59 protein-coding genes, 3 tRNA genes and 2 pseudogenes (1 of these 64 running past the window's edge) are annotated in these 54,986 nt (G+C 62.5%); 30 read left to right on the top strand and 34 right to left on the bottom strand.

Going from position 1 to position 54,986, the window contains the following annotated elements; genetic code table 11:
* The coding region (locus GL286_RS17320; RefSeq protein WP_246185012.1) for a HupE/UreJ family protein at positions 1-226 on the bottom strand (226 nt) is incomplete at its 3' end.
* 90 nt (positions 227-316) lie between these two features.
* On the opposite strand from GL286_RS17320, the gene GL286_RS17325 reads away from it, so the two are divergent.
* Complete coding sequence (locus GL286_RS17325; RefSeq protein ID WP_170295270.1) at positions 317-1,003, top strand: IS6 family transposase; 687 nt, start codon at positions 317-319, stop codon at positions 1,001-1,003.
* A gap of 246 nt (positions 1,004-1,249) precedes the next feature.
* On the opposite strand, the gene GL286_RS17330 is transcribed toward GL286_RS17325, so the two are convergent.
* The 5 genes and pseudogenes from GL286_RS17330 to GL286_RS17350 all read right to left on the bottom strand — a co-directional run bounded on the left by GL286_RS17330 (position 1,250) and on the right by GL286_RS17350 (position 4,355).
* On the bottom strand, positions 1,250-1,543 hold the full coding sequence (locus GL286_RS17330; protein WP_155096838.1) for an HGGxSTG domain-containing protein: 294 nt from the start codon (positions 1,541-1,543) through the stop codon (positions 1,250-1,252).
* Between the two features lie 70 nt (positions 1,544-1,613).
* Positions 1,614-1,994: pseudogene (locus tag GL286_RS22960) on the bottom strand (IS3 family transposase); the annotation flags it as partial.
* The gene (locus GL286_RS22965) at positions 1,918-2,274 is read right to left on the bottom strand and encodes a transposase (protein ID WP_155096839.1); all 357 of its coding nucleotides are present in this window, start codon (positions 2,272-2,274) and stop codon (positions 1,918-1,920) included. The pseudogene GL286_RS22960 and the gene GL286_RS22965, both read right to left, overlap by 77 nt.
* A 236-nt stretch (positions 2,275-2,510) precedes the next feature.
* On the bottom strand, positions 2,511-3,917 hold the full coding sequence (gene glnA / locus GL286_RS17345) for a type I glutamate--ammonia ligase (protein WP_155096840.1): 1,407 nt from the start codon (positions 3,915-3,917) through the stop codon (positions 2,511-2,513).
* A gap of 99 nt (positions 3,918-4,016) precedes the next feature.
* Entirely contained in the window at positions 4,017-4,355 is a 339-nt protein-coding gene (locus tag GL286_RS17350) for a P-II family nitrogen regulator (RefSeq protein ID WP_028717789.1), read from the bottom strand.
* Positions 4,356-4,508: 153 nt separating this feature from the next.
* Here GL286_RS17350 and GL286_RS17355 point away from each other — a divergent pair, with 153 nt between their 5' ends.
* The 3 genes from GL286_RS17355 (at position 4,509) to GL286_RS17365 (ending at position 6,971) form a co-directional block, all read left to right on the top strand.
* Positions 4,509-6,029, top strand: coding sequence for an NAD(P)H-hydrate dehydratase (locus GL286_RS17355; RefSeq protein WP_155096841.1), 1,521 nt, complete (start codon positions 4,509-4,511; stop codon positions 6,027-6,029).
* A gap of 75 nt (positions 6,030-6,104) precedes the next feature.
* Positions 6,105-6,189, top strand: a tRNA-Leu gene (locus tag GL286_RS17360).
* A gap of 191 nt (positions 6,190-6,380) precedes the next feature.
* Positions 6,381-6,971 (top strand): outer membrane protein, encoded by a 591-nt coding sequence (locus GL286_RS17365; protein ID WP_155096842.1) that lies wholly within the window; start codon positions 6,381-6,383, stop codon positions 6,969-6,971.
* 139 nt (positions 6,972-7,110) lie between these two features.
* On the opposite strand, the gene tig is transcribed toward GL286_RS17365, so the two are convergent.
* Positions 7,111-8,445, bottom strand: coding sequence for a trigger factor (gene tig / locus GL286_RS17370; protein ID WP_155096843.1), 1,335 nt, complete (start codon positions 8,443-8,445; stop codon positions 7,111-7,113).
* 342 nt (positions 8,446-8,787) lie between these two features.
* Between tig and GL286_RS17375 the strand changes: the two genes are divergently transcribed.
* A tRNA-Ala gene (locus GL286_RS17375) sits at positions 8,788-8,863 on the top strand.
* A 215-nt stretch (positions 8,864-9,078) separates the two neighbouring features.
* A tRNA-Ala gene (locus GL286_RS17380) sits at positions 9,079-9,154 on the top strand.
* Positions 9,155-9,210: 56 nt separating this feature from the next.
* Here GL286_RS17380 and GL286_RS17385 read toward each other — a convergent pair.
* The 4 genes from GL286_RS17385 to rpsF all read right to left on the bottom strand — a co-directional run bounded on the left by GL286_RS17385 (position 9,211) and on the right by rpsF (position 11,366).
* Positions 9,211-9,975, bottom strand: a complete 765-nt coding sequence (locus tag GL286_RS17385) for a hypothetical protein (protein ID WP_155096844.1) — start codon at positions 9,973-9,975, stop codon at positions 9,211-9,213.
* 141 nt (positions 9,976-10,116) lie between these two features.
* A complete protein-coding gene (gene rplI / locus GL286_RS17390; RefSeq protein WP_155096845.1) occupies positions 10,117-10,695 on the bottom strand; it encodes a 50S ribosomal protein L9 in 579 nt (192 codons plus the stop codon).
* Between the two features lie 12 nt (positions 10,696-10,707).
* Entirely contained in the window at positions 10,708-10,935 is a 228-nt protein-coding gene (gene rpsR, locus GL286_RS17395) for a 30S ribosomal protein S18 (RefSeq protein ID WP_020949472.1), read from the bottom strand.
* Between the two features lie 17 nt (positions 10,936-10,952).
* Positions 10,953-11,366, bottom strand: a complete 414-nt coding sequence (rpsF, locus tag GL286_RS17400) for a 30S ribosomal protein S6 (RefSeq protein ID WP_155096846.1) — start codon at positions 11,364-11,366, stop codon at positions 10,953-10,955.
* A 289-nt stretch (positions 11,367-11,655) separates the two neighbouring features.
* Between rpsF and GL286_RS17405 the strand changes: the two genes are divergently transcribed.
* The 5 genes from GL286_RS17405 to GL286_RS17425 all read left to right on the top strand — a co-directional run bounded on the left by GL286_RS17405 (position 11,656) and on the right by GL286_RS17425 (position 16,495).
* Positions 11,656-12,237 (top strand): YceI family protein, encoded by a 582-nt coding sequence (locus GL286_RS17405; protein WP_155096847.1) that lies wholly within the window; start codon positions 11,656-11,658, stop codon positions 12,235-12,237.
* Positions 12,238-12,492: 255 nt separating this feature from the next.
* The gene (gene speB / locus GL286_RS17410) at positions 12,493-13,455 is read left to right on the top strand and encodes an agmatinase (protein ID WP_155096848.1); all 963 of its coding nucleotides are present in this window, start codon (positions 12,493-12,495) and stop codon (positions 13,453-13,455) included.
* Between the two features lie 10 nt (positions 13,456-13,465).
* Complete coding sequence (gene prfA, locus GL286_RS17415; protein WP_155096849.1) at positions 13,466-14,521, top strand: peptide chain release factor 1; 1,056 nt, start codon at positions 13,466-13,468, stop codon at positions 14,519-14,521.
* Entirely contained in the window at positions 14,518-15,381 is an 864-nt protein-coding gene (gene prmC / locus GL286_RS17420) for a peptide chain release factor N(5)-glutamine methyltransferase (RefSeq protein WP_155096850.1), read from the top strand. Before prfA ends, prmC begins: the two co-directional genes overlap by 4 nt.
* A 238-nt stretch (positions 15,382-15,619) precedes the next feature.
* The gene (locus GL286_RS17425) at positions 15,620-16,495 is read left to right on the top strand and encodes a DUF4167 domain-containing protein (protein WP_155096851.1); all 876 of its coding nucleotides are present in this window, start codon (positions 15,620-15,622) and stop codon (positions 16,493-16,495) included.
* A 15-nt stretch (positions 16,496-16,510) separates the two neighbouring features.
* Here the strand turns inward: GL286_RS17425 and rsmA are convergent, their stop codons facing one another.
* The 6 genes from rsmA to lptF all read right to left on the bottom strand — a co-directional run bounded on the left by rsmA (position 16,511) and on the right by lptF (position 24,389).
* Entirely contained in the window at positions 16,511-17,359 is an 849-nt protein-coding gene (gene rsmA / locus GL286_RS17430) for a 16S rRNA (adenine(1518)-N(6)/adenine(1519)-N(6))-dimethyltransferase RsmA (RefSeq protein ID WP_155096852.1), read from the bottom strand.
* Complete coding sequence (gene pdxA / locus GL286_RS17435; RefSeq protein ID WP_155096853.1) at positions 17,356-18,324, bottom strand: 4-hydroxythreonine-4-phosphate dehydrogenase PdxA; 969 nt, start codon at positions 18,322-18,324, stop codon at positions 17,356-17,358. The genes rsmA and pdxA overlap by 4 nt, the downstream gene beginning before the upstream one ends.
* Before the next feature lie 90 nt (positions 18,325-18,414).
* Entirely contained in the window at positions 18,415-19,809 is a 1,395-nt protein-coding gene (locus GL286_RS17440) for a peptidylprolyl isomerase (protein ID WP_343038928.1), read from the bottom strand.
* Complete coding sequence (locus GL286_RS17445; protein ID WP_155096855.1) at positions 19,727-22,147, bottom strand: LPS-assembly protein LptD; 2,421 nt, start codon at positions 22,145-22,147, stop codon at positions 19,727-19,729. Before GL286_RS17445 ends, GL286_RS17440 begins: the two co-directional genes overlap by 83 nt.
* A complete protein-coding gene (lptG, locus tag GL286_RS17450) occupies positions 22,147-23,256 on the bottom strand; it encodes an LPS export ABC transporter permease LptG (RefSeq protein WP_155096856.1) in 1,110 nt (369 codons plus the stop codon). The genes GL286_RS17445 and lptG overlap by 1 nt, the downstream gene beginning before the upstream one ends.
* Complete coding sequence (lptF, locus tag GL286_RS17455; protein ID WP_155096857.1) at positions 23,253-24,389, bottom strand: LPS export ABC transporter permease LptF; 1,137 nt, start codon at positions 24,387-24,389, stop codon at positions 23,253-23,255. The genes lptG and lptF overlap by 4 nt, the downstream gene beginning before the upstream one ends.
* 131 nt (positions 24,390-24,520) lie before the next feature.
* Between lptF and GL286_RS17460 the strand changes: the two genes are divergently transcribed.
* Together GL286_RS17460 and GL286_RS17465 are read left to right on the top strand one after the other, a co-directional pair.
* Positions 24,521-26,038: a leucyl aminopeptidase gene (locus tag GL286_RS17460; protein ID WP_170295272.1), complete on the top strand. Its 1,518-nt coding sequence runs from the start codon at positions 24,521-24,523 to the stop codon at positions 26,036-26,038.
* Positions 26,038-26,487, top strand: coding sequence for a DNA polymerase III subunit chi (locus tag GL286_RS17465; protein WP_155096859.1), 450 nt, complete (start codon positions 26,038-26,040; stop codon positions 26,485-26,487). The genes GL286_RS17460 and GL286_RS17465 overlap by 1 nt, the downstream gene beginning before the upstream one ends.
* 6 nt (positions 26,488-26,493) lie before the next feature.
* Here GL286_RS17465 and GL286_RS17470 read toward each other — a convergent pair whose 3' ends face one another.
* Together GL286_RS17470 and GL286_RS17475 are read right to left on the bottom strand one after the other, a co-directional pair.
* Positions 26,494-27,072: a retropepsin-like aspartic protease family protein gene (locus GL286_RS17470; RefSeq protein WP_155096860.1), complete on the bottom strand. Its 579-nt coding sequence runs from the start codon at positions 27,070-27,072 to the stop codon at positions 26,494-26,496.
* On the bottom strand, positions 27,073-27,699 hold the full coding sequence (locus tag GL286_RS17475) for a MarC family protein (RefSeq protein WP_155096861.1): 627 nt from the start codon (positions 27,697-27,699) through the stop codon (positions 27,073-27,075).
* Between the two features lie 163 nt (positions 27,700-27,862).
* Here GL286_RS17475 and GL286_RS17480 point away from each other — a divergent pair, with 163 nt between their 5' ends.
* The 5 genes from GL286_RS17480 (at position 27,863) to GL286_RS17500 (ending at position 32,034) form a co-directional block, all read left to right on the top strand.
* The gene (locus tag GL286_RS17480; protein ID WP_155096862.1) at positions 27,863-28,174 is read left to right on the top strand and encodes a twin-arginine translocase TatA/TatE family subunit; all 312 of its coding nucleotides are present in this window, start codon (positions 27,863-27,865) and stop codon (positions 28,172-28,174) included.
* 21 nt (positions 28,175-28,195) lie between these two features.
* A complete protein-coding gene (gene tatB, locus GL286_RS17485) occupies positions 28,196-28,708 on the top strand; it encodes a Sec-independent protein translocase protein TatB (RefSeq protein WP_155096863.1) in 513 nt (170 codons plus the stop codon).
* 21 nt (positions 28,709-28,729) lie between these two features.
* A complete protein-coding gene (gene tatC, locus GL286_RS17490; RefSeq protein WP_170295273.1) occupies positions 28,730-29,590 on the top strand; it encodes a twin-arginine translocase subunit TatC in 861 nt (286 codons plus the stop codon).
* Positions 29,580-30,422: an ATP-binding protein gene (locus tag GL286_RS17495; protein WP_155096864.1), complete on the top strand. Its 843-nt coding sequence runs from the start codon at positions 29,580-29,582 to the stop codon at positions 30,420-30,422. Before tatC ends, GL286_RS17495 begins: the two co-directional genes overlap by 11 nt.
* 382 nt (positions 30,423-30,804) lie before the next feature.
* Entirely contained in the window at positions 30,805-32,034 is a 1,230-nt protein-coding gene (locus GL286_RS17500) for a hypothetical protein (RefSeq protein ID WP_246185013.1), read from the top strand.
* 39 nt (positions 32,035-32,073) lie between these two features.
* On the opposite strand, the gene ileS is transcribed toward GL286_RS17500, so the two are convergent.
* On the bottom strand, positions 32,074-34,977 hold the full coding sequence (gene ileS, locus GL286_RS17505; RefSeq protein ID WP_155096865.1) for an isoleucine--tRNA ligase: 2,904 nt from the start codon (positions 34,975-34,977) through the stop codon (positions 32,074-32,076).
* 193 nt (positions 34,978-35,170) lie between these two features.
* On the opposite strand from ileS, the gene GL286_RS17510 reads away from it, so the two are divergent.
* Positions 35,171-35,572, top strand: coding sequence for a group III truncated hemoglobin (locus tag GL286_RS17510; RefSeq protein WP_155096907.1), 402 nt, complete (start codon positions 35,171-35,173; stop codon positions 35,570-35,572).
* A 45-nt stretch (positions 35,573-35,617) separates the two neighbouring features.
* The gene (locus tag GL286_RS17515) at positions 35,618-35,941 is read left to right on the top strand and encodes a VOC family protein (RefSeq protein WP_170295274.1); all 324 of its coding nucleotides are present in this window, start codon (positions 35,618-35,620) and stop codon (positions 35,939-35,941) included.
* Here GL286_RS17515 and GL286_RS17520 read toward each other — a convergent pair.
* From GL286_RS17520 to GL286_RS17555, 8 genes are all read right to left on the bottom strand, one after another.
* Complete coding sequence (locus tag GL286_RS17520; RefSeq protein WP_170295275.1) at positions 35,938-36,576, bottom strand: TRIC cation channel family protein; 639 nt, start codon at positions 36,574-36,576, stop codon at positions 35,938-35,940. The genes GL286_RS17515 and GL286_RS17520 overlap by 4 nt on opposite strands.
* Positions 36,573-37,040 (bottom strand): ribonuclease HI, encoded by a 468-nt coding sequence (rnhA, locus tag GL286_RS17525; RefSeq protein ID WP_155096866.1) that lies wholly within the window; start codon positions 37,038-37,040, stop codon positions 36,573-36,575. The genes GL286_RS17520 and rnhA overlap by 4 nt, the downstream gene beginning before the upstream one ends.
* Positions 37,037-37,642, bottom strand: coding sequence for a glutathione S-transferase family protein (locus tag GL286_RS17530; protein ID WP_155096867.1), 606 nt, complete (start codon positions 37,640-37,642; stop codon positions 37,037-37,039). The genes rnhA and GL286_RS17530 overlap by 4 nt, the downstream gene beginning before the upstream one ends.
* 112 nt (positions 37,643-37,754) lie before the next feature.
* On the bottom strand, positions 37,755-38,084 hold the full coding sequence (locus tag GL286_RS17535) for a DUF1330 domain-containing protein (RefSeq protein WP_155096868.1): 330 nt from the start codon (positions 38,082-38,084) through the stop codon (positions 37,755-37,757).
* A gap of 114 nt (positions 38,085-38,198) precedes the next feature.
* Entirely contained in the window at positions 38,199-38,528 is a 330-nt protein-coding gene (locus GL286_RS17540; RefSeq protein ID WP_155096869.1) for a DUF1330 domain-containing protein, read from the bottom strand.
* A gap of 122 nt (positions 38,529-38,650) precedes the next feature.
* Positions 38,651-39,604: a 4-hydroxy-3-methylbut-2-enyl diphosphate reductase gene (gene ispH / locus GL286_RS17545; protein WP_155096870.1), complete on the bottom strand. Its 954-nt coding sequence runs from the start codon at positions 39,602-39,604 to the stop codon at positions 38,651-38,653.
* A 38-nt stretch (positions 39,605-39,642) separates the two neighbouring features.
* Positions 39,643-40,203 carry an adenine phosphoribosyltransferase gene (locus tag GL286_RS17550; RefSeq protein WP_155096871.1) on the bottom strand — a complete coding sequence of 187 codons (561 nt, stop codon included), beginning with the start codon at positions 40,201-40,203 and terminating at the stop codon, positions 39,643-39,645.
* Positions 40,203-40,799 carry a flavin reductase family protein gene (locus GL286_RS17555; protein ID WP_155096872.1) on the bottom strand — a complete coding sequence of 199 codons (597 nt, stop codon included), beginning with the start codon at positions 40,797-40,799 and terminating at the stop codon, positions 40,203-40,205. Before GL286_RS17555 ends, GL286_RS17550 begins: the two co-directional genes overlap by 1 nt.
* A gap of 229 nt (positions 40,800-41,028) precedes the next feature.
* Between GL286_RS17555 and GL286_RS17560 the strand changes: the two are divergent.
* Positions 41,029-41,505: pseudogene (locus GL286_RS17560) on the top strand (GNAT family N-acetyltransferase); the annotation flags it as partial.
* A gap of 107 nt (positions 41,506-41,612) precedes the next feature.
* Here the strand turns inward: GL286_RS17560 and GL286_RS17565 are convergent.
* The gene (locus GL286_RS17565) at positions 41,613-42,068 is read right to left on the bottom strand and encodes an Ivy family c-type lysozyme inhibitor (RefSeq protein ID WP_155096874.1); all 456 of its coding nucleotides are present in this window, start codon (positions 42,066-42,068) and stop codon (positions 41,613-41,615) included.
* A 137-nt stretch (positions 42,069-42,205) separates the two neighbouring features.
* On the opposite strand from GL286_RS17565, the gene GL286_RS17570 reads away from it, so the two are divergent.
* Positions 42,206-43,030 (top strand): EcsC family protein, encoded by an 825-nt coding sequence (locus GL286_RS17570; protein WP_155096875.1) that lies wholly within the window; start codon positions 42,206-42,208, stop codon positions 43,028-43,030.
* An 11-nt stretch (positions 43,031-43,041) separates the two neighbouring features.
* Here the strand turns inward: GL286_RS17570 and GL286_RS17575 are convergent, their stop codons facing one another.
* Together GL286_RS17575 and GL286_RS17580 are read right to left on the bottom strand one after the other, a co-directional pair.
* Positions 43,042-44,577 (bottom strand): ATP-dependent DNA helicase, encoded by a 1,536-nt coding sequence (locus GL286_RS17575; protein ID WP_155096876.1) that lies wholly within the window; start codon positions 44,575-44,577, stop codon positions 43,042-43,044.
* Positions 44,578-44,648: 71 nt separating this feature from the next.
* Positions 44,649-45,113, bottom strand: coding sequence for an Lrp/AsnC family transcriptional regulator (locus tag GL286_RS17580; protein WP_155096877.1), 465 nt, complete (start codon positions 45,111-45,113; stop codon positions 44,649-44,651).
* Between the two features lie 83 nt (positions 45,114-45,196).
* Between GL286_RS17580 and GL286_RS17585 the strand changes: the two genes are divergently transcribed.
* Positions 45,197-45,790: a LysE family translocator gene (locus GL286_RS17585; RefSeq protein WP_155096878.1), complete on the top strand. Its 594-nt coding sequence runs from the start codon at positions 45,197-45,199 to the stop codon at positions 45,788-45,790.
* Here the strand turns inward: GL286_RS17585 and GL286_RS17590 are convergent.
* The gene (locus tag GL286_RS17590; protein ID WP_155096879.1) at positions 45,777-46,655 is read right to left on the bottom strand and encodes a DMT family transporter; all 879 of its coding nucleotides are present in this window, start codon (positions 46,653-46,655) and stop codon (positions 45,777-45,779) included. The genes GL286_RS17585 and GL286_RS17590 overlap by 14 nt on opposite strands.
* A gap of 1 nt (position 46,656) precedes the next feature.
* On the bottom strand, positions 46,657-47,685 hold the full coding sequence (hemE, locus tag GL286_RS17595) for a uroporphyrinogen decarboxylase (RefSeq protein ID WP_155096880.1): 1,029 nt from the start codon (positions 47,683-47,685) through the stop codon (positions 46,657-46,659).
* Positions 47,686-47,760: 75 nt separating this feature from the next.
* Here hemE and hemC point away from each other — a divergent pair, with 75 nt between their 5' ends.
* The gene (gene hemC, locus GL286_RS17600; protein WP_155096881.1) at positions 47,761-48,702 is read left to right on the top strand and encodes a hydroxymethylbilane synthase; all 942 of its coding nucleotides are present in this window, start codon (positions 47,761-47,763) and stop codon (positions 48,700-48,702) included.
* Here hemC and GL286_RS17605 read toward each other — a convergent pair.
* Positions 48,699-49,238 (bottom strand): histidine phosphatase family protein, encoded by a 540-nt coding sequence (locus tag GL286_RS17605; protein ID WP_155096882.1) that lies wholly within the window; start codon positions 49,236-49,238, stop codon positions 48,699-48,701. The genes hemC and GL286_RS17605 overlap by 4 nt on opposite strands.
* A 181-nt stretch (positions 49,239-49,419) precedes the next feature.
* On the opposite strand from GL286_RS17605, the gene GL286_RS17610 reads away from it, so the two are divergent.
* The 6 genes in view from GL286_RS17610 to GL286_RS17635 are tightly spaced (at most 25 nt apart) and all read left to right on the top strand, a layout consistent with a single transcriptional unit that may run on beyond the window.
* Entirely contained in the window at positions 49,420-50,580 is a 1,161-nt protein-coding gene (locus GL286_RS17610) for an isovaleryl-CoA dehydrogenase (RefSeq protein ID WP_155096883.1), read from the top strand.
* Positions 50,581-50,602: 22 nt separating this feature from the next.
* Positions 50,603-51,067 (top strand): lysozyme inhibitor LprI family protein, encoded by a 465-nt coding sequence (locus GL286_RS17615; RefSeq protein ID WP_155096884.1) that lies wholly within the window; start codon positions 50,603-50,605, stop codon positions 51,065-51,067.
* A gap of 1 nt (position 51,068) precedes the next feature.
* Entirely contained in the window at positions 51,069-52,673 is a 1,605-nt protein-coding gene (locus tag GL286_RS17620) for a carboxyl transferase domain-containing protein (RefSeq protein WP_155096885.1), read from the top strand.
* A gap of 4 nt (positions 52,674-52,677) precedes the next feature.
* Positions 52,678-52,956 carry a macro domain-containing protein gene (locus GL286_RS17625; RefSeq protein ID WP_155096886.1) on the top strand — a complete coding sequence of 93 codons (279 nt, stop codon included), beginning with the start codon at positions 52,678-52,680 and terminating at the stop codon, positions 52,954-52,956.
* 25 nt (positions 52,957-52,981) lie between these two features.
* The gene (locus tag GL286_RS17630; protein WP_155096887.1) at positions 52,982-54,910 is read left to right on the top strand and encodes an acetyl-CoA carboxylase biotin carboxylase subunit; all 1,929 of its coding nucleotides are present in this window, start codon (positions 52,982-52,984) and stop codon (positions 54,908-54,910) included.
* Positions 54,903-54,986, top strand: the start of a protein-coding gene (locus tag GL286_RS17635; RefSeq protein WP_155096888.1) for a glutathione S-transferase family protein. The gene runs 582 nt beyond the window's last position; only the first 84 of its 666 coding nucleotides appear in the window; it begins with the start codon at positions 54,903-54,905; the stop codon falls past the right edge of the window. Before GL286_RS17630 ends, GL286_RS17635 begins: the two co-directional genes overlap by 8 nt.

The following is a 54,986-nucleotide window of genomic DNA, read 5'->3' on the forward strand; positions in this document are numbered from 1 at the left end:
CGCGCAGGGCCACGGCGACCGCCAGCCCCAGCACGATGGCCGAGAGCGCAATGCCGGTCTCGACATGGGGGATGGGAATGCCCAGCACCCCGAGCGCGCCGCCATAAGCCATGACCAGCGGGAAGACCACCGGCAGGATCCAGATCGCGGGCTGGCCAAGGAACGCGCTCCACAAGCCGACCGCCAGCATGGCGAAGACGTGATCCCATCCGCTGATGGGATGCATCACACCGCTCATGAAGGTTCTGTCGCGACTTTTGTATGGCGTTGTGTGCCGTTATCAACGCCCCGGGGGAAAACCGAGGGGCGGCGGGTCGTGTCGATATCGTTCAAGTGGGCGCAGTATCCGATGAGTGTCATCCTCTTCGCGGTGTTCTTCTATCTGCGCTACCCCGTCTCCTATCGGGACCTTGAAGAGATCATATCCGAACGTGGGTTTGAGATCGATCATTCGACGCTGAATCGATGGATTGTCCGATATGCACCGCTCCTTGCCGATCAGGCCCACGCCCGCAAGCGAACGTCGGCCAGCTCATGGCGGGCCGACGAGACCTATATAAAGGTGCGGGGTCAATGGACCTATCTATACCGCGCTGTTGACCGAGACGGGCAGACACTGGATTTCATGCTGTCTGAGCGGCGAAATTTGCCTGCTGCACGGCGGTTCTTCAAGAAGGTCATCGCCAGCAACAGCGGGCCGGAACGGGTCGTTATCGACAAGAGCGGCGCCAATCTCGTGGGGCTTCAGGCGGTCAACGTCATCCTGAAATTCACGGACCAAGGCACGCAAATCCACATCCGCCAGGCAAAATATCTGAACAATATCCTTGAGCAGGACCATCGCTTCATCAAGCGGATCACCAAACCGATGATGGGCTTCAAGGCATTCCATTCAGCCGAAGCAACTCTGGCCGGGATCGAGGTGGCACATATGATCCGCAAGGGGCCGATCGCCAACAGGAATCGCCGCCCCTTTCAGGTTTCCGCTGAACTCGCGGGCTGACTCTGTCCACGGGTAGGCTTGTATTCAAGCCATGCCAAAAGTTGCGACACAACCACATGGTTTCAGTACCACATCGATTTGGCGGCACTCATTGTGTCGTGCGAAGGTCGGCTGAATGGCGGCACAGGTTTGTATAAGATCCCATGAGTGCCCGGTGATGTCGGTGCGATGTCAGGTTTTATCAGGTTTTTCGAGCTGCTGGCGGTATTTAGCCCAGAGTCTTCGCTGTGCCTCGGCGATGCGTTCCTAGCCCTCTGGGGTCGTTGGGCCGGTCGAGATCCCGCCGTGCAACCGGCAGCGCGCCTTGCCCGGCTCGCTTTTCAGTTTGCAGGCTATGCCGCGACGGGTCAGGGCACCGCAGTCTTGGCGATGCATCTGTGCGAACACCGCGCTGCGCAGGACCTTGGCGGCGTGAAACACCCGCAGATGCGCCATGGTGATCGAGTCGGACAGTTGCAGGCGGAAAAATCCCAAGCCCGGACGGCTGTTCAGAATGCGCAGGCGCTCCGGCTGGTCGAAGGCCCGGACGATCGCTGCCAATGTCGTCGCGTGGCCGTCCAGCGCACGCCGCAGTCAGAATGGCAGATCAGGTCGGGAGCGGGTCGGCGGTTCAGCAGCGCCATGCGCAGAGCGTCGACGGCAAGGCTGCTCTTGAGCCGATCCGACATGGACCAGCCGATATCTCCATCGTCGCCAAGTAAAGCAAGCTCCCGTCGGTCGGCACATAGCTGATGTCGGCGAGCCAGACCCGGACAGGCGCTATCGCCCGTACGTTCCGCTTCAGAAGGTTCGGCGCAATGCCGAACTGGTGACGGCTATCCGTCGTCCGAGGCACCGAGTGAGCGCGGCGCGGTGTTCGAAATCTGTTCTCGTTCATCAGCTTGGTGACCGTCTTCCGCGCGATCAGGATGCCTTTATCGCGTAACTCGGCATGATTGTGCGGGGCACCATAGTGTCGCTGGCTGCCTTCGAAGATTGCGCGGATCTTCGTGGCAAACGCGTCCCCTGCGGCTTGGCGCGCCGCCCGTTTCGGGGCGGCAGCGCGCCAGGCGTGAAACCAGCTCGGCCAGTTCCGCCTCGGCCTTCCGTCGCCTCACCACCTCGGCGGAACCCGCGGCCTCAAGCTCGAGCCGCCAGCCCTTCAGCTGCGACGAGGTAATGCCAAGTTCCTGCGCAACACCGGCCTGCGTGACATCCGGCTTTGACAGGCGTGCGACAGACCGCTCCTTGAATTCTGCCGTGAAACGGCGACGTGCTCCCTTGCTCATCATTGATCCCCTCCGCCGAGAGTAAATTAACTCCCAGTCGGGGATCACGGGGCAAGGTTAACCGTGGTGCGGCCCTGTGTTCAGGACTGATCCTTCGTCCTGAAAGTATAAGCACCCCCAGTCCGGCAGCAGGGGCAACCGTCAGTCTGAAGATGATCGCAAATACGGATTTGCGGTCAATCCCCCCGAAACAAAAAGGCCGCCCATTGGCGGCCTTTCCTGTTTGCTTCGTGTGCCGATCAGCAGCTGTAATACATTGCGTACTCGATCGGGTGGGGGGTGTGCTCGTAGGCATACACTTCTTCCCACTTCAGCTTGATGTAGCCTTCCAGCTGGTCGCGGGTGAACACGTCACCGGCGAGCAGGAAGTCCATGTCCTTCTCAAGCTCTTCCAGCGCTTCGCGCAGCGAACCGCAGACGGTCGGGATCTCGGCCAGTTCTTCTGGCGGCAGATCGTAGAGGTCCTTGTCCGAAGCCGGACCCGGATCGATCTTGTTCTTGATGCCGTCCAGACCAGCCATCAGCAGAGCGGCGAAGGCCAGATAGGGGTTTGCGGCCGGATCGGGGAAGCGGGCCTCGACGCGCTTGGCTTTCGGCGACTCGGTCCACGGAATACGAACGCAACCCGAGCGGTTGCGGGCCGAGTAGGCGCGCAGAACCGGAGCCTCGAAGCCCGGGATCAGACGTTTGTACGAGTTGGTCGCCGGGTTGGTCAGCGCGTTCAACGCTTTCGCGTGCTTCAGGATGCCACCGATGAAATACAGCGCTTCCTGCGACAGGTCGGCATATTTGTCGCCTGCGAAGAGAGGCTTCCCGTCTTTCCAGATCGACATGTTCACGTGCATGCCCGAGCCGTTATCGCCTTTCATCGGCTTCGGCATGAAAGTCGCCGATTTGCCGTAGGCGGCAGCCACGTTGTGGATGACGTATTTGTATTTCTGGATGTTGTCGGCCTGCTCGACCAGCCCGCCGAAGATCATGCCCAGTTCGTGCTGCGCGGTCGCAACCTCGTGGTGGTGCTTGTCGACCTTGATGCCCATGCGCTTCATGGTCGAGAGCATCTCGCCGCGAATGTCCTGGGCGGCGTCGATCGGGTTTACCGGGAAATAGCCGCCCTTATGGGCTGCGCGGTGGCCGAGGTTGCCATCCTCATAGGAGGAATCGGTGTTCCAGGCGGCGTCGACGGCGTCGATCTCGAACGAGACTTTCTGCGGCGAAACCTGGTATTTCACGTCGTCGAACAGGAAGAATTCAGCTTCCGGACCGAAATAGGCGACATCACCGATGCCCGAGGACTTCAGATAGGCTTCGGCTTTGACGGCAGTACCACGCGGGTCGCGGGAATAGGCTTCGCCGGTATCCGGCTCGACCACGTTGCAGTGCACGCAGAGGGTTTTTTCGGCGTAGAACGGGTCGATGTAAGCCGAGGCCGGGTCCAGGATCAGCTTCATGTCGGACTGGTCGATGGATTTCCAGCCTGCGATCGACGAACCATCGAACATGAAGCCTTCTTCGAAGAAGTCTTCGTCGACCAGATCGGCGACCAGCGTCACGTGCTGAAGCTTGCCCTTGGGATCGGTGAAGCGAACGTCGACGTATTCTACGTCCTCGTCCTTCATCAGATCCAGTACGTCCTTGACTTTCATTGGATTCCTTCCTCCATTCAGTCAGCCCGACCGCCGCGGCCGGACAGGGTAAGGTTTACGACCGGCCTATATAGGCCGGCCCCAAATTGCGCCGCGAGATCAGACCGCGTCGTCGCCGGTTTCACCGGTGCGGATACGGATGGCTTGCTCGACAGGAAGAATAAAGATCTTACCGTCGCCGATTTTCTCGGTGCGTGCAGCCGAGATGATCGCGTCCACGGCAACTTCTACCAGATCGTCGGGAAGAACCATCTCGATCTTCACCTTGGGCAGAAAATCGACGACATACTCGGCACCACGATAAAGCTCGGTATGACCTTTCTGACGACCGAAGCCTTTGACCTCGGTGACCGACAGGCCTTGTACGCCCACTTCTTGGAGCGCTTCTTTCACATCATCAAGTTTGAAGGGCTTGATGATGGCTTCGACTTTCTTCATCGCCTGTTCCTTCCTCGCGACTTGCCTGCGATCTGATTGGCGGGTTTGATGAGGATCGTCCATGCGGCATGATGGGGAAAGCGGCATGGAAACTCTGAAACTGGCTATATTGCGTTAAATTTGTGCAATTGGCCCAAAGGATGTGCAGCAGATATGGGCAGCTCTTCGCCGATCCTGGCGACTCGACAGATGCGCGCGGTCGAGGAAGCCGCGATCAGCAGCGGTGTCGAAACAGGTAGCAGCCTGATGGAGCGTGCCGGTCGGGCGGCAGCCGCGGCGATTGCGGCACATTGGCCCGAGTTCATTCGGGACGGGCGCGAGGCGCTGATTCTATGCGGCTTAGGCAATAACGGCGGAGACGGTTATGTGATCGCGCGCCATCTCGCGGGGCAGGGCTGGCCCGTGCGCGTGGCTGCCCTTGGGCAACCCGGTACCGTCGAGGCCGAAGGCGCGTCCGCCTTGTGGCGTGGTCAGACGGTCGGGATCGGTTCGGTCAGCATGGCTTCGGGCCGGCGGATCGGATTGTGCATCGATGCGCTATTCGGGACAGGAATTTCCCGGCCACTGGACCCCGAAATCGCGGGTCTTCTCAGGGGGATTGCCGCCTCGGGCTGTCCGATCGCGGCGGTCGATATCCTCAGCGGCCTTTGCGCCACCAGCGGGCGGGTTCTGGGGGATATACGTCTGCCGGAAGCTGATCTGACAGTGACGTTCCACCGCCCGAAACTGGGACACTTCCTGTCCGATGGCGGCACTTTGAGCGGTCAGGTCGTGACTTGCGATATCGGACTTGAGCCGTGGAGCGAAGCTGCGGGGGATTCGGTTCTATTGGCAGGGCCATCGCAGGCTCTGCAGAAGCGGGCAGGTCACAAATACAGTCATGGGCATGCGCTGATCATGGCAGGAGGCGCGGGCAAAGGCGGCGCTGCGCGGCTGTCGGGCCGCGCCGCCCTGCGTGTCGGGGCTGGCTTGGTGACGGTGGCTCCGCCGCCTGATGCGCTTTCCGAAAACGCGGCCAGACTCGATGCGATCATGCTGGACGGACTCTCGGATGCCGAGGCGATGCTGCAAAGGCTGCGCGACCCAAGAATCAATGCCCTGTGCCTTGGGCCGGGATTGGGGCTGCCGCGCGCCAAGGAACTGGTTCCTGCCGCGCTTTCGGTCGGGCGACCGGTCGTGTTGGATGCGGATGCGCTGACGGCCTTTGCGGACGGTCCGGATGGACTTTTCGCGCAATTGCACGAAGGAGCGGTATTGACCCCGCATGATGGCGAGTTCGCCCGTCTGTTCCCTGACCTTGCGCGCAAGGTCAGGGATGAAACGGCGAAAGGTCCTGCATTTTCGCGCCTTGATGCCGTGCGGTTGGCTGCGGCGCGTTGTGGCGCGACAGTGCTGCTGAAGGGGCCGGATACGGTCATTTCATCGCCCGAGGGGCGGGCCCTTATCGCTGCCGCAACCGGAGTATATGCCGCGCCGTGGCTGGCCACCGCCGGTTCGGGTGACGTTCTGTCCGGCCTGATCACGGGTCTGCTGGCGCGCGGTTTCGAGCCGCTTGATGCAGCAGGAACGGCGGCTTGGCTTCACGCCGAGGCCGCACGGCAATTCGGTCCGGGATTGATTGCCGAAGACTTGCCCGAGGCGATTCCGGCTGTGTTGCGAACATTGTGGAACTAAGCGCATTTTCCCTCTCGCCACCCGCCAAAGGCTTTGCTAATAGACCGATACTTCGCGCTTAGCGCCAAGTGTCGTGCGGGTGTGGCGAAATTGGCAGACGCACCAGATTTAGGTTCTGGCGCCGCAAGGCGTGGGGGTTCAAGTCCCTCCACCCGCACCACAGATTTTCGGACAATCCAGTCGCTTCAGGTCGCAATAAATTGCGACCCGTTTTGCGTGTTTTGTCTGGCCGGTTTTCGCCTATATGGGTGGATTTCCGCCGATCTCCGTAACGGAATTGTCACATTGTTTTGTCTTTTGTATCAATGGTGTGGCTGATAGTCGCAGTCTCCTTACTACAGGAGATACACTATGAAATTGGCTTCTTACGCGATCATCGCAGGTCTGGCCGCTACTGCAGCAAACGCAGGTGGTTATGTCCCCCCGGTCGTCGAGACGCCCGTGGCCCCGATCGTGGAAACGGTCGAGCCGGTCGCAGCTGATTGGACTGGCTTCTACGCCGGTGTCCAATACGGCAAAGGCAATGCCGAGCTCAGCGTTCCCGGTGCTTCGGCTGACGAAGATTTCGACGCCTATGGCCTGCACGCTGGTTACCTGCGCGATTTCGGCCAGTTCGTTCTGGGCGGCGAAGCCGACTATAACCGCATCAACCTTGACGAGAGCGGCGATGCCGACCTGTTCCGTCTGCGTGGCCGTGCAGGTTACGACATGGGTAAATTCCTGCCCTACGCAACGCTGGGTGTAGCGCAGCTGGAAAGCGACGATCTGTCGGAAACCGGCATCACCTACGGTATCGGTGCTGACTACATGATCAACGACAAGTTCACCGTCGGCGCGGAATACTCGCGCAACGACTTCAAAGACGTTGCCGAGGATGTTGTCGGTTCGGGCGCGGATCTGGACACCGATCTGTTCCAGGTGCGTGCGTCCTACCGCTTCTGATCGGACCGTCAGGTTTGAGCGAAACGCCCCCGCAAGGGGGCGTTTTTCGTTTGTCCTGCACAGTTCTCGATACAAGCGGCTGCCCAAACGAAAAGGCCGCCCCCGAAGGGACGGCCTGAACGCGGACTGATCGTCAGGATCAGAGGGTGTCCAAAGCCTCAATGGCTTTTTCCAGCTCTTCCTTGGTCACGGTCTTGTCGGCAACTTTCGCGCCGTCAACGATGTGATCGACGACCTTGTCTTCGAAGATCGGAGCGCGCAGCTGCTGCTGGGCCTGCGGGTTCTGCTGGATGAACTCGAAGAACTGACGCTCTTGGCCCGGATATTGACGAGCCTGGTTCAGGACGGCTTGGGTCATTTCCTGATCAGAGACAGTGATTTCGGCTTTCTGGCCGATTTCAGCTAGCAGCAGGCCCAGACGGACGCGGCGCTCGGCAAGCGATTTGTGCTCGTCGGTGGGCTCGATCTCGCCGTGGTTGTGGCCGTGATCATCCGGGTTTTCTTCGTGCCACAACTGGTGTGCGATCTGACCGGCTTCGGCTTCGACCAGCGATTCGGGCAGGTCGAACTTGACCAGGCCGTCCAGCTTGTCCAGCAGGGCGCGTTTCAGGATCTGACGCGAAGCACCTTTGTATTCAGCTTCCAGACGGCCGCGGATTTGCGTTTTCAGCGCTTCCAGATCGTCCGCACCGAATTTTTTGGCCAGCTCGTCGTCCAGTTCAGCGGCTTTCGGCGCTTTGACGGCTTTGACGGTGGTTTCGAAGACGGCATCTTTGCCAGCCAGAGTCGGGTGGCCGTAGTCTTCGGGGAACTTCACTTCGACTTTAACTTCGTCGCCGGCTTTGGCGCCAACGAGTTGAGCCTCGAAGCCCGGGATGAAGCTGTTCGAGCCCAGAACCAGCGGGTAGTCTTCGGCAGTGCCGCCGTCGAATGCTTCGCCGTCAACCATGCCTTTGAAGTCGATCACGACCTGATCGCCGTCTTTCGACTTGGTGCCTTTCTTGCGGTCTTCGAACGACTGGGCGTTTTTCGCAAGATTTTCGAGAGCTTCGGTCACTTGCTCGTCGCTGGCTTCAACGACGAGACGCTCCAGCTCGACGCCCGACAGATCGGCATCCGGAATGGCGGGAAGGGTTTCGTAGGCGACGGTGACGACGACGTCGTCGCCCTCTTTCCAGTTTTCGCCGTCAACCATTTCGACCTTGGGCTGAAGGGCCGGACGGTCGCCCGAAGTTTCCAGATGGCCGCGCAGAGCTGCGTCGATGGCTTCTTGCATGGCATCGCCCAGAACGCGCTGGCCGAATTGTTTTTTCAGCATCGCCATCGGGACTTTGCCCTTGCGGAAGCCCTTCATCTCGACTTCGGGCTGGGCTTCTTTCAGCTTTGCTTCAACCTGCGCCGCCAGATCGGCCGCCGGCAGGGTGAATTCATAGCCGCGCTTCAGCCCTTCGTTCTGGGTTTCCTTGACCTGCATTTGCGTTCCTTCATCCAACCAAGTTGCGGTGGGGAAGGGTCCCCGGCAAAGGGCATTATGCGCCCTCAGCACCCCCGCAGTGTTTCAGCGCGCTAGGTATGGGATTTTGCCGCCTATAGCAAGAACCAAGGCGGCTGCGGGGCAGGCCTTGGCGTAGGATTCGGGCGCGGCAGATCGTCCGGTCCCGTGCGCGTTCGGGCATGTTCCCGGTGGTTGTGATCGGCGTCGGGACGGCCGCATGAAAATACTGCGAGGCCGATGCGTTTTTCCGCTTGCGCCCCCATGCGGACCTCCCTATACGACGCCCCACAAGGACGGCGGCAACGCCTTCCGACCTCCGGTGGGGCCATAGCTCAGTTGGTAGAGCGCTTGAATGGCATTCAAGAGGTCAGGGGTTCGACTCCCCTTGGCTCCACCAAATAAATCTCGAAATTTCAAGGCACTACAGCCCTTCAGGGCCGTCAATCTGTTTCGGATTCCGGTTGTGGTCCGGTTGTTGGCCAGCTGTGGGCCGGTTTTTTGCCTGCGGTTTAGCAGATGTTTTTCCAAGTGAATTTTTCACTTGTGCCCGCTCGATGACACCCATATATGACGGCCTACGAAAGCGGCGGCAGCGTCGCTTTGACCTCCGGTGGGGCCATAGCTCAGTTGGTAGAGCGCTTGAATGGCATTCAAGAGGTCAGGGGTTCGACTCCCCTTGGCTCCACCAAATAATCAAGCATTGAAGATGGATCCGCGCCTTCCGGCGCAAGGAACCGTTTGCCTTTATAGGCGATGTGTCCGCGGATCATGGTCTGCGGGACCGACATATTCTCCCTCATCGCGCGTCGCATGATACGCGGTTTCAGCCGTTGGATCCTTGGGGGCGGCGTGGAACGGACGGCGCGTCTCGCCTTGGGGCGGCGCGTGCGGGCGATTGATGATGTCGCGCACCAATTCTGCGGCATCACCAAACTCGCGCATGATCGAATGCGCTTGGGTCGCTACGCTGTGAAAGCCTTCGACGGCAGCGGTGACCGAGCGGACCACATTATCCACATTATTCGTCAATGAGGCGGTGTTCGTTTCGATCTCTTCCATCAGGCTGCGGCGCGGTTGTCGTTGCGGGCGGGGTCCGCGTGCCTCGGGGCCGTGATCGGGTTCGGGCTGTACTGACAGATGCATCCGAGGACGCGGAGCATTGTCGGGGCGGTAGGGATCTGGCTTGGGCGGGCGTCCGTCGCCCGAGATCATGCCGGCAACATGCCGGGCGGCGATGACTGATCCGGCGGTCAAAGCCGCTGCGGCAATAGTCGTGCCGCCCCAGACAAGCCATTTTGCCAAAGGAGAGGGGCGGGGATAGGCGCGGCGTCCATCGGGTGAGACGTCGCCATGTGGTGGGGTGCGGCGGAAGTCGGGTTGGTTATGGGCGCGGCGATGGCCTTCGGGCACGGGGCGAGGTCCGAAGCGCGTTTCCGAGGTCGCGTCTGCTTCGGTCCGGGCCATGTCCGGATGGTTGCGGTTCTCGTCGAACGGCGACTGATGGCTCATCGTGCTGATCCTCTTGCGAAGGTCTGTTGATGACCCAACCCCGAAACGGGGGGAATGTTCCGTCCTTTGGGCGGACAGGCAGACATGAAAAAACGCGCCGGATTGCGGCGCGTTTTCCGTTTTCGCTCGATGACGGCGCGATTAGTTCGCGTCGTCGTCCTGACCGGCAGCGCCGATCTCGTCGAACAGCTCCGCGATCTCGAAATCGGCGGCAGCGTCTTCTTCCGCAGCCAGTTCCTGGATCGATTTGCCCGAAGCTTGCAGTTCTGCTTCTTCGGTCGAGCGGGCAACGTTCAGAGTGATCGTTGCGTCGACTTCCGGGTGCAGGTGGACGCGGACTTCGTGCAGACCGAGGAACTTGATCGGTGCGGTCAGGACTACCTGACGGCGTTCGACCGAGAAACCTTCGGCATTGGCGACTTCGGCGGCGTCACGCGGGGTGACCGAACCGTAAAGCGCGCCAGCGTCCGAGGCCGAGCGGATGATGATGAAGGTCTGACCGTCGATTTTCTCGGCAGCGGCTTGCGCTACTGCGCGGGTCTCGTCGTTACGGACAGCCAGTTCGGCTTTCTGGGCTTCGAAAGCCTTGACGTTGGCTTCCGAGGCGCGCAGCGCCTTGCCTTGCGGCAGCAGGAAGTTGCGTGCAAAGCCGTCTTTGACTTTGACGACTTCGCCCATTTGGCCCAGTTTGGCCACACGTTCCAGCAGGATGACTTGCATTGTCGTCTCTCCTTACTTCACGGCGTAGGGCAGCAGGGCGAGGAAGCGGGCGCGCTTGATGGCGCGGGCCAGTTCACGCTGCTTCTTAGCCGAGACGGCGGTGATGCGCGAAGGCACGATCTTGCCACGTTCCGAGATGTAACGCTGCAGCAGACGCGTGTCTTTGTAGTCGATGGCAGGAGCGTTCTCGCCCGAGAACGGGCAGACTTTCCGGCGGCGGAAGAAGGGTTTGTTAGCCATTGTTCTGGTTCCTTCCCTTAGTTCCGGTCGTCGCGGTCACGACGCTCGCGGCGTTCGCCACGCTCGCCACGATCACCGCGGTCGCCACGATCGCCGCGCTCACGCTCGTCGCGCTTCTGCATTTGGACCGAGGGGCCTTCCTTGTGCTCGTCCACGCGGACGGTCAGCACGCGCATGACGTCGTCATGCAGGCGGGCAAGGCGCTCCATTTCCTGCACGGCGGCCGAGGGCGCGTCCGAACGCAGGAAGGCGTAGTGGCCTTTGCGGTTCTTGTTGATCTTGTAGGCGAGGGTGCGGACACCCCAGTATTCGTTTTCAACGACCTTACCGCCGTTATCGGCGAGAACGGTCGAGAAGTGTTCGATCAGCCCTTCGGCCTGCGTGTTCGACAGGTCCTGGCGGGCGATCAGCACATGCTCGTAAAGCGGCATGACTGCACCTTTATATGAGGGCGCACTTCAACGGCGGGAAATCCTGTCCGCGCCCCGCCACGAGAGGGTACGCCGGTTTCGCATTTGCGGATGGATGGCGCTTTATAGCGGCGAAACGGGTCGACGCAAGGAAAAACGCAAGAAACCCGGAATTTCGCCGTAGCGGCGAAACTGTTTCCGCGCTGCGACGCAACACAATAATGTCAGAAAAGTTCACGGAAACCATTGTTGTGATTGTCGCATTTCCTGATCACTAATCAAACATGACCTATTCAATCAGGAGTCTCGCTTGAAAACCCTTATCGCTCCCCTCGCGGCTTTCACTCTGCTTGGCGCCACCGCAGCTGTTGCCGAACCGGTCGCCTATGACTTCGATCCCTCGCATAGCCAGGTCGTGGCCGAATATAGCCACATGGGCTTCTCGACCAGCACGGCCATCATCAACGGCGTGACCGGCAAGCTGCTGCTGGATGCCGAGGCTCCGGCCAATTCCAGCGTCGAGGCAACCATTCCGTTGTCCGGTTTGCACACCGTTTCGCCGGATTTGGACAAGCACATCTTTGGTGAAGGTTTCCTGAGCGGCGATCAGGCTTCGGCTGTCGCCACCTTCAAATCGACCAAGGTCGAGGTCGACGGTGACAAGGAAGCCAAGGTTACGGGCGATTTCTCGCTGAACGGCGTGACCAAGGAAATCGTGCTGGACGTCGATCTGAACCAGATCGCGGCCCATCCGATGACGGGTAAGGAAGCGGCGGGTTTTGACGCCGAAACCACGATCAAACGTTCGGACTTCAACATGGGCAAGTTTGCTCCGGCGGTTTCGGACGAGGTCGAAATCTCGATCACCGTCGAAGCCGTTAAAGCCGAATAGTCATTCTGGTCCGGCGGGTCGGCTGCCGGACGACATCTGATGATCTTGCTTCGGGACGCCCTCGCACATTGTTGCGAGGGCGTTTTTCGTTGCGGGATCGGGTTACGGGGCGGCTGGCTGATGGAGTTGCTTCGCGAAACGCCCGGACGGAAGTTGCGTTGACATTTGTGCCGGATGACACTGCCCTGGATTTGCCACGCAGTCGGTCCGCATTTCTGGAGAAATGTGCGGCTTGATCAAAGAAGGGGAAACAGGATGGCTCTGGAAGACGCAAAGAACCAGGTGGACGAGGCGTTTACCCGACAGGATCTGCGGGGTCTGAGCTACGAGAATGCCTTTGGCGGTGCGACCAGTTTCCTGCGCCGCCGCTATACAAAGGACCTGTCAGGGGTCGACATCGCCGTCACCGGCATCCCTTTCGATCAGGCGGTCACCCATCGGCCCGGCACCCGCTTTGGCCCGCGTGCCATCCGTGAGGCCAGTTGCCTTCAACCCTTTGACAAACCCTATGGCTGGAGCTTCAACGCGCTCGAAGAATTCGCTGTCGTCGACTATGGCGATATGCCGTTCGACTACGCGAACGTTCCGGAAGTTCCTAATCGAATCAAGGCACATATATCGAATATCCTCGAAGCTGGTGCAACTCCGGTCACTCTGGGCGGGGACCACTTTATCACCTTGCCGATCCTGCGCGCGATTGCCGCTAGGCATGGTCCGATCGGTCTGATCCAGTTCGACGCGCATTCGGATACTTGGGCGGACGACGATCCCGACAGGATCGATCACGGGACGTTCCTGTATAAAGCCGTCCGCGAGGGGCTGGTAAATCCGGTCCGCTCGGTCTCGGTCGGAATCCGCACCGACAATCCCGATACGTTGGGCGTGACGATCCTTGATGCGCCCTCGGTTCATCAGGATGGTGTGCCCGCAACGCTGAAGCGTATCCGCGAGGTTGTCGGCGCGGGTCCGGTCTATGTCACCTTCGATATCGACGCGCTTGATCCGGCGTTTGCTCCGGGTACCGGCACGCCGGTCTGGGGCGGGTTGGCAAGTTGGCAGGCCGCGGCCCTGCTGCGTGGATTGCAGGGCATCGACTTTGTCGGTGGCGATATCGTTGAAGTTTCGCCGCCTTACGACACGACCGGAGCCACCGCGATTGCCGGCGCACATGTCGCGACAGATCTAATCTGCCTTGCGGCGGCACGTCTCAGGGGATAGTTGCCGCGCTATGCTGCCTCAGGACAGACTTTCCCAGATTATCCAGCGCTTCGAGTTTCTCGAAGCAAAACTGAATTCCGGACCCGCCGCTGATGAAATCGCGCGGATCAGTCGCGAATATGCCGATCTGAAGCCGGTCGTTTCCCAGATCAATGCGTGGCGTGAGGCCGAAGACGGCATCCGCGAGGCGCAGGCGATGCTGGCCGATCCCGAGATGCGGGAATTGGCCGAGGACGAGTTGTCGCGACTACGCGCCACCTTGCCCGAACTTGAGCACCAGCTTCGCATTGCGCTGCTGCCCAAGGACGCTGCCGATGCCCGCCCTGCCATCCTTGAGATCCGCCCGGGTACGGGCGGGGACGAGGCGGCGCTGTTTGCCGGGGATCTGCTGAACATGTATCGCCGCTTCTCCGAGTCGCGTGGCTGGAACTTCCAGCTTCTGGAGCTGTCCGAATCCGAATTGGGCGGCGTACGCGAAGCCATGGCCCGGATCGAGGGTGAGGGCGTTTTCGCGCGCCTGAAATACGAATCCGGTGTGCATCGTGTCCAGCGTGTTCCCGAGACCGAATCCGGTGGCCGTATCCATACCAGCGCCGCCACCGTCGCGGTTCTGCCTGAGGCCGAGGAAGTCGATATCGACATCCCCGCGACCGATATCCGCATCGACACGATGCGGGCCAGCGGGGCAGGTGGCCAGCATGTCAACACCACCGACTCGGCTGTGCGGATCACCCACCTGCCGACCGGCATCATCGTGACAAGCAGCGAGAAATCGCAGCACCAGAACCGCGCCAATGCGATGGCTGTGCTGCGGGCGCGGCTTTACGATATGGAACGGATGCGGGTCGATTCCGAACGTGCTGCCGACCGTAAATCGCAGGTTGGCTCGGGCGACCGGTCCGAGCGCATCCGGACCTACAACTTCCCGCAGGGGCGGATGACGGATCACCGCATCGGGCTGACACTTTACGCGCTGGACCGGATCATGGCGGGCGATCTGACCGAGATCACCGATGCCCTGATCGCCCATGATCAGGCCGCGCGTCTGGCTGTCGAACTGGGATGAGCCGGACCGGACAGGAATTAAGCGCCGCAGCCGAGGCAAGGCTGCGTGCCGCCGGAGTCGCGGGCGCAGCTGGCGACTCCCAGATCCTGTTTCTGCATGCCTTGTCCAAGGCGCATGGAAGGCCCGTCCCACGTCACGCGCTGCGCGAGCATCTGGCGAAAGCAGTCTCTCCCGAGGTCGCGGAAATCTACGCAACGATGATTGCAGCCCGCGAGGCGCGCCAGCCCGTCAGCCAGATTACGGGACGCCGCGCGTTCTGGAAACATGATTTCCGCGTGACGCAGGACACGCTGGACCCGCGCCCCGAAACCGAATTGCTGGTCGAACTTGCGCTGAGCGAACCCTTTGATTCGGTGCTGGATCTGGGAACCGGCACCGGCGCAATCCTGATCTCGCTGCTGGCCGAACGTCCTGCTGCGCGCGGGGTAGGGGTCGATCTGTCACCGGCGGCCCTTGATGTGGCCCGCTCGAATGCCCAGATGATCGGGGTCGAGGCCTGTTTCCTGGCCTCGGACTGGTTTGCCTCGGTCGATGGTCTGTTTGAACTGATCGTGTCGAACCCGCCCTATATCGCTCTTGCCGAAATGCCGGATCTCGCACCCGAAGTGCGCGATTGGGAGCCGCGTTTGGCCCTGACGGATGAAGGTGACGGTTTGGCGGCCTATCGTGCCCTTTGTGGTGGAGCGCCTGCGCATCTGAAGCCGCAAGGCAGGCTGATGGTCGAAATCGGCCCGACGCAGGGCGCGGATGTCTCGAAGCTGATGCTGGACGCCGGATTGATCGAAGTGACGGTGCGCCAAGACCTTGACGGTCGTGATCGTGTCGTTTCCGGTCGCAAACCGGTGCCGCAAAGCACGTAATTGCCGAATTACGGCGATGCGACGAAGTTTCTGCTTGTCAGCACCGTTGAGGGATGCTTAGTGGCTGTTGTGACGGGGGCGTAGCGCCCACGCACGGGTCAGTAACTCAGCCTCAAACTGGTAACACAGGGAACCGGGCCTCGGGCCGCTCCTGAGCTGACACCCTCTGCAAGAGATGACCCTAACCTGACCCTAACCTGAGCCGGCCTGAGCCGGACCATGAATTGACAACAAGCTGATGAGATCATCCAAATCCCGTTCGCGTAACAAGTCGAACCGCCAGCGTACGCTGGGGAATATCGTCAATCGCGTTTTCGATTCCTCGGGTCCCGAGGGCAAAGTGCGCGGCACGCCCCAGCAGATCATCGAAAAATACCTGACGCTTGCACGCGACGCCCAATTGTCGAACGATCGCGTGGCCGAGCAAAGCTTCCTGCAGCACGCCGAGCATTACACCCGCATGTTGGGTGAAGCGCAGCGCGAGCAGGCCGAGCGTCAGCAGCATCAGAACGGCTCGTCGCGTGACGACGACCGCGAAGATGGCGATAACGGACCTTCGCAGAACGGCAATGGCCATGGCCATGCCTCGTATCAACGCGACGACAATCGCAATGACAGCCGCAGCGAGCATCGCAACGACAACCGTCGCGATGACAACCGGCGCGATGACAATCGCAACGAGCACCGCAGCGACAACCGTCGTGACGATAACCGTAGCGAAGGCCGTCAGGACAATCGCCGCGATTCCCGTCGCGAGGATCGCCAGCCCGCCTCGCCGCGCGCTGATGTTGCAGCCGAGGAAAAGGGCCTTCCGCCCGTGATTTCGGCCGAGGAAGAGGTCGGCCCCGTCGCAACGCCGGAAACCGCCGAAACGCCCGTTCCGGCTCAAACCGTTGCCGAAGAAGTGCCGGTTCAAGTCGCTGCCGAGGCTCAGGCCGAAGCCGCACCTGCGCCTGCTGCCGAGGAGGTCGCCGCACCGGCACCGCGTCGCCGGACGCGCAGCACCGCCGCAACCGGTACGACCACCGCAGCGCCCCGTACGCGGCGCAAGGCCGCTGCAGCTCCGGTCGAGGCCGAAGCTGCTCCGGCACCTGAAAAGGCCTCGGGCGAGTAAGCCCGAGACATTCCGTCAGCGCGGCGCGGCTGCCAAGGCCCGCGCCAGCGCACAGAACCTTTCCAGTTCGATTTCCTCGGCTCGAGCGGTTGGCGGGATATTCGCCGCGACCAGAAGATCCTCGATTGCCGGATGCAGCCCCTTCAGCGAGGCGCGCAGCATTTTGCGCCGCTGATTGAACCCTGCTGCCACCACCCTGTTCAGAACCGCAGGGTTAGCCGGATAACGCGGCTCGGCCAGCGCGGTCAGATGCACCACGGCGGAATGAATTTTTGGCGCCGGAACAAAGGCTTCGGGCGGCAGCGTCATCACGATCTTCGCATCAGAGCGCCATTGCGCCAGAAGCGCCAGACGCCCGTAGGCCTTGCTGCCGGGCTTGGCCACGATCCGCTCGGCAACTTCCTTCTGGAACATCAGGGTTAGGGATTGCCAGAAAGGCGGCCATTCCTTCGGGGTCAGCCAGCGGATCAGCAGTTCCGTGCCCACGTTATAAGGCAGGTTCGCCACGATGCGGATGGGTGGCGTCAGATAGGCCAGAGGGTCGATCTCGAGCGCGTCGCCATTGATGACATGCAGCCGCCCCGGATAGAAATCCGATATCTCGGCCAGCGCGGACATGGCGCGGGCGTCCTTTTCGATTGCCAGCACATGGCGCGCACCCTCGGCCAGCAGCCCGCGGGTCAGACCGCCCGGGCCGGGGCCAACCTCGATCACATCGCAGCCGGTCAGATCGCCTGCGGCCCGCGCGATCTTGGCGGTCAGGTTCAGGTCCAGCAGGAAGTTCTGGCCTAGTTGCTTCTTGGCTTGCAGGTCATGCCGCGCGATCACGTCGCGCAAGGGGGGCAATCCGTCGATCGCGCTCATCTTTTCTCCGCCATGTCATGGGCCATTCGCAGCGCCGCGATCACGCTGGCCGGATCGGCCAACCCCTTGCCCGCGATGTCGAATGCCGTTCCGTGATCGGGCGAGGTCCGCACAAAGGGCAAGCCCAATGTGACGTTCACGCCGCCCGCAAAATCCAGGGTCTTGATCGGGATAAGCGCCTGATCGTGATAGGCGCAGATCGCCGCATCGTATCGTGTCCGCGCCGGAGCGTGGAACATCGTATCAGCAGGTAGCGGACCGTTCAGGTTAAAACCCTCGGCCCGCAGTTTCGCCAGCAGCGGCGCCATCCAGCGCAGTTCCTCGTCGCCCATGACGCCGTTTTCACCGGCATGCGGGTTCAGCCCTGCAACTACCAGACGCGGCGCAGCAAGGCCGAAATCGCGACGCATCGCGGCATCCGTTATGCGGATCGCCTTCTCCAGCAATTCGGGGGTCAGCAGTCTGGGCACTTCGCTGATGGCGACGTGGATCGTCACCGGAACAACCCGACAGGGCGGCGTCACCGTGGTTGAGGCCAGCATCATCACCACCGGCACATCTCCGGCCAGATGGGCGAGATATTCGGTATGGCCGGGAAAGGGGAAGTCAGCGCCGGTTTTCAGGGCTTCCTTGTTGATCGGCAGGGTGCAGATCCCGCCTGCCTTACCTGTCATGGTCAAATCGACGGCGCGGGCGATGACGTCGATCACCGCCGCCGCGTTTCGGGGATCAGGCTGTCCGGCGATCGCCGCAGCGGGGAAGTCGTGACGCAGGACAGGCAAGACCCCTTTGGCAACCTGCTCATCCGGGGCCTGGACCTCGGCCCAGTCGGTGCCTTCGGGCAGGTGACGGGGATCGCCTAGAAAAACAAAGGGCACACCCGAGGCCAGTGCCTTGGGCGCCAGTTCTGGCCCTACGCCTGCAGGTTCGCCACAGGTCAGAATGATGGGGCGTGAAGCAGGCATGTTGTTTCCTGTCCAGTCAGAGTCAAAAATTCGTCACCGGTGCCGAGACCGATGACGAAATTGCCGTCGCCGGCTTTGGGGTAATGGCCTTTACGGGCGGCGAATGATCGCGTTCGCGCGCAGCTCGGCCAGATAGTTGTCGGCTGCCGCTGCGATCTTGCGGTTGAAGACGCGATCGCGCACTTCCTCGCGGGCCGGAATCGCATCTGCGGGCTTGGCCGGATCGTCCTTGCTGGTCGCGACCGGAGCCTCGGGGGCGTTTGCCAGCAGCGAGGGCGTGCGCTTACACAGCATCAGCAGATCGACCGAACCGCCGTAGTTGATGACCGTCGTTTCGTTGTCATCAAGCGATGCCAGTCGAATCGCCTCGCCCTGCGGGATCTGGCCTTGCGAGGCGGTCTGGCGGGTGATCTGGTTGGCCGGAACGCTGCTGGTCAGGGCTTCAAGCTCGGCGCAGGTATGGGCCTGAGCCGCGAAATTAGCCGCTTCCTGCGCCGTGGCCAGACGCACCCGCATGTAATCGAGTTGCTGGGCAGTCGCTCCGGGACGCAGGGTGCCGCGCGTATCGCGCAGGAAGAACAGCACGATAGCGCCCTGAACCTCAAGCGCCTGACTGACTTGCCCCGGTTGCAGTTGCAGCAGGATCGGTCGCAGCGAAGGCGGAAGGTTCGCCAAGGGCATCATCGGCAGGCGGCCACCATTCGCGCTGGAAGGCGTTGCGGAATATTGCCGCGCGAAGGCCGCGAACTCGGCCTCGGATTGGGAACCGCTGATGATCCGGTCCGCCAGCGCCTTGGCCTGTGCTTCCTGCCCCGGAGGAGCGGGGATGATCAGTTCCGACAGGGAGACATGCGTAATCTCGGGCGTTTCGATGATGCCCTTCAATTCTTGATCGACCTCGGCATCGCTGACAGCGACCTGCCCGACAAGGCGGGCGCGGACGAATTCACGCCACAGGATGCCGGAAACGACGAAGTCCTCGAAGGTCTGGCGGTCGATGCCGTTCTGGCCCAGAACCCCGACGAACTGGTCAAGGCTCATGCCGCCACGGCTGGCGAATTCCTCGAGACCGGCATTGATCTGTTCGTCGCTGGCCGAAATGCCAGCCTGCTTGGCGGCAAAGCTGCGCAAACGGTCGTCGATCAGGGCCTTTTCGATTGACGCGCGATCCGAATCCGGTGCGCGCAGCATTTGCAGGAAGCGGATACGTTGCTCGACCTCATAACGGGTGACAGCCGAATCGTTCACATAGACCAACGGCTGAAACAGGTTGGAGGACTGAGCCTGCGCCTGATGCACGAAAGGACCGGGCACGATTCCCGTTCCCGCAAGCATTGCGGCCACCGCCGCCCCCAGAAGAATTCGCTGCATCAGCTTCCTCGCCGCATGGTTTTGCCGGACCTTATCGCAGGCAGGCGCGACGCGCCACCGTTCCCGGTCCGGACTGCTGCTTGCCAAATCCGCCCAGACGGACGCCAAGATCAAAGCTGGTATCCTCGCTCAACGTGTCCGAGGCGCTGAAGCGCCGCTCGACCGACATTTCGACGGTGACACATTCGTTGCGGTATTCCAGCCCCAGCTCGGCCTTCTGGGCGCGGTTGGCGGTAAAATCGTAGCGGGTTTCGGTGCTGGCCCACCAGCCATCGCGCACCTGCCAGCCCGCCGTGACGGTCAATTCCGAGACATCCTCGTCGCGTTCCTCTCGCGGGTCCGAATCCATCCACAGATATCCGGCCGAGACTTGCAGTCCCGGCTTCAGCCAGCCCAGACGCGTTTCGTTGCGGCTGAGCGAGAAACTGTCATCGAACAATGCCCGGTTGACCAGCGCCAGCCCGTTCGTTCCCGAGTAGCTGGCCGACAGCAGCCAGTCCGAGCTTTTCCCCCCCAAGGGACCGCTGTCGTTGAAAGCCGGATCGGGCTCGGTGCGCAGGACACGGCCTGCCGTCATCCCGATTTGCCAGCCCATCGGGTCGATCCGTGTCCAGCTGACGCCCAGATTGGCCCTTAGCCCCGATTCGTGCGCATCCCAGCCGGGAAAACGGTTGAGCGAGAAAAGGTTGCCCTCGTCGAATTCGATCAGACGGCTGTCTTCGTTCGGCACTTCGTCTTCGGCCTCCCGCTTGGGGGACCAGACCAGTTGCGCAACCGGCTCGATGATATGGGTGACGCCATCGGCATGGCGGGCGAAAGGCCAGCGCAGTTCCGTCGCAATGGTCGGATCAGAGCGGACAACCCAATCCTCGTAGCGGCTGTCCTGATTGATGTTGTAAAGATCGGCGTTCAGTCTGGCCTCGACCGAGCCGACGACACCTCCGCGCAGGATTTCATTGCGCCGCCATCCCATCGCGACCGATCCCCGCGCCATATCGCGGCCAAGGATATCTTCGTCCGATCTGCGGCGATGGGCGTGAAGCGACCATTCCAGACTGGCGATTCCGCCCAGACGGTTCGGCTGCCAGCGACGCTGCCAGAACGCATCGGCCACCAACGAAGGGGTAAATTCGTCCGGCTCGTCATCGCGCAGCGATTCGTAATTGCCGATACGGGCCATCACCATGCGGTCGCGTTGGACGCGGTCCAGCGTGACACCGCTCCATAGCCGGTCGGCATCGGTGATGTCGTAATCCAGAAGGTAGGCGCGATTCTTGGCCATCTGGACCTGAATGCCCAACTGGTAGCCGCGCGGCAGTTCGAAACGGGCCGCGCCGAACAGGTAGCCGCGCGTCTTGCCCGGCTCGATATCGTCGCGACTGATGGCGCCATTCCATTCCATCTCGCCATTCCGGAAGGCCTGACGGTAGCGCATTTCCAAAGTCGTGGTGCGGTTCAGGGCCAGATATGGGGTCAGTGTCACGTCGGCATGATCGCCAAGCGTCACGAAATAGGGCAGCTTCAACCCGACCCCAAGACTTGATGTCGTGCGGAACTGAGGACGCAAGAAGCCTGTCAGGCGCTCGACCGTCGGATCGGGTGCGGTCAGGGACGGCAGGCTCAGCAGCGGCACACCGAAGGCGCGGAACTGGGGCTGGTCGAAATGCAACTGGCGGGTCTGGGCGTCATGCGTGATGCGGCGGGCGCGGACCTCCCATAGCGGGATCGGGTCTTCGGCGCAGACCTGACAACTTGACGCGACCACATTGTCTAAGACGGTGATCCGTCCGCCTTGCTCGCGCCGCATTTCGCGTGCGGCCATCTGCAACTCGCGCGCCAAGACCAGTCGCGCGCCGCGCAGGATGCCATCTTGCAGGTTCGGATCAAGCTGGGCCGAATTGGCGATGACGATTGTGTCGTCACTGGTCCCCGATTGAGCGGGGCGCGTCAGGTGGATCGGTCCTTCGATCACCGCGCCGCCGGTCTGTCCATCATAGACCACCCGCGATGCGATCAGCCGCGATCCGCGATGCCAGATCACCACTCCGCCCGAGGCGGTCAGGTTCTTGTTGCCGTCCAGCGTCACGGAATCGGCCAGCACCGTCGCGGGGCTGTTGTCGGAATCGGCGCTTGCCGAGCTATTGATACGCACCGCCGAGGGGCTGCGTGCCACGGTCAGTCGGGGCGCTGCCTCGGTTCCGTCGGCAAGGCGCTGGTTGTCGTCGGGGTCTTCCGTCGGGGCCAGCGCCGGACCTTGCGTCCCGTCCGAGAAAAAGCCGTCGGTATCGTCGGGATAGACCGGCAGGGTCTGGCCATCGGTCATCAGACTTTGGGCAGAAGATGCACCGGACAGGGCGATCGGAAAGGCCACCGCGCAGGCTGCAAGAAGCCATGCTGCAGGAATTGGGCGGCTGCCCTGTTTCGCGGTCTTTTTGCGCGCACGCTTTTGCATCAGCCGTCCTCCAGCCGCAAAAGCGCCCCAAGGGCGAAAAGCAGCGCAACCAGCGGCGGGGTCCATCCGGCAAGGACCGGAGGAATGTCGCCGTTATCTCCTAGAACCTGCGCCAGATTGCGCAGGAAAAACAATCCGATGCCGCAGCCAAATGCGCCCAGCACCAGCATGCCCATCTTGCGCCCCCGCATATGGCGCATGGTAAAGGCTGCGGCGATGGCGACCATGGCGGCCATCAGCAGCGGCAATGCCAGTTCCATCTGGAACCAGACCTTGTGCCGCTGCGCCGAGAAACCGGCCCGCTCGAGTCCGCGGATAAATTGCGGCATTTTCCAGATCGGGATCGCTTCGGGGCGACCGAAGCTGTCGCGGATACGGGCAGCGGTCAGATCGGTCGGAAGCTCCATCGTTCCGGTGGTGCGGGCCGTCGCCTCGGGGTTCGGATCGGTCAGCGGCCACTCCTTGACGCCGGTCAATTGCCATGCGCCACGGGTCAGCCGCGCCTCCGAGGCGTCGATCCTACGGGTCGGGCCCCTGTCCGCGGCAAAGACCATGAACGTCGCGTCGTAAAGCGTGGTCGCGTCGGGGCTGGCTCGGGTGGCGCGAATGACCACCTGACCCGCCCCCTCTTTATCGTCGCGCAGGGCCTGTCGCAGCCAGACATTGCTTTCGCCAAGGCTGACCGTCTGTCCGCCGTCGCTGCGCAGGTTTGTCACGGCGTCGTCGTAGCGTTTGGTCGTTGCCGCAACCATCGGGTTCAGGATCGCGACAGCCAATACCCCTGTCAGGGCGGCGGTGACGGCAGGCGCTGCCACGATCCTGATGCCCGAGCGGCCCGATGCGCGGATCGCCACCAGTTCGGAACTGCGCGACATGCTGATAAACATCGAGATCCCGGCCAGCACCACAACCAGCGGCAGGATCGAATAGAAGCTGGCCGTGATGTTTAGCGCCGAAAGCTTGGCTGCACCGGCAAGGCCGATATCCTCGTCGGAAAATCGGCGGATCTGCTCGACGATGTCGATCAGGAACAGGATCGCGCCGAAGATCGCGGCGATCATCAGCAACATGCGCAGGAAGCGGCGGGCGACGTAGGATGACAGGATCATTGCGCGTCCCCCTTGGTGGCCCGGAGCTTGGGTCCGCGGGGACGGGCGGCGCGCCACAGCACGAAGGCGCAGATCAGCCCGCCGACCAGTGAAGGCACATACATCAACGGCCATCGCGCGGCATTCTGTGCGACCTGATTGCTTGCCGCGGTATCCAGAAACTGAACGAAGATCAAAGCGACCACGGCCCAGACAACCTGCCGCCAGACGCCGAAGCGACTGAAACCGCCCAGCAGTAACATGGCAAAGCCTAGCATCGCGGCCACCGGTGCCTGCAACGGCTTTGAAAGCCGCTCATGCGCCTCGGCCAAAGCCTTGTCGGCGGTCGAGCCGGTGATTGCCAACAACTCGGCGTCAGGGCGCAGCAGTCGTGCGGTCGAATAGGCGCGCAGGTCCCGATTACGTTGGCTTTCGGCCTCGGCCAAGGCGGCGATATCGTAGGCCAGTTCGTCAAAGCGGGTGATCGACAGTTGCTGTTGCCCGCCGCTCAGGCGCAGGTTTTGCGCCATACCGTGCAGCAGGACCAGACGCGGTCCGGCATCGGTCTTGACGACAAGTGCCTCGGTTGCGGTGTAGGTCGCCTGATTGTTCGGGTCGCGCGCATCCTCAAGGAAAAAGTCCTCGAGCCGGCCATCGCGGGCAATGTCGCGGATATACAGCGTGACGCCCTTGGCCGGATACTGGAACGAGCCCGCCCTCAGGAATTGCGCCGTGACGTTCTGGGCAATCTCGGCCTGACGGTCGGCCATGCGGGCGCGGGCCATGGGCACGATCGAATGCACAAGAATGGCTACCATCACGGCGACGATCACGCCGAATACCAATACCGGTCGGGCCAGTCGCCACGGCGACATGCCCGCCGCCTGCATCGCGACCAGCTCAGATTCCGAGGCCAGCCGATTCGTGCCGTAAGCCGATGCGGCGAAGGCCGCGATCGGCAACACGACCGAAATGACCAAGGGCAGGGTGAGCGCAGTGAATTCAAGCACGACAAGCGCGGTCTGTCCGTCCGAGATCAGTTGCTCGAACAGGGATACGGCCCGGTTGATCCAGTAGACGGAAACCAGAACCAGCGCAAAAAATCCGAACAAGGTCAGAAACTGCGACAGGATGTAGCGGTCAATCCGGGGCATGGGGGCTTTCGCTGCGGAGCAATTCCAGATTCCTTAGCCCGTGAGGTGGAGTTGGGAAAGCCCCGGCACTGGTCAAGTGCTTGTCGGGTGACTAGTTTCCGCTCAAATACATCGCTTAGAGGAGCAGGTTGGTGACACATCCGGTCGAAATCTCTTTTACTTCATCCGAGACCGAGGGCCTTGCCGCCCGTAAGGGCCGGATCGCGATCTTGCTGTCCCCCGGAGCGCGACTTCCCGGCGGGTTGTCGCGTGCCGCGCGGCTGGCGGTGCAGCGTGCGCTGCAATCCGACGCATGGAAGGCCGTCAAGCCGGGGAAGGCCCTAGAACTGGCTTTCCCCGCCGGCATGGAGGCAGATGCGATCCAGCTGGTCTCGGCGCCGCGCCGTGCCGATGTCGTGACGGCGCGCAAGGCGGGTGCGACAATCGGCGCGAGCCTTGGCAAGACGGATACGGTGGTTCTGGCCGGGGATCACCCGCAAGCGGCCGAAATTGCCTTGGGCATGGCCCTGCGCGCCTATGATTTTTCCGCATACAAGACGAAAAAATCCGATTCAGACTCCGCCGAGGCCGACGCACCCGCTGACCCCGCCGAGGAAAATCCCAGCCCGCGCGGGCGTGTGATCTTCATGCACAAGGACCCCGAGTCGCTTGCCCGCAAGGCTCATGACGGCGCGGCTTTGGCCGAAGGGGTATTCTTCACCCGCGATCTGGTCAACGAACCCGCGAACGTCCTGACCACCAGCGATTTCTCCGACCGCCTTCAGGCGATGGAAGAACTGGGCCTTGAGGTCGAGGTGCTGGACGAGGACGAGCTTGCCAAGCTGGGCATGCGCGCGCTGCTGGGCGTGGGGCAGGGTTCGGAAAGCCCGTCCAAGGTCGTGGTCATGCGCTGGAATGGCGGTGGCGACGAGGCTCCGCTGGCGCTGGTCGGCAAAGGCGTCGTGTTCGATACCGGTGGCATCTCGATCAAGCCCGCAGGCGGCATGGAAGAAATGACCATGGACATGGGTGGTGCGGGTGTCGTCGCGGGCGTCATGCGCACGCTGGCGCTGCGCCGCGCCAAGGCGAACGTGGTCGGTTTGGTCGGGCTGGTCGAGAACATGCCCGACGGCAAGGCCCAGCGTCCGGGCGATATCGTGCGCTCGATGAAAGGCGACACTATCGAAGTCATCAATACCGACGCCGAAGGTCGTCTCGTTCTGGCCGATGTGCTGTGGTACGCGCAGCAGCGTTTCCAACCGAGCGGGATCGTTGATCTGGCGACCCTGACGGGCGCGGTCATTATCGCGCTGGGTCACGAGAACGCTGGCGTCTTCTCGAACAACGACAAATTCGCCGGACAGCTACTGGCCGCAGCCAAGGCCGAAGGCGAGGGCGCATGGCGTCTGCCGCTCGCTCCGGCCTATGACGAGCTGATCGACTCGCGTCTGGCTGACATCAAGAATACCGGCGGACGTCCCGCAGGCTCGATCACGGCGGCGCAGTTCCTGCAACGCTTCGTGGCAAAGGACGTGCCGTGGATCCACCTTGATATCGCGGGTGTGGCTCTGCCGCCGGGTGCGACGGCGCTTGCCCCCAAAGGGGCGACCGGCTGGGGCGTGATGACGCTGAACCGTCTGATCCGCGACAGCTTCGAGGCGAAAGCCTGATGGGATCGGCCCTGTTCTATCACCTGACCCGTTCGGGCGCTGGTCAGCTTTTGCCGACACTTCTCGGCAAAAGCCTGCAGGCGGGCTGGCGGGTCGAGTTGCGGGGCAGGGATCGCGCAAGCCAAGCCACGCTTGACGAGGATCTTTGGCTTGGCGAGGGGTTCATCCCCCACGGCCTTGCCGGAGGGCCGCATGACGGGCGTCAGCCGGTCTTGCTGACCACCGACCAGCAGGGGGCGGGCAATTCGCCCCTTTGCATCATCGCACTGGACGGGGCCGTGGTTTCGGCTGCGGAATGCGAGTCGATGCAGCGGGTCTGCATCATTTTCGACGGCAATGATCCTCAGGCGCTGGATCGGGCGCGAGGGCAGTGGCGCGATCTGAGGGCCGCAGGCGTGACAGCCGAATACTGGTCCGAAGCTGATGGACGCTGGGAACGCAAGCAGTAGTCGGTCCTAGCGTTCGAGGATCAGCAGGTTTCCCTCGATGCTGACACGCGCGAAGCGCGACAGATACGACATTCCCATCAACGACATGTCCAGATCCGACCGCAGCACCAGCGCCGGAACGTCCGTATCGTGGATGTCGTCGCCGACCGCGACCGTATCCAGCGTGACCGTCGCGGTCTGGACATTGCCATTGGCGGTGCGGGCCTCGCCGACATAGCCAAGGCTGTCGGTATCGATTCCGGCCTTGCGCGCATCGCTTTGCCCCAAGGCAATCGTCGTCGCGCCGGTATCGACGACGAATCGGATGGGCGAACCGTTGACCTCGGCAATCAGATGGAAGTGCCCGTCATCGCCCAGAGGTACCTCGATCCGGTCATTGTCGACCATTCTGGCCTGCGGTGCGACCGTCTGGCGAATCTCTCCCCAGATACCGACGATGGCGATGACGCCCAGAAAAATCATGGCCCAAGCCGCGGCCAGACGCAGGGTGCGGCCGGGCTGTCCGCGCAATTCGACCAGAAGGAAGCCGCCAATCGCGATCAACAGCAGGACCAGATAGGCGAGACGACCCAGATCTTCACTCATCTAGTACAGCCCTGATCCCTTCAGTCCGTCGATCACAAATTGGATAGATAATGCGGCAAGAAGCATCCCGAACAGCCGAGTCAGGACCATTGTTCCGGTCCTGCCCAAAAGGCGGGCAATCGGTCCGGCCAAAGCGAACATGACGGCCACGATAGCCAGAACCGCCAGCATCACCAGATGGATCATCAGTGTATGTGACGGGCTCTGGTCCTGATTGACCAGAAGGATCATCGTGGCGAGCGCGCCGGGGCCCGCCAGTAGCGGCGTTGCCAAGGGGAAAACCGAAGGGTCGTCATGGTCTTCGCGAACCGGATCCTCGCGGGTCTGGCCCTCGCGCCGTTCGGTCCGGCGCTCGAACAACATGTCCAGCGCAGTCAGGAAAAGCAGCACGCCTCCGGCGATACGGAAGGCCGAAAGCGAGATGCCGATGGCCGCAAGGATGGCTTCTCCGGCAAGGCCGAAAAGCGTGAGCAGCACCGCCGCGATAAGAAGCGCCCGCCAACCGATTCGACGTTGGCGCTGCGGGCTCATGCCGCGGGTCAGGGCGATGAACAGCGGCGCCAGACCCACAGGGTCGATGACGACGAATAGCGTGACGAATGCACTGATGATCTGAGTGGTGTCCATTTCGTGCCTTAGTATGTCGTGGATATTGTCGGCTGGAAAGGCAGGCAGTGTCGCAGGCAGGCGATCACGCGTTTGGGGCTTTCACGATGGCCCCTCGCGGCCTATATCAGTGGCAGTCTATGCTATGCACGGCCTCAAAGTGCCGTGCCACGGAGGTAAACACATGCACGCACCTTCCCCCATGGCGCTTTTGCTGATCGCGATCGTCGTTCTGGTCCTTTTTGGACGCGGCAAGGTCTCGTCCCTGATGGGCGAGGTCGGCAAGGGAATCACGGCTTTCAAGAAGGGCGTCAAGGACGGCGCTGAGGAAGAAAAAGCAGAAGCAAAAGAGCTTGAGCTTAACTCGACCGACGATATTGCCAAAGCCCGTGCCGAGTTGGCTGCCGAACGCGCCAAACTTGATGCCGACCGCGCCCGCATGTCCGCCGATGCCGGACTGCGCGACGTGACGCCTGCCGATCAGAACAAGCTCTGATCCGGCGCGCATTGAACGAACATGCTGGATGTCGGCTGGAGTGAGCTTCTGCTGATCGGCGTCGTTGCGCTGATCGTCATTGGCCCCGAGGATCTTCCCAAACTGTTCCACACGCTGGGACGATTGACGGCGCGTGCGCGTGGCATGGCGCGCGAGTTCTCCAGCGCCATGGAGGATGCTGCCAAATCCTCGGGCCTCGATGAGGCGGGCAAGGCGCTGAAAGATGTGAACTCGCTGACGTCGAAGCGCGCGTTGGGCCTTGATGCCTTGGAACGCGCAACCGAGCGTTTCGAGAAATGGGATCCCCTGAATCCCAAGGATGCGACCGACAAGAACGGGGCGACGCCCGATCCGTCCGCACCGGTCGTGCCTCAGAGCTACCCCGAGGGGTCGCGCTTTGCGCAGGCAGCCGAAGCGCCGCTTCCCGCGCCGCCGACTGTGCCGGCGCCACATCCCGAGAATGTCGATCCCGGCGACACAGCGGGGGGCAAACGGCGCCTGCACGCGGTGCGTCGCTCGGATATCGACCAATAGAACGACAGGAAAGGCTGCCGCGTGGCGACGAAATCTGCCAAGTCGGATGATATCGAAGACTCCTCCGCTCCCTTGATCGAACATCTGGCCGAGCTGCGCACGCGGTTGATCTGGTCGGTTCTGGCCTTCGTCGTGGCCATGGTGCTGTGCTATTTCGTCTGGAACCCGATCTTCGATTTCCTGACGCAACCCATCTGTCACGCACTGGAAAAGCGCGGCCAGACCTGCGGTCTGATCCTGCTCAAGCTGCAAGAGGGCTTCTTCGTCGCCATGCGCATCGCCTTCTTCGGCGGCTTCGTGTTGGCATTCCCGGTGGTGGGCTACCAGCTATGGCGCTTTGTCGCTCCGGGACTTTATCGCAGCGAAAAGAACGCCTTGCTGCCTTTTCTTCTAGCCTCGCCTGCGATGTTCCTTCTGGGTGCGGCATTCGCCTATTATGTCATCCTTCCCTGGGCTTTCGATTTCTTCCTTGGCTTCCAACAAGGGTCTCTGGGGCTGCCCAATGACCCGACGGTTACTGTGCCCGCGGGACAAGATGCAGCCGAACACCCTTGGGCTGGTGTGGTCTTCCAAGGTTCGGTCGAGGAATACCTGAGGCTGACCACGAAATTCATTCTAGCATTCGGCCTGTCCTTCCAGCTTCCGGTCGCCCTGACCCTGATGGGCAAGGCCGGACTGGTTTCCGCCGAAGGTCTGGCCAGCGTGCGCCGCTACGCGGTGGTCGTGATCCTTGTGCTTTCGGCGATGATTACGCCGCCTGATGTCATCAGTCAGGTCGTGCTGTTCAGCGTGATCTACGGGCTGTACGAGATCTCGATTTTCCTCGTCCGCCGGATCGAGAAGAAACGCGATCAGGAAGAACAAGAATCCGATGTCGAGTAATCTGCTGAAGCGAATCGCGGATGCGCTGGACCGCATGTCCCCGCCGCCCGCGCCCGAACCCAGCTTCTCCGAGGCGACAGCCTATATCTGGCATCCCGACCCCGACCGGCTTGAACCGGTCGCCGAGGTCAGTCGCGTCGATCTGGTGCAGTTGATAGGGATCAATCGTTCGCGCGATACGCTGCTGGCGAATACCCTGCAATTCGGACAAGGCCATGCGGCGAACAACGCTCTGCTATGGGGTTCGCGCGGCATGGGGAAATCCTCGCTGGTCAAGGCCGTCCATGCCGAGGCGGTGCGTCAGGGATTACCGGTCGTTCTGGTTGAAATCGCGCGTGAAGACCTAGCCTCGGTGGGGCGTTTGCTGGCGATTCTCGGCAAGGCACGCGACCGCCGCTTCCTGCTGTTCTCGGACGACCTGTCCTTCAGCCACGACGACACGCAGTATAAATCGCTCAAGGCAGTGCTGGATGGCGGATTGTCCGGGCGTCCCTCGAACGTGATTCTATATGCCACGTCGAACCGCCGTCACCTGATGCCGCGCGACATGATCGAAAACGAGCGCTCGACAGCAATCCAGCCGGGCGAGGCCGTCGAAGAGAAGGTGTCGTTGTCGGACCGCTTTGGGTTGTGGCTTGGTTTCCATCCTTGCTCGCAAGACGAATATCTCGCGATGGTCCGCGGCTACTGCGATGCTTATGGCATTTCGATAGGCGACGAAGATCTGCGCGCGCAGGCGATCGAATGGCAAGCGACTCGGGGATCGCGCTCGGGACGGGTGGCTTGGCAATTTTTCACCGATCTCGCCGGACGGCAGGGCATCGCGGTCTGAATCTGCAAGAACTAAACCTATACTTGGTTAATATGCCTGCATACTTTTTGGGCAATTTGTCGCAACGCTTTAAGGACGTATGGAAAATTTTCGCCAAGGTTTTGGCTTTTTCTTTCCGATGTACGATCAGGGTTGTATGGTTCATTCAGGTTTCGCTGGTTGCCAATGGCAAAGCGGACCTTGAAAATGTCTCGACCGGGTGAGGGAACTGCCATCCTCACCCGGTCTAGCCATACAAAGGAAACAGAAAAATCTTTAAGCGGCTGACTAGCAGATTGCCTTTGATAGGGACGCTGCGGAAGCTGGCTTTTTGGTGAGGTTTCCTCGTGGTTTTCATGTGAAATTTGCTATGCTTTGCTCAGCTTGAGCGTGTGAATTTTTCATGTTGGACGAACTGACCGAGGAGCAAGGCGTGGCGAAACCAAAAACCGTGTCCCCGCCTAAAGGCGACAAATCTGCCCCCGATGCTTCCACCGACAAGGCCGCAGACCGGATAGCCCGCCGCGCAGCCAATCAGGCCGAACGTGAAGCGCGACGCGCGGCCAATCAGGCCGAACGCGACGCGCGAAAGGGGAAGAAGCCGAAATCCGGCGTAGCGTCGGAATCCGACGATCAGCCTCCTGTCTCATCCACGGTATTCAATGTTCTGTTGGTCGCTCAAGCCGGGCGCCTTGAGCGCGAAGCAGCCCTGTTCGCGGCCAGCTTGCGGCGCAATGCGCCGGACTGGAATGGCCGACTGATCATTGCCGAACCGCGCGAGGAGGCCGGCTGGGCCGGTGAATCGACCCGTATTTCGTCCGAGGCGCGCACGGCGCTTGAGAACTTCGGGGCCGAAATCCTGCCCTTTACCGCGCGCCATTTCGGCAAGGATTATCCCTACGGTAACAAGATCGAGGCGATGGCAGTCCTGCCGTCTGGACAGCCGTTCATCTTTTTCGACAGCGACACGGTCATAACCAAACCGATCAATCGGGCGGGGATCGATTTTTCCCGCCCTTCGGCCTCGATGCGACGCACGGGAACATGGCCGTCTCCGCCGCTTTATGGGCCTGGGCCGAACGAGATCTGGAAATCGCTCTATGACCGGTTCGGGCTGCAGTTTTCGACCTCGCTCGACCTGAGCCAGCCTGATGAGCATTGGGAGCGCTATCTGTATTTCAACGCGGGCTGGTTCCTTGGCCCCGATCCGCAGGAGTTCGGCCAGAAATTCCTGCAATTTGCTCTGGCGATCCGTGACGAACCCGGCGAGGAACTGGCGTGTCAAAGTCTGGACCCTTGGCTTGACCAGATCGCGCTGCCTTTGGTGATCCATGCGCTTGGCGGCGGCAGGCCCGACAAAACGCAAGCGACTCTGGATGGAGTGACAAGCTGCCACTACCGCAATCTGCCGCTGCTTTACGCCCGCGAATCCGAGGAAACCATCGCATTGGTCGAGGACCTGATGCGTGATCCGCGGTTGGCCGCGCTATTTCGTGACGACGAAGCTTTTGGCCGCGTCATCGCTGAAGGGCTGGGGCGCAGCGCGATCCGGCCGATGTTCGAGAACGAAGCCGATCTGCTTGAACAGCCCATCCGCCACAAGCTCAAGCGCGAAGGGTTGTGGTTCCGCTAAGTTAAAGGCCCCAAGGATATCCTTGGGGCCTTTCGGTTCTTAATGCGCGGTGCCGAGCGCGGCGTCGCAACGCTCGCATGTACCGGCGTGATCATGGCTGCCGACATCGGGCAGGATCTTCCAGCAGCGCTCGCATTTCTCGCCCTCGGCCAGCTCGAAGACCACGCCGACGCCCGCGACGTCGGGCAGGCGGAAGGCCTCGTTCGGGGCAGGGTCGGCGGTCAGGCTCAGGTCCGAGGTGATGCAGATATCGGCGAAATCGACTGATTTCAGCGCCTTCAGCACTTCGGCATCCTCGATATGAACGACCGGGGCAGCCTCAAGGCTGGCACCGATCACCTTGTCGGTGCGCTTGATTTCCAGCGCGGCTGTCACCGCGCGGCGGGTGCGGCGGATCGCGTCCCATTTCCGGGCCAGCGGCTCGTTCAGCCAATCGGCGGGCGTTGCCGGGAAGTCCTGCAAATGAACCGAGTCGTCGTCCGAAGGATTACGGCTCAGCCAGACATCTTCCATGGTGAAGGGCAGGATGGGCGCAAGCCAAGTGACCAGACGCTGGAACAGGATATCCAGCACTGTGCGGGCCGAGCGGCGGCGCAGGCTGTCCGGCGCGTCGCAGTAAAGCGCGTCCTTGCGGATGTCGAAATAGAAGCTCGACAGGTCCACGGTCGCGAACTGGAACACGGTCTGGAACACGCCTTGGAAGTCATAGGCGTCGTAGCCTTTGCGCAGCTGGTGATCGATCTGCGCGAGGCGGTGCAGGACCCATTGTTCCAGTTCCGGCATATCCTTGACCTCGACGCGCTCGGCGGCATCAAAACCGTCAAGGTTGCCAAGGACGAAGCGCAGCGTATTGCGCAGGCGGCGATAGCTGTCGGCGGTGCCCTTCAGGATTTCCTTACCGATGCGCAGGTCGGTGGTGTAGTCGGACTGCGCCACCCAAAGACGCAGGATATCCGCGCCATATTCCTTGATGATATCGGCAGGTGCGACGGTATTCCCCAGCGACTTGGACATTTTCATGCCCTTTTCGTCCAGCGTGAAGCCGTGGGTCAGCACGCCCTTGTAAGGCGCGCGGCCCTTGGTTGCGCAGGCTTGCAGCAGCGAGGAATGGAACCAGCCGCGATGCTGGTCGGTGCCTTCCAGATACAGATCGGCGATGCCGTCGGGCGAGCCATCGGCGCGGTCACGGATCACGAAAGCATGGGTCGAGCCGGAATCAAACCAGACATCCAGCACATCCATGACTTGATCATAGGCCTCGGGATCAGCCACGCCGTCCAGCATCTTCGCCTTGAAATCGGCGTGATACCAGACATCTGCGCCGTCTTTCTCGAAAGCTTCGATGATGCGGTCATTGACGCGCTGATCGCGCAGCAGGAAGTCGGCATCGTCCGGGCGCGCGCCTTTCTTGACGAAGCAGCTCAGCGGCACGCCCCAGGCGCGTTGACGCGACAGAACCCAGTCGGGGCGGTTCTCGATCATCGAGAACAGGCGGTTGCGCCCGGTCTGCGGCGTCCATTTCACCAGCCGGTCGATCGAGGCCAGCGCGCGGGCGCGGATCGTGTCGCCATATTCGCCCATGCCATCGGTCAGCGCCTTGTCGATCGAGGCGAACCATTGCGGCGTGTTGCGATAGATCAGCGGCGCTTTCGAGCGCCAGCTACGCGGATAGCTGTGCTTGATCTTGCCCTTGGCCAGCAGCGCGCCGGAATAGGCGAGTTGCTTGATGACGTTGACATTGACCGGGCCTTCGGCGCCTTCCGGCGTCAGGATCGCCTGACCGCCAAAGATCGGCAGTTCCTTGCGATAGGTCCCGTCCGGCTCGACGTTATAGGTCATCGGCAGGCCGAATTTCAGGCCCATCTGATAGTCGTCATCGCCATGGCTGGGCGCGGTATGGACAAAGCCCGTGCCCGCATCCTCGGTCACGTGGTCGCCCGGCAGCAGGGGCACGTCGTAATCCCATTCGCCCGCGCCATTCTCGACGCCGCGGAAGGGATGGGCCAGCAGCAGCCCTTCCATCTCGGAGGCCGGAACGTCGCGCAGGCGGGTGAAGCCCTCGACCTTGGCGGATTTCATCACGCCCTCGGCCAGCGCATCGGCCAGCACCAGTTTCTCGCCCAGCTTCGCGGTCGCGTTTTCGGCGGCGGCGGTGACTTCGTAGAGGCCGTAGGCGATCGACGGGTTATAGGCGACCGCGCGGTTCTGCGGGATGGTCCAAGGCGTCGTGGTCCAGATCACGACCGAGGCCCCGTCGAGCGCGCCTTGCGCTGCAAAACGCACCCAGATCGTGTGGCTGGTATGGTCGTGATACTCGACCTCGGCTTCGGCGAGGGCGGTCTTTTCGACCGGCGACCACATCACGGGCTTGGAACCCTGATACAGCGCGCCGTTCATCAGAAGCTTCATGAACTCGGCCGCGATCACCGCTTCGGCGTGGTAGTTCATCGTCAGATAGGGGTCTTCCCATTTGCCGATGATGCCAAGGCGCTTGAATTCCTCGCGCTGGGTCTCGACCCAGCCTTCGGCGAACTTGCGGCATTCCTGACGGAACTCGACGACATCGACATCGTCCTTGTTCTGCTGCTTCTGGCGGTATTGCTCCTCGATTTTCCATTCGATCGGCAGACCGTGGCAATCCCAGCCCGGAACATAGCGCGCATCGCGGCCCATCATCTGCTGGCTGCGGGTGATGAAGTCTTTCAGCACCTTGTTCAGCGCGTGGCCGATATGCAGATGCCCGTTCGCATAGGGAGGGCCGTCATGCAGGATGAAGGGCGCGCGGCCTTCCTTGCGGCGTAGGCGGTCATAGATGCCCATCCGCTCCCAGCGGTCCAGCCATTCGGGCTCGCGCTGGGGCAGGCCAGCGCGCATCGGGAAATCGGTCTGGGGCAGGAAAACGGTGTCGCGGTAGTCGGGCGCGGTATCGGTCGTGTCGCTCATCTGGCGGGATCCTTCGGTGGCAGGGCAGGCGTGCTTAACCCGGCGGCGAGGAACCCCTACGCCGCCGGGCGGATAATTCGAATGATCCGGCCCATGCTGAACATGCGCGCGGTTATAGGAAACGGGTGGCGTGCCTGCAAGCATGTCAAGCGAAGGCCTTGTGACAGGCGCGGTTACGGCCCATATCGGCGCGATGATGCCGCCACGCTTTCCCGTCTCCGCCGAACAGATCGACCGCGTCGTCGCGGTGTTCTACGCCGCCATCCGCAAGCACGAGGTGCTGGGTCCGGTCTTTGGCGCGCATGTTACAGATTGGCCCGCGCATGAGGCCAAGATTGCCGCCTTCTGGCGCAACGCGATCCTTTACGAACGCAGCTACGAGGGCAGCCCGATGCAGGCGCATATGCGGGCGGGCAATGTCCATGCGGAACATTTCCCGACATGGCTGATGCTGTTCGACGAAACCCTGCGCCGGACGTTGCCCGCTGACAGTGCGGCGGGATGGTCTGCTCTGGCACACCGGATCGGTGCCGGCCTGCGCATGGGGGTCGAGAACATGCAGCCGATGCGGGGCGGTCCTCCGGTATTGCGCTGATCGTTCGGCAGGCGTAAACAAAAAGGGAACACGCCGGAGGTTGCCGTGAAGATCGACTATCTGGAATTCAGCTCTCCTGACATCGCCGCCACCAAGGACTTCTTCGGCCGCGCCTTTGGCTGGAGCTTCAACGATTACGGTCCCGAATATCAGGAACTGGCCGATGCCGGAGTTTCGGGCGGGATCGCAGCAGGACCGCTTGCGCCGCCATTGGTCATCCTCAAGACCGATGATCTTGAGGCTGCGCTGGCGCAGGTGACCGAAGCCGGAGCCGAGATTACCCGACCGATTTTCAGCTTCCCCGGTGGTCGGCGTTTCCAGTTCCGCGAACCGGGCGGCACCGAAATGGCCGTCTGGTCCGAGGTCTAACCCTTGGTCTTGGGCGGGCGCGGGCGATAGGTCGGTACGCTCCAGCCGAAAAGCAGGCTGCCCGCGCGCAGCGCAAAGACGGTGATGCCACAGACGATCAGCGCCCAGAAGCCGGAAACCCCCAGCCAGATCAAGGCGACTGCCGTGACGGCGCCGCCGAAGGTCGCGGTGATGTAAAGTTCATTCTGTTTCAGCACGAGGGGCAATTCATTTGCCACGGTATCGCGGGCCAAGCCGCCGAATGTGCCGGTGATCACGCCCATGGCGACGATGACAATCGGCCCCGCGCCTGCAGTCATAGCCACATCGACCCCTGCCGGAACCGCGACGCCCAGTGCCAGCGCGTCGAGCCAGACCAACAGGCTGTAGCGGCTTTCGAACAGATGCGCGGTGAAGAACACCAGAATGGCTGCCAGCGAAGTGACGACCAGCAGTCCCGGCCTTCCGACCCAGAAGACCGGATCCTGTCCCAGGAGCAGGTCGCGCAGGGTGCCTCCGCCGATGCCGGTGAAAGTCGCGAAGAAAACGAAGCCCATGATGTCAAGCTGGGCGCGGCTCGCCACCAGCGCACCGGTCAGGGCAAAGACCAGAACGCTGGCGTAATCAAGAAATGGGACGGCGTCCTGCGCGTTCACCCTGCGGCCTTCGCTGGCTTGAACGGAGCCATGCCCGCGCGGGCCAGTTCATCGGCGCGCTCGTTTTCGGGGTGACCGGCGTGACCCTTGATCCATTCCCAACGAACAGTGTGGCGGGCCTGTGCCTGATCCAGACGCTGCCACAATTCGGAGTTCTTCACCGGCTTGCGGTCGGCGGTGCGCCAGCCATTGCGTTTCCAGCCGTGAATCCATTGCGTGACGCCGTTTTTCACATAGGCGCTGTCGGTGGTGACGGTAATCTCGCTGGGGCGCGACAGCACTTCGAGCGCGCTGATCGCAGCCATCAACTCCATCCGGTTGTTGGTGGTGTCGGCCTCGCCGCCGGACAGTTCACGCTCTTTCAGGATGGCGTCGCCGTCCATGGCGCGCATGAGGACGCCCCAGCCGCCGGGGCCGGGGTTGCCGCTGCAGGCCCCGTCGGTCCAGGCCAGAAGGACGGTCATGCCTTCAGCCCGACATAGCCGGGTAGCGCAGCAACGCGCTGGATCCAGCTATTGATGGCCGGAAAGCGCGTCATGTCGAACCCGCCCAGCGAACCTGCGGTATGGGTGTAGCCGTAAAGGCAGATATCGGCGAGCGAGGCGGCATCGCCCACCAGCCAGTCCTGTTTCGACAGCCGGTCCTCCATGATCTGCAAAAGCTGGTGCCCACGTTCCAGCAATTCGGCCATGCGCTCGGGCGTGGCCAGATGGCGGCGCTGTTCATAGATCTGCAGCGCGGCGCGGACCGCGATGACGCCTTCGTGCTGGTTCTGCTCCCAGAACATCCATGACAGCATCTCGGCCTTCACGAAGGGGTCGGCGGGAACAAATGGCGTGCCTTCGCCCAGCCAGCACAGGATCGCGTTCGATTCCGGCAAAAGCCGTCCGTCATCCAGTTCCAGCACCGGAGCCTTGCCGAACGGCAGACGTCCATCGGCTTTGGCGCTGTCCAAGGCGTCGGTTTGGTATTCGACGCTGGTGATGTCGTATTCACGTCCCAGCAATGCCAGCAGCAACCGGACCTTGTAGCTGTTACCCGAGGAGGGCATCGAAAAAAGCCGCATCTTTGAACCTGCCTGAATAGAATTCCCGTCGCCCGCCAGATCGCGGGCTCGCTCGGACGGCACTATAGGGCGGAAGGGCAAAGGCGGCTAGCGCAAGCTGACCGCGCGGTTTTCAGACAGGCTTGGCGAGATAGGAAATTGCGCCGGCGATATCGGTATCGTCGATCAGGCGGAAATGACTGACCGAACCCTCCTGACGGGCCTTGCCGAAGGGGGCGTATTCCTCGCAATTGACGAAGGACATCGCATCGTCGCGATTGGGAAACTGGATCAGGGCGATCAGCGTCTCATCGGTCTGGTCGCCTTCGAGCGTTTCGATATTGCCGCTGCGCGACAGGTAGCGGCCATTATGCTTGGCGGCGATGTCATGCACGGCTGCGGCATATTCCGGCACCCATGCGTCATCGGTGACTTTGACTTCTGCGATCAGAAAGACGGTCATGGCGGTTCTCCTCCCTCAGGGATCTGCCGCGACCGTTCCGGCTGCGGCCAGCAGAGGCAGCATAGGAGGCCAACCCCGCCACGGGCAATCGGACATTTGGCCGATCAGGGGCGATTATCGCGGCTGTGCCAGATAGGGGATCGCACCGGCAATATCTGTGTCGTCGATCAGCCGGAAATGACAGACCGAGCCCAACCGCCTTGCCGCCCCAAGCGGCCCGTATTCGGGATCGGCGGCAAAAGCCATCACATCCTCGCGCGAGGGGAACGCGATCAGCGCGATGACGGTCTGGTCGCTGGCAGGGCCTTCGAGCGTCTCGATATTGGCGGTGCGGGATAAGTAACGCCCGCTATGCCGCTCGGCGATCTCATGAACGCGGGCTGCGTATTCGGGCACCCATCCGTCGTCGGTGACCTTGATTTCGGCAATCAGAAAGACGGTCATTTTCCGGATAACCCCTCTGAAATCGCTGCCGGTCCCGTACCGGCAACGGTCAGCAACTCCAGAATACGGGTGCGGATTCAGGTTCGACAATCTGGATATTCGGCCAGAATTGGCCGGTTGGCTCAGGTCGGCTCGCGCAGGACGCGGGGAACCTTGAACTCGACATTCTCGCGGGCGGTCTCGACCAGTTCGACCGTGACATCGAAACGGGCGCGGAAGGCATCAACGACCTCATCGACCAGAACTTCCGGCGCGCTGGCACCGGCGGTGACGCCGACCGAGCGGATGCCCTCGATGGCGCGCCAGTCGATCTGGTCCGCACGCATCACCAGCTGAGAATAGTTGCAGCCCGCAGCCGAGCCGACCTCGACCAGACGGCGCGAGTTCGAGCTGTTCGGCGCACCGATCACGAAAAGCGCGTCGATCCGGTCGGCAATCGCCTTGACCGAGGCCTGACGGTTGGTCGTGGCGTAGCAGATATCTTCCTTGGCGGGACCGACAATGTCGGGGAAGCGGCTTTGCAGTGCGGCGACAATGGCGGTGGTATCGTCAACCGACAACGTCGTCTGGGTGATATAGGCCAGTCGCGAGGCGTCACGCGGCGCGATGTTTGCGACATCCTCGACCGTTTCGACCAGCAGGACCTCGCCTTCGGGCAATTGGCCCATCGTGCCCAGCACCTCGGGGTGTCCGGCATGGCCGATCATGATCATCTGGAGACCGGCGGCGTGGTGGCGTTCGGCCTCGACATGGACCTTGCTGACCAGCGGGCAGGTCGCATCGACATAGACCATCTCGCGGCGGCGGGCCTCGGCGGGGACGGCCTTGGGCACGCCATGCGCCGAGAAAATCACCGGACGATCCGTGGGGCATTCGTGCAGTTCTTCGACAAAGACCGCGCCCTTGTCGCGCAAGCTGTCCACAACGAATTTGTTATGGACAATCTCGTGGCGGACATAGACCGGGGCGCCCCATTTCTGCAGCGCCATCTCGACGATTTTAATGGCGCGGTCGACGCCCGCGCAGAAACCGCGAGGCGCGGCCAGATAAAGGGTCAGGGGCGGTTTCGTATCCATGCCTCTCACCTAGCGTTCCGGCTGCGCTCTCGCAAGGCTCAGGCGCCGTCGAAGGCGGTCAGGGCGTAAACCTCGTGGCCCATGCCTTCCAGCACCTTGCGGCCGCCAAGTTCGGGCAGATCGATGACGAAAGCGCAACCGATGACCTCGGCGCCCAGCCTTTCGCAAAGCGAGATCGCCGCCGCAGCCGTGCCGCCAGTGGCCAGCAGGTCATCGACGATCAGCACGCGGTCTCCCGGTTTCAGCGCGTCGTCGTGGATCTCGACCACGGCTTCGCCATATTCCAGCGTGTAGGCCTGGCTCAGAACTGCGCCGGGCAGCTTGCCTTTCTTGCGGATCGGCACGAAGCCCACCGATAACTGGTGCGCGACGGCACCGCCAAGGATGAAGCCGCGGGCCTCGAGGCCGACGACCTTGTCGATCGGCTCACCGGCATAGGGCGACAGCAGTTGGTCGACGGCCATACGGAAGCCGCGCGCATCCGCGAAAAGCGTTGTCACGTCGCGGAACAGGATTCCCTCATGCGGGAAGTCCACGATCGTGCGGATATAGTCACGGACCTCGCGGGTGTCACGGCTGCGCTTGGCCGGTTTAGCCATCAGGGTCGCTCCATTTCGAAAGTTTCAGTGGTGGCCGTGTAATCCTTGTAGCCCATACGCGCCAGCCAGCCTTTTTCGTGCAGGTCGAAACGCCCGTCGATCACGCAGTCAGGGCGAAGGTGGATGCCGGTCACGACGCCCAGCACCATGTAATTCGCCTCTCCGGCCAGACGCAGGATGCGGGTGGCACGACATTCCAGCGAGGCAGCCGCATGGGCCACGCGCGGGCAGTCGATGGTTTCGCATTCGGCGGCCTCGATTCCGGCGGCTTCGAATTCGCTTACGCCTGCGGCATGGGCGGCCGAACTGGCATTGACCTGATCCCGCATCGCGCCATCCGCGATATTGACGCAGAAGACGCGGCTTTCGGCGATCTGCTCGACGCTGTCCTTGCTGACGCGCCGGTCGGGCTTGCTTGAGGTCGAGGCAAACATCACCTGCGGCGGTACATATGCGGTCAGGTTGAAGAACGAATAGGGCGCCAAATTGTTGCCCTGACGTCCCCGCGTCGAGATCCAGCCGATGGGGCGCGGGGCCACGATGGCATTCAGCGGGTTATGGGGAAGGCCATGGCCGGATTCGGGTCGGTAGAACATCTGCTGCCTCGTCTGCGGGGGGCGGGGCGCGTCGGTATCGCGCCGCATGATCGGGAACGCTCTGCCCGCCCAAGGGTTTCCCGTCAAGCATGGGCGGCTTTTCACGACGCGGCATGGCACGAAGATTTTTGTGAAATGTCGCGGCTCTGTTGTTTTCGTAACCGTACAAGCGTGCTAGGGGGCCGCCACCCGTCGCACCCCGTCGGTCAACCCTGTATCGGGAGTCTCAATGTACGAACTCTGCCCGGAATCCCCCAATGACACGCCCGAAGTCGAGGCGCTTCTGGACCTGTGCTTCGCACCGGGCCGAACGGCATTGTCCTCGTACCGGCTGCGAGACGGAGTTCCGGCGGTCGGCGCGCTGTGCCTTGTTCTCAGGGACGGTTCCGGCGTGCTTCTGGGTGCGATCCGCTACTGGCCGGTGCGGGTCGGCGGCAAGCCCGTGCTTCTGTTGGGGCCGGTTGCCGTACACCCGACAACGCAGGGCGAGGGGCTGGGCGGGCTTTTGATGCGCGAAAGCCTTGGTCGTGCCAAGGAACTGGGCTGGGAACGCGCGATGCTGGTCGGCGATCTGCCCTATTACCGGCGCTTCGGGTTCGCAAAACTTGACGATGTCGAAATGCCCCCTCCGACGAACCCCGACCGCGTGCTGGGTTACGAGTTGGTCGAAGGGGCTTGGGACGGGATCACCGGTCCCGTCATGCGCGAGTCGGGAGCCGATGTCGCCGCCGGACTGGCCGAGATCCGGCGCGATCCGCCGCAAAGTCAGCTTTGTACCGAGATGGAGCCCGTCGGAGCGCAGGACGCGACGTCTCAGTCGTAATCGAACGCATCTGGGTGATTTGCCAGACTTCCGGTCAAGGCGGCGAACAGGATGGTGCGCCCGTCGATCGACTCGGCTCCACCGCCGATATTGAGCCAAGTCAGCATCTGCGGGGCGTTCTCGGCTGCCTCGGACAGGACGCCGTGCATGGTGCCGGTCGTGGTCGAATAGATCACCGCGATCTGGTTCGACGCGCAGTCATGCGGTTTGCAGCCCGACATGACCAGCCACGACTGTCCATTGAACGAGGCAACTTGCGACGGTGTGGTCACGATACCGTCTGCCAGCCACTCGGGCTTCTCGCTGTTTGCGAACATTGCCTCGAATGCGGTTTTCAGTGCCGCGACCTGGCCCATATCCGCAAGCGTTGGCGGTTGCTCCGCATAAGCGGGCAGTATAGCGGCGAATGCCAGTGCGGCGGCTATCGCGGTTCGGGGCAGGGTCATGGGGGCTCCTTGGTCGTTGATCGGTCCGGCTCGCTTTTTGGCGCCAGTCGGGTGAAAAGGAACCACGCAACGCCTATCTTTGTTGCATCAGTGTCCGTTGATCGCGACACGACATGGAAAGGCCAGGAATTCTCAGGATGACCGATAGTAGTCCCGTTCCGATCACTCAGGCAATCTTGCCGCCCATCACCGATCCCACGGTTCACGCCGAGATTGACCGGCTTGCTAGGCGCTACCTGAATGCAGGCGGCATCGGTATGGAAATGCTGAACGCGATCGGAGGCAAGGCCGAGGGCATGATCGAGCGTCTGCCGACGCCGATCCGTTCGCGTATGGACCGCATCACCTATGGCGCGTTGAACCGTGCCTTCGATGCCGCCTCGCATTCACGAGGGCTTCTGACCGAGCGCGGCGACTGGTTCAACCGGATGCTATCGACCACCTCGGGCGCGGTTGGCGGTTTCGCCGGTATCGCAGGTGCGACGCTGGAGTTGCCGGTAACTGTGACCCTGCTGTTGCGTGCGATCATGGATATCGCCGCCGAGCATGGCTTCGATCCCGACAGCGAGCTGGCGCGGCGCGAGGCACTGAACGTGTTCGCCGCTGCGGGGCCGTTGGCCTCTGACGAGGGGGCCGATCTGGGCCTGCTGGCGGCGCGGCTGACGATCTCGGGTCAGACGGTGCAGACGCTGATCGCGCGGGTCGCGCCCAAGCTGTCCACCTCGCTGGCGCAGAAATTCGCCGCCCAGACCTTGCCGATCCTTGGTGCGGTCGCGGGGGCTGCGATCAATTACAGCTTCACGCGCTACTATCAGGAAATCGCGCGGGTGAATTTCGGTCTGCTGCGGATGTCGCAAGAAACCGGACTTCCGCGCGAAGCCGTGGTCGAGGCCCTGCTGATGCGGATGGAGCAAATCCGTCCCGGCTCGACCGGCAAGCAGTTGCGCCGCGCGTCGGCCTGAATGTCCGGAACCTAGTCTTCGGTCTCGGCGGCAAGTTCCAGCGCCGCCGGACCGGTTTCCAGATGGTCGATCCCAAGCGGGGCGCTGGGCCTTGCAAGGCGTGGACGCACCACCCAATGCAGCCGTTCCTGCGCGCGGGTGATCGCGACATAGGTCAACCGCTTCCACAATTGCACACCGGCCTCGGAGCGGCCCGACCATGCGGCGGCATTGATGTCGGGTCCAAAGACCTGCACATCCGGCCATTGCGAGCCCTGCGCTTTGTGGATCGTCACCGCCGCGCCATGCAGGAAGGTCGCGCCCATCCGCGCCGCATAGGGAATAAAGGGTTCCTCGACATCGGGGATCTCGATCTTGACGATCGAGGCCGCCGATAGCCGAGGATCTTCCGCCCCCACGACATGCAGCCGCGAGAAGCCCGGTTTCCGGCCGGGGCCAAGATATACGACCTGAGCGCCCTTGATCAGCCCGCGCGCCTCTAGGTCGATCCGCTTCTTGCGGTGCTTCAGCGGCAGTTCCAGCCCGTCGCAGATCAGGGGCTCACCGGGCAAAAGCGCGTCTCCGGGCGCGCCATAGGCCGAGCGGAAGGCCTGGATCAGCTTGACGCGGGTCACGTTGCGCCAGACCAGCACCGGACTGCGCGCCATCAGATCGCTTTCGACACGTTCAGCCCAGATAACCCGTTCGTCGCGGCGCGCGGCGTCCTGTACCATGCGTTCGAAATCGGCAAATTCGAGCTGCGGATCGGCCAAGGCATGTGCCAGATCAAGGATCGGACTGTCATCGGATTGACGGTGGATGCGCGACAGTTCCAACCGTTGCGATTTCGCCAGCTTGTCAAAGACCATCTCGCCCGACTGCCCGACCGGAGCAAGCTGAGCGGGGTCGCCGAACAGGACCAGAACGGGGAAAATCTCGCGCAGATCCTCGAACTGCCGTTCATCAAGCATCGAGGCTTCGTCGATCAGGCCGATATCCAGCCCTTCCTCGCGCCGCTTCCAGCCGGTGATGAAATCCGAACCCCGCAGCCCCGCCGCCGCCAATGCGCCAGGAATCGAGGCGTGCTGTTCGTAAAACGCCTTGGCACGATCCAGCGCCGCGTCGGTCAAACCGTCGATCACGCCTTCGACCTGCGGACGTTCGCCAGCGCCAACCAGCCAATCGGCGATGCGTTCATAATCGGGATCGTAAACCGGCGTGTACAGGATGCGGTGGATGGTCGTCGCGGGCACTCCCCGCATCCGCAAGACAAACGCCGCCTTGTTGGTCGGTGCAAGGATGGCGACGGTGCGGCGCTCCTTGCGCTTGCGGCCCTCGTAATCGCCCGAGATGATCTCGACGCCCGCAGCCTTCAGCGCCTTGGTCAGTTCCGCCAGAAGCAATGTCTTGCCCGATCCGGCCTTGCCGATCACGGCCATGACGCGGCCTTTGCCCTGCGTGGCCGGAGTGACCTCTTCGGCGACAAGATCGATGCCGGATTCCTCCAGCACGGCGGCCAGAGCGTCCCAGGCTTCCGCCTGATCGTGGGAAAGTGTGGGCAAGTTCATTTGCCCTTGTTAGCCGCTCGGAACAGGGGCGGAAAGGCCGTTTCGGTTTCATCCGCCGCAGCGGCGGCTGATCAGGCGCGTTCGTCCTTGGGCGAGCCCATCACGACATGGGTGGTGATGGTCGAGATTTGCGGGAATGCGCCAAGGACTTCGCTGTGGAAGCGGCGATAGGCTTCAAGGTCACGAACCTCGACGCGTAGAAGGTATTCGACCGAACCGGTGATGTTGTGACACTCGCGGACCTGACGCGAGGCTAGGCAGGCGCGTTCGAAAGCCTGCTGCGCTTCGTTCGAATGGCGGGACAGCCCGACGGTCACATAGGCGGTGAAACCGGCATCGCGGGCCGACGGATCGATGACGGCGCGGTAGCCGGTGATCGCGCCGCGACGTTCTAATTCCTGCACCCGCCGCAGGCAGGCCGAGGGGGAAAGACCGATCTCGGCGGCAAGCTGTTGATTCGGGATACGTCCATTCTTGGAAAGGATCTGCAAGATCCGCGCGGAAATCTGGTCGTTATCCGGCTCTTGTTGTGTCATGTGCCCGCTCTTGGAAATAATCGATCAGAAATTGCGTTCAGAACATGGTATCATTGCGCCGAATTTGAGGGGAATGAAAAATCATGTCGGATCACGTTATTCTGGCGCTCGTTGCCTTCGCTTTTGTCACCTCGGTCACGCCGGGGCCGAACAACCTTATGCTGATGGCGTCGGGTGCCAATTTCGGCTTGCGGCGGACCATGCCGCATATGCTGGGCGTTGCTCTGGGTTTCGGAGCGATGGTGGCAATTCTGGGCTTGGGCATCGACCGGATCATCACGGCCAATCCGGTGATCGCGCAAGTGATGAAATGGGTCAGCCTGACCTATGTCCTATGGCTGGCATGGAAGATCGCCAAATCTGCGCCACCCGGCAGCGATGTGCAAATCGCGACAAGCCGACCGATGGGGTTTCTGGCGGCCTGTGCGTTCCAGTGGGTCAATCCCAAGGCATGGATGATGGCGCTGGGCGCGCTATCTGCCTATTCCGCAGGGGTCGGCGGCGAGTTGATCGTGGCGCTGGTGTTTACGATGGTGAACCTGCCCTCGGTCGCGGTCTGGGCCGCGTTGGGGCAGGGGTTGCGCGGCTTCCTGCAAGAGCCGCGCCGGTTGCAGATCTTCAATCTGGCGATGGCGGGCTTGCTGGTTCTTTCGATCCTGCCCGTTATCCGGCACTGACCGCGATCAACGCCGCAACACCGATGACGATCAGGGCCATGCCAAGATACTGGCGCGGGCTTGCTTTCTCGCGGAAGATACGGCCAGACACGAGTTGTGCCATCAACACCTCGACCAGCGCCAAGGTGCGGACATTGGCCGCCGAAGTCAGCGCGAAGCCCAGAAACCAGAATAGCGACGCGAATGCCCCGAGAAAGCCTGCGCGTAGCGAATCGCGCCAGTTGAACGCGATGCCGCGCAGGGCCTCGCGATCGGCCAAGACAAGCCAGATCGCCATGATCGCGGTTTGCATTGCAAGGCTTAGGACAAGGATCGTGGCGGCGCGGGTCGGCTGATCTCCGAAGGGCAGGGCAAGGATGCCGCCCCGGAAACCGATGGCAGACAGACCGAACAGGGCACCAGCGAAGATGCCCAACACCGCCGCCCGCCAGCCGCCGCCGCGCCAGTTGGCGCCCGACATCAACACGACGCCGGCTGTCGCGGTGGCTATGGCCGCCATCCTTACCGGACCCAGCGGCTCGGCCAGAACCATTGCGCCGGTCAGGGCCAGCGTCACGGGCTCGGTCTTGAGCAGCGCGGTGGTCACCCCGAAGCCACGCGATTTCATCGTGACCAGCATCAGCGCGGTCGCTGCGATCTGCGCGAGGCTGCCAAGTGTGACCCAGCCCAGAACAGTGGTGTCGGGGACGGGAATCCGATGCCAAAGCGACCAAAGCGCAAGGAACGCGATGGCGAAGGGTAGGCCAAAGATGAAGCGGACTGCGGTCGCGCCCATCGTGCCTATTTCCAGGGTCAGGCCGCGTTGGGCGGCGTTGCGGGCGGTCTGGGCCGCCGCAGCGATCAGGGTAACCGGAATCCAGAACATCTCAGCTGCGGATCGCGGCCAGCATGCGGGTCACATTGTCAGGATCGGCGTCGGGCGTGATGCCGTGACCCAGATTGAAGATATGCGGCCCCTGTGAGAATGCGCCGACGATCCGGCGGGTTTCCGATTCAAGAGCGTCGCCCCCCAATACCAGCAGTCTCGGGTCCAGATTGCCTTGAACGCAGCCGTCTTTCTGCACCTCGGCAGCGGCCCATTCGGCGCTGACCGAGTTATCCAAGGCCACACAATCGGCCCCTGTCGCTCGGGCGAAACCGACATAGCGCAAACCTGCCTCGCGCGGGAAGGCGATGACGGGGATGCCGGGATGGCGCGCGTTGAGGGCGGCGATGATCTGGCGCGCAGGCTCTAGCGAGAAATCGTCGAAATCCTGACCTTGCAGCGATCCGGCCCAACTGTCGAACAGCTTGACGACCTCGGCTCCGGCCTCGATCTGGGCCGAGAGGTATTCGATGGTGGCAAGCGTCACGCGATGGATCAGGGCGGCGAATGCCGCTCGGTCGGCGGCCTTGAAGGCATGCGCCGGACCTTGATCGGGCGTGCCGCGTCCGGCGATCATATAGGTCGCGACGGTCCATGGCGCTCCGGCAAAGCCGATCAGCGTGGTCTCGCGCGGCAATTCGCGCGAGAGAATCCGCAGGGTCTGGTAGATCGGGGACAGCGTGTCGTGGATCGCATCGACCGAGTTCAACTGGCCCACTTCGGCTGCGGTGGTCACGGTCGAAAGTCGAGGCCCTTCGCCCGTGGCAAACCACAGGTCCAGTCCCAGCGCCTGCGGGATCAGCAGGATGTCGGCGAACAGGATCGCCGCGTCGAAACCGTAGCGGCGGATCGGTTGCAGTGTGACCTCGGCGGCCAGATCCGGATTGTAGCACAGCGACAAAAAGTCACCCGCCTGTTCGCGCGTCGCGCGGTATTCGGGCAAATAGCGCCCCGCCTGACGCATCATCCAGACCGGAGGGGTGGGCAGGCGTTCGCCCGCAAGGGCGCGCAGAATGGTTTTCTGGGTCATGTTCACCTCGTTCCCGCCTTCATGGCGTGCGTGTCCCCGTTGTCAAGTGCGCGGTCGGGCGCTAAGCCCAAGCGTATGACCCAGATGCCTGATCCCCAGAACCCAATTCGCATCGGAACGCGCGGCTCGGCCTTGGCGCTCGCGCAGGCCGAGGAAACCCGCAACCGGCTGATGGCGGCGCATGATCTGCCCGAAGCAGCGTTCCAGATCGTGGTCATCAAGACCACTGGCGATCGCGTGCTGGACCGGCCCCTGAAGGAAATCGGCGGCAAGGGTTTGTTCACCCGCGAGATCGAGGATGCCCTGACCGTATCCGAGATCGACATTGCCGTCCATTCGATGAAGGACATGCCGACGATCCAGCCCGACGGGCTGATCATCGACTGCTACCTTCCCCGCGAGGATGTGCGCGACGCGTTTGTCTCGAACCTGTATGGCGGGATCGTGGAATTGCCGCGGGGGGCCGTCGTCGGCTCCTCCAGCTTGCGCCGACGTGCGCAGCTTGCCGCGAAACGCCCCGATCTGGCATTGGTCGAGTTTCGGGGAAATGTTCAGACGCGATTGAAAAAGCTGGAAGATGGCGTCGCTGTTGCGACTTTTCTGGCGATGGCGGGGCTGTCGAGATTGGGCATGACGCATGTCGCGCGCGGCGCGGTCGAACCTGACGAGATGTTGCCCGCCGTGGCCCAAGGTTGCATCGGCGTCGAACGCCGCGCCTCGGACGACCGGATCGCTGCGATGCTGGCGGCAATCAGCCATGCGCCCTCGGCGCGTCGGGTCGAATCCGAGCGCGCGTTTCTGGCGCGGCTTGACGGCTCTTGCGATACGCCGATCGCCGGTCTGGCCGAGATCGTCGGCGACGAATTGCGCTTGCGTGGAGAAATCCTGCGTCCCGATGGCGGCGAGGTCATCTCTGGTGAGCGTCGGGGCAGTTTGAGCGACGGCCCGCAGATGGGGACGGATCTGGCTCAGGAACTGCTGTCGCGCGCGCCTTCAGGGTTCTTCGACTGGCGCTAGGTTGTCGGCGCGATCCTGTTGACGGCCTCGACCGCCCATCCTGCGCCTGTTCGGAGGATGACGGTCAGCGATAGGGGCGCAACTGAAAATGAAAGTGCCGCGGGTCCGACCGCGAGTGCCAGCGCAGCGCGCACGGTTCCCGCGTGGGCAAGGATGGCGGTAGTTCCGGTAGCGGCCTGCAGGACGGGCTGGACCCGTGCGGCCATGTCCAGAAAGCTTTCCCCCTTGGCTGGTCGGTAGGCCGCCAGATCCTCGGGCGGCATGGGGCCGAGGTCGGGGATGCCGTCCTCCTCCCATTGGCCAAAATCCTGCTCCCAAAGATCGTCGATCAATTGCGGCGCGAGGCCCATCGCAGCGCAGGTCTGGCGGCAGCGCCTTGCGGGGCTGGACCAGATCGTCGTTGCCTCAAGTTGTCGTCGCAGCCATTCAAGTGCGGCATCATCGGAACAATCCGCGCAGACATCCCGTCGTCCCGCCAGCCCCGGCTGGACCAAAGGCGCGTGGCGGGCCAGCAGCAAGCGGGCAAATTCGGCCATGTCTGCTCCTCTATCCGTCCTCCGATCCGCATCGCCCGACCGCTGTCCCAAGTCAACAGACAGGACTTGCCGCAGGGACCGACCCGCCGCAACATCAACCCAGTTTCAGACCTTGACGTTGGACGGAGCCTGCGCCTAAATCGCATTAAATGAACAATCGTTCAATAAGTGGGAGAAGCCGATGTTCACCATGGGGATGGAGTTCGATCTGGGCGAGGACGTGAACGCGCTACGTGATGTCGTGCATCGTTGGGCGCAGGATCGGGTCAAGTCTCTGGCGGCCGATACCGATCGCGAGAACCTGTTCCCGAACCAGCTTTGGCCCGAAATGGGAGAGATGGGTCTGCTGGGCATTACCGTAGCCGAGGGTTACGGCGGTGCAGGAATGGGATATCTGGCCCATGTCATCGCGACCGAGGAAATCGCGCGGGCCAGCGCCAGCATCAGCCTGTCCTATGGCGCGCATTCGAACCTCTGCGTGAACCAGATCAAGCTGAACGGCACGGACGAACAGCGGGCGAAATACCTGCCGAAGCTTTGCTCCGGCGAGCATGTCGGCGCACTTGCGATGTCCGAGGAAGGGGCGGGCAGCGACGTCGTCTCGATGAAGCTGCGGGCCGAAAAGCACAACGACCGCTATGTGCTGAACGGTAACAAATACTGGATCACCAACGCTCCTGACGCCGACACTTTGGTTGTCTATGCCAAGACCGACCCCGAGGCGGGCAGCAAGGGCATCACTGCCTTTATCGTCGAGCGTGGCATGGCGGGTTTCTCGACCAGCCCGCATTTCGACAAGCTGGGGATGCGCGGCTCGAACACGGGCGAGCTGATCTTCGAGAATTGCGAGATCCCGTTCGAGAACGTGCTGGGGGCCGAGGGCAAGGGCGTGCGGGTGCTGATGTCGGGCCTCGACTATGAGCGCGTTGTGCTGTCGGGCATCGGCACGGGGATCATGGCCGCTTGTCTGGATGAGGTCATTCCATACCTGCGCGACCGCAAGCAGTTCGGCCAGCCGATCGGGTCCTTCCAGCTGATGCAGGGCAAGATCGCCGACATGTATGTCGCGCTGAACACCGCGCGGGCTTACGTCTACGAGGTCGCGCGCGCCTGCGATGCAGGTCGCGTGACGCGGCAGGACGCGGCGGGTGCGGTGCTTTACGCCAGCGAGCAGGCGATGGTGCAGGCGCATCAGGCCGTACAGGCGCTGGGTGGGGCGGGTTTCCTCAACGATTCGGTCGTCAGCCGACTTTTCCGCGATGCAAAGCTGATGGAAATCGGCGCGGGAACCTCGGAAATCCGTCGTATGCTGATCGGACGCGAATTGATGGGGCTGGTTTAAACCCCTGATCAGGAGGACGCGCATGTTGAAGCTGTTCGCCGCACTTGCCATCGCTGTGCCCGTCACGGCCATTGCGCAAGAGTTCAAAGTCGACCCCAAGCTGGTCAACGCCTGTTTCAACGAGGTTCCTAGGGACCTGATCGACGCGCCCTGCATCGGCAATGCCGCCGAGGCCTGCTCGGCCACCACCGAACAGGGTGAGACCACCTTGGGCATCAGCCAGTGCAAAATGGCCGAGACCAAGGCGTGGGACGACCTTCTGAACGGTGAATACAAGACTCTGCGCAAGAACTACGCGGATCAGCCCGAATTGCAAAAAGGCCTGCAGGCGGCGCAGAGGGCATGGATCGCCTTCCGCGATGCCGATTGCAAATTCGCCTATGACGTCTGGGGTGATGGCAGCATCCGACAGATCGTCGGCGCGGATTGCCAGTTGCGCCATACCGCGCATCGGGCGGCAGAACTCAAGAACATGCGGAACGATTGATATGCTTTTGAAGACACTTGCCGTTCCCTCCTCCGACACGTTCCGGTCGAACCGTTCGGCGCATCTGGCGGTGCTTGAGACGGTGCGCGAGGCGGCTTTGTCCGCCGCCGCCGGTGGCGGCGCGAAGGCGTTGGAGCGGCATGTCAGCCGCGGCAAGATGCCGCCGCGCGAGCGGGTGGCGAACCTGCTCGATCCGGGCTCGGCTTTCCTCGAGATCGGGGCGACGGCGGCGCATGACATGTATGGCGGTGACGCGCCCTGCGCGGGCGTGATCGCGGGGATCGGGCGGGTCAACGGGTGTGATGTGATGGTCGTGGCCAATGACGCCACGGTCAAGGGTGGCACCTATTACCCGATGACGGTCAAGAAGCACCTGCGCGCGCAGGAGATTGCCGAGGAATGCCATCTGCCCTGCATCTACCTGGTCGATAGTGGCGGCGCGAACCTGCCCAATCAGGACGAGGTCTTTCCCGACCGCGACCATTTCGGGCGCATCTTCTACAACCAGGCGCGAATGTCGGCCAAGGGCATCGCCCAGATCGCGGTGGTGATGGGCTCCTGCACGGCGGGCGGGGCCTATGTCCCGGCCATGTCCGACGTGACCATCATCGTGAAGAACCAAGGCACGATCTTTCTGGCCGGTCCGCCTCTGGTCAAGGCCGCGACGGGAGAGGTCGTCTCGGCCGAGGAACTCGGCGGCGGCGACGTGCATACCCGCCTGTCGGGTGTGGCCGACTACCTCGCCGAGGATGACGCCCATGCCCTCGCGCTGGCCCGCCGCGCCGTCGGCAATCTGAACCGCACCCTGCCGCAAAGCGTGCAATGGCAATCCCCCGAGGCCCCGCTTTACGACCCCGAGGAGATCCTCGGCATCGTCCCCGCCGACCTGCGTACGCCCTACGACATCCGCGAGGTCATTGCCCGCGTGGTCGACGGTTCGCGCTTCGACGAGTTCAAGCCGCGCTTCGGCGAGACGCTGGTCACCGGTTTCGCCCATCTCGAAGGCTGCCCCGTCGGCATCGTCGCGAATAACGGCGTGATCTTTTCCGAGGCCGCGCAGAAGGGCGCGCATTTCATCGAACTCTGCTCGATGCGGAACATTCCGCTGGTCTTCCTGCAGAACGTCACCGGCTTCATGGTCGGCCGCAAATACGAGAACGAAGGCATCGCCCGCCACGGTGCCAAGATGGTCACGGCGGTCGCCACGACCAATGTCCCCAAGATCACCATGCTGGTCGGCGGCAGTTTCGGGGCGGGCAATTACGGCATGTCGGGCCGCGCCTATTCGCCTCGCTTCCTCTGGACCTGGCCCAATTCGCGCATCTCGGTCATGGGCGGCGAACAGGCGGCGGGCGTCCTCGCCACCGTCCGCCGCGAGGGTCTTGAGCGTGCCGGCAGCACATGGTCCGCCGAGGACGAGGCCGAGTTCAAGCGCCCCACCATCGAGATGTTCGAGCGCCAGTCGCACCCGCTCTATGCCTCGGCCCGGCTCTGGGATGACGGCCTCATCGACCCGCGCAAGACCCGCGACGTGCTGGCTTTGTCGCTGCGCGCCAGCCTGAACGCCCCGATCCAGCCGACGCGTTTTGGCATTTTCAGGATGTGAGGCGATGCCCGAACAATCGATCTTCGTCTGGCAGGGCGGCGGACAGGGTGAAGACGAGTTGCTCGCCGCCTGCTATCGCAACTCCCTGAACCTCGCCCGCGAACATGGCCTTGAAAGCATCGCCTTTCCCGCCATTTCGACCGGCATTTTCGGCTTTCCTGCCGATCGTGCCGCGCGTATCGCGCTCGAGACCATCCGCGCCCAGGGGCAGGGCCTTGCCGTGACACTTGTCGCCTTTGACGCCGCCAGCGCCCGCATCCTGTCGGAAGAGCTGGACGAATGACCATTCCCGATCCGAGAGCCGCCTGATGTTCCAGAAAATCCTGATCGCCAATCGTGGCGAGATCGCTTGCCGCGTCATCGACACCGCCCGCAAGTTGGGCGTCCGCACGGTCGCGGTCTATTCCGATGCCGATCGCGGCAGCCGCCATGTCGCTTTGGCGGATGAGGCCGCCCATATCGGCGGGTCTGCGCCGCGCGACAGCTATCTGCGGGGCGATGCGATCATCGCGGCGGCCTTGGAGACCGGCGCGCAGGCGATCCATCCGGGCTACGGCTTCCTGTCCGAGAATCCCGATTTCGTCGATGCGGTGACGCAGGCTGGGATGGTCTTTATCGGGCCCTCGGCCGAGGCGATCCGCAAGATGGGCCTCAAGGACGCAGCCAAAGCGCTCATGGAAGAGGCGGGTGTGCCTGTTGTGCCGGGCTATCACGGCAGCAATCAGGACCCAGCGCATCTGGCCGAGGCGGCAGGCCAGATCGGCTATCCGGTGCTGATCAAGGCCGTCGCGGGCGGCGGCGGCAAGGGGATGCGCTTGGTCGATAAGCCCGCTGACTTCACCGATGCGCTGGCCTCGGCGCAGGGCGAGGCGCTGACCGCCTTCGGCAATCCCGCGGTGTTGATCGAGAGGTATATCCAGCAGCCGCGCCATATCGAGGTGCAGGTCTTTGGCGATGGCATCCGCGCCGTTCACCTGTTCGAACGCGACTGCTCGCTGCAGCGCCGCCACCAGAAGGTGATCGAGGAAGCTCCGGCCCCCGGCATGACCGAGGAAATGCGTGCCGCCATGGGCGCCGCTGCCGTCCGTGCCGCCGAAACCATCGGCTATTCCGGCGCGGGCACGATCGAATTCATCGTCGATGGCAGCGAGTGTCTGCGTCCCGACGGCTTCTGGTTCATGGAGATGAACACCCGTCTGCAGGTCGAACACCCGGTGACCGAGGCAATCACCGGCGTCGATCTAGTCGAATGGCAACTGCGCGTGGCCTCGGGCGAGCCTTTGCCCGCACGGCAAGAGGATCTGTCGATCTCCGGCCATGCCTTCGAGGCGCGGCTTTATGCCGAGGACGTGCCGGCAGGCTTCCTCCCGGCGACGGGCACGCTGGCACATCTGCACTTCCCCGGCGGAGCCCGCATCGAGTCTGGCGTGCGTCCGGGGGATACGATCAGCCCGTGGTATGACCCGATGATCGCGAAAGTTGTGACGCATGGCGCGACCCGCGCCATCGCCCTGCGGGCCTTGGAAGCGGCGCTGTGTGATACCGAGGTGGCGGGCTCGGTTACCAATCTCGATTTCCTGATCGCGCTGACCCGGCACAAGGGTTTTGGCCAAGGCGAGGTCGATACCGGCCTGATCGCCCGCGACCTTGGCGCGCTGACCGAGGCCGCCGAGCCCGATCCGGCCACCCGCGCACTGGCGGTGCTGGGTCTGGCGGGTCTTGCCGATCCGCTGGTCAGGGGCGGGATTACGCTCTGGCAGCCCCTGCGCCGGACCATCGCTTGGGAAGGCGGCGAGGCGGTGCTGGAGGTCCTTGGCCCCGGCGCGGCCCGCGTCACTCTGGCAGGCGTGGCGCATGAGATCGCCTATGAGGGCGGGCGCTGGTGGGTTGATGGTAAGCCGCGCCGTGCGCGCATCGTCAGCCATGCGGCGGGGACCAGTGTCTTTGGCGGGCGTTCGCTGACGCTGCTGCCTTTGGACCCCTTGGCGCGGGGCGGCGAGGAGGTCGGCGGCGGGCTGACGCTTTCGCCCATGCCCGGGCTGGTCAAGGCGGTCTTCGTCGCGCCGGGGCAAGAGGTCGCGGCGGGCGACCGCCTTGCCATCCTCGAGGCGATGAAGATGGAGCATAGCCTGACCGCCGCCCGCGACGGGCGCGTGGCCGAGGTGCTAGCCCAGCCCGGCGATCAGGTCGAGGCCGGTGCCGCGCTGATCCGGCTGGAAGAGGATGCCGATGCCTGACCTCACGCTGTGGCATGTGCCGCTGTCGCGCTCGATGCGGGCGCTGTGGCTGCTGCATGAGATCAGCTGCGACTTC

The organism is Paracoccus aestuariivivens (assembly GCF_009711225.1).
In the GTDB taxonomy this organism is placed as follows: Bacteria; Pseudomonadota; Alphaproteobacteria; order Rhodobacterales; family Rhodobacteraceae; genus Paracoccus; species Paracoccus aestuariivivens.

Coding starts and splice junctions, on each gene's coding strand:
- GL286_RS22965 (WP_155096839.1), bottom strand. CDS start 2,274: ATGATGAGCAAGGGAGCACGTCGCCGTTTCACGGCAGAATTCAAGGAG.
- glnA (WP_155096840.1), bottom strand. CDS start 3,917: ATGAAAGTCAAGGACGTACTGGATCTGATGAAGGACGAGGACGTAGAA.
- GL286_RS17350 (WP_028717789.1), bottom strand. CDS start 4,355: ATGAAGAAAGTCGAAGCCATCATCAAGCCCTTCAAACTTGATGATGTG.
- GL286_RS17355 (WP_155096841.1), top strand. CDS start 4,509: ATGGGCAGCTCTTCGCCGATCCTGGCGACTCGACAGATGCGCGCGGTC.
- GL286_RS17365 (WP_155096842.1), top strand. CDS start 6,381: ATGAAATTGGCTTCTTACGCGATCATCGCAGGTCTGGCCGCTACTGCA.
- tig (WP_155096843.1), bottom strand. CDS start 8,445: ATGCAGGTCAAGGAAACCCAGAACGAAGGGCTGAAGCGCGGCTATGAA.
- GL286_RS17385 (WP_155096844.1), bottom strand. CDS start 9,975: ATGAGCCATCAGTCGCCGTTCGACGAGAACCGCAACCATCCGGACATG.
- rplI (WP_155096845.1), bottom strand. CDS start 10,695: ATGCAAGTCATCCTGCTGGAACGTGTGGCCAAACTGGGCCAAATGGGC.
- rpsR (WP_020949472.1), bottom strand. CDS start 10,935: ATGGCTAACAAACCCTTCTTCCGCCGCCGGAAAGTCTGCCCGTTCTCG.
- rpsF (WP_155096846.1), bottom strand. CDS start 11,366: ATGCCGCTTTACGAGCATGTGCTGATCGCCCGCCAGGACCTGTCGAAC.
- speB (WP_155096848.1), top strand. CDS start 12,493: ATGGCTCTGGAAGACGCAAAGAACCAGGTGGACGAGGCGTTTACCCGA.
- prfA (WP_155096849.1), top strand. CDS start 13,466: ATGCTGCCTCAGGACAGACTTTCCCAGATTATCCAGCGCTTCGAGTTT.
- prmC (WP_155096850.1), top strand. CDS start 14,518: ATGAGCCGGACCGGACAGGAATTAAGCGCCGCAGCCGAGGCAAGGCTG.
- GL286_RS17425 (WP_155096851.1), top strand. CDS start 15,620: ATGAGATCATCCAAATCCCGTTCGCGTAACAAGTCGAACCGCCAGCGT.
- rsmA (WP_155096852.1), bottom strand. CDS start 17,359: ATGAGCGCGATCGACGGATTGCCCCCCTTGCGCGACGTGATCGCGCGG.
- pdxA (WP_155096853.1), bottom strand. CDS start 18,324: ATGCCTGCTTCACGCCCCATCATTCTGACCTGTGGCGAACCTGCAGGC.
- GL286_RS17445 (WP_155096855.1), bottom strand. CDS start 22,147: ATGCAAAAGCGTGCGCGCAAAAAGACCGCGAAACAGGGCAGCCGCCCA.
- lptG (WP_155096856.1), bottom strand. CDS start 23,256: ATGATCCTGTCATCCTACGTCGCCCGCCGCTTCCTGCGCATGTTGCTG.
- lptF (WP_155096857.1), bottom strand. CDS start 24,389: ATGCCCCGGATTGACCGCTACATCCTGTCGCAGTTTCTGACCTTGTTC.
- GL286_RS17465 (WP_155096859.1), top strand. CDS start 26,038: ATGGGATCGGCCCTGTTCTATCACCTGACCCGTTCGGGCGCTGGTCAG.
- GL286_RS17470 (WP_155096860.1), bottom strand. CDS start 27,072: ATGAGTGAAGATCTGGGTCGTCTCGCCTATCTGGTCCTGCTGTTGATC.
- GL286_RS17475 (WP_155096861.1), bottom strand. CDS start 27,699: ATGGACACCACTCAGATCATCAGTGCATTCGTCACGCTATTCGTCGTC.
- GL286_RS17480 (WP_155096862.1), top strand. CDS start 27,863: ATGCACGCACCTTCCCCCATGGCGCTTTTGCTGATCGCGATCGTCGTT.
- tatB (WP_155096863.1), top strand. CDS start 28,196: ATGCTGGATGTCGGCTGGAGTGAGCTTCTGCTGATCGGCGTCGTTGCG.
- GL286_RS17495 (WP_155096864.1), top strand. CDS start 29,580: ATGTCGAGTAATCTGCTGAAGCGAATCGCGGATGCGCTGGACCGCATG.
- GL286_RS17500 (WP_246185013.1), top strand. CDS start 30,805: ATGTTGGACGAACTGACCGAGGAGCAAGGCGTGGCGAAACCAAAAACC.
- ileS (WP_155096865.1), bottom strand. CDS start 34,977: ATGAGCGACACGACCGATACCGCGCCCGACTACCGCGACACCGTTTTC.
- GL286_RS17510 (WP_155096907.1), top strand. CDS start 35,171: ATGATGCCGCCACGCTTTCCCGTCTCCGCCGAACAGATCGACCGCGTC.
- rnhA (WP_155096866.1), bottom strand. CDS start 37,040: ATGACCGTCCTTCTGGCCTGGACCGACGGGGCCTGCAGCGGCAACCCC.
- GL286_RS17530 (WP_155096867.1), bottom strand. CDS start 37,642: ATGCGGCTTTTTTCGATGCCCTCCTCGGGTAACAGCTACAAGGTCCGG.
- GL286_RS17535 (WP_155096868.1), bottom strand. CDS start 38,084: ATGACCGTCTTTCTGATCGCAGAAGTCAAAGTCACCGATGACGCATGG.
- GL286_RS17540 (WP_155096869.1), bottom strand. CDS start 38,528: ATGACCGTCTTTCTGATTGCCGAAATCAAGGTCACCGACGACGGATGG.
- ispH (WP_155096870.1), bottom strand. CDS start 39,604: ATGGATACGAAACCGCCCCTGACCCTTTATCTGGCCGCGCCTCGCGGT.
- GL286_RS17550 (WP_155096871.1), bottom strand. CDS start 40,203: ATGGCTAAACCGGCCAAGCGCAGCCGTGACACCCGCGAGGTCCGTGAC.
- GL286_RS17555 (WP_155096872.1), bottom strand. CDS start 40,799: ATGTTCTACCGACCCGAATCCGGCCATGGCCTTCCCCATAACCCGCTG.
- GL286_RS17565 (WP_155096874.1), bottom strand. CDS start 42,068: ATGACCCTGCCCCGAACCGCGATAGCCGCCGCACTGGCATTCGCCGCT.
- GL286_RS17570 (WP_155096875.1), top strand. CDS start 42,206: ATGACCGATAGTAGTCCCGTTCCGATCACTCAGGCAATCTTGCCGCCC.
- GL286_RS17575 (WP_155096876.1), bottom strand. CDS start 44,577: ATGAACTTGCCCACACTTTCCCACGATCAGGCGGAAGCCTGGGACGCT.
- GL286_RS17580 (WP_155096877.1), bottom strand. CDS start 45,113: ATGACACAACAAGAGCCGGATAACGACCAGATTTCCGCGCGGATCTTG.
- GL286_RS17585 (WP_155096878.1), top strand. CDS start 45,197: ATGTCGGATCACGTTATTCTGGCGCTCGTTGCCTTCGCTTTTGTCACC.
- GL286_RS17590 (WP_155096879.1), bottom strand. CDS start 46,655: ATGTTCTGGATTCCGGTTACCCTGATCGCTGCGGCGGCCCAGACCGCC.
- hemE (WP_155096880.1), bottom strand. CDS start 47,685: ATGACCCAGAAAACCATTCTGCGCGCCCTTGCGGGCGAACGCCTGCCC.
- hemC (WP_155096881.1), top strand. CDS start 47,761: ATGACCCAGATGCCTGATCCCCAGAACCCAATTCGCATCGGAACGCGC.
- GL286_RS17605 (WP_155096882.1), bottom strand. CDS start 49,238: ATGGCCGAATTTGCCCGCTTGCTGCTGGCCCGCCACGCGCCTTTGGTC.
- GL286_RS17610 (WP_155096883.1), top strand. CDS start 49,420: ATGTTCACCATGGGGATGGAGTTCGATCTGGGCGAGGACGTGAACGCG.
- GL286_RS17615 (WP_155096884.1), top strand. CDS start 50,603: ATGTTGAAGCTGTTCGCCGCACTTGCCATCGCTGTGCCCGTCACGGCC.
- GL286_RS17620 (WP_155096885.1), top strand. CDS start 51,069: ATGCTTTTGAAGACACTTGCCGTTCCCTCCTCCGACACGTTCCGGTCG.
- GL286_RS17625 (WP_155096886.1), top strand. CDS start 52,678: ATGCCCGAACAATCGATCTTCGTCTGGCAGGGCGGCGGACAGGGTGAA.
- GL286_RS17630 (WP_155096887.1), top strand. CDS start 52,982: ATGTTCCAGAAAATCCTGATCGCCAATCGTGGCGAGATCGCTTGCCGC.